Raw genomic sequence first — 57671 nt, 5'->3', positions numbered from 1 at the left:
ACAGGTGAAGATGAACGTGGAGCAACGGGTCAATTTCGCCAAGGATCACTTCGGGATCTTTGAGGAATAACGCCTCCGCTTGTGAACTGAGCGCGCCTGTGGCGCGCTTTTTTTATGGCTATTGTCTGTCGGCATATCCCCCCATCCAGCCATTCGGATCAGCACCTCATTTCGAAACAACGAGTACGCCAGCGAACGGCTGCTTGGAATAGCGATGGAGCGAGAAAAGTGTGACCGCAATGTCAGGGGATAGATAAATCGCAGATATAAAAAAAACCGGTGCCAAGGCACCGGTTTTTCAAGGAGAGTACGACCCGATTACAGGGAGTCAGCATTCTCGGACAGGTACTTGGCAACGCCGTCCGGAGAGGCTTGCATACCTTTTTTGCCTTTTTCCCACTGAGCCGGGCACACTTCGCCGTGCTCTTCGTGGAATTGCAGGGCATCGACCATGCGCAGCATCTCGTCGATGTTGCGGCCCAGCGGCAGATCGTTGACAACCTGGTGACGAACGACACCGTTCTTGTCGATCAGGAAGGAGCCACGGAACGCCACACCGGCTTCCGGATGCTCAACATCATAGGCTTTGCAGATTTCGTGTTTCACGTCGGCGATCAGCGGGTACTTGACCTGACCAATACCGCCATCTTCCACTTTGGTGTTGCGCCATGCGTTGTGGGAGAACTGGGAATCGATGGAAACACCGATCACTTCCACACCACGCTTCTGGAACTCTTCATAACGGTGATCGAAGGCAATCAGCTCAGACGGGCAGACGAAGGTGAAATCGAGCGGGTAGAAGAAGACGACAGCAGCTTTGCCTTTGATGTGGGATGACAGGTTGAATGAATCAACGATCTCGCCATTACCCAGAACAGCTGCGGCGGTAAAATCGGGTGCGGGACGGCCTACCAATACCATATTCAATTCCTCTTTATGTGAAGTGAACAATCCGGTGAGGATTGGGCTACCTAGAGCCAAGTCCATCTAATTCAAGCGACAAACTATAGACCCGGTGGTAGATTAGTTAAATCAAATTAAATAGATAGCATTAATCGGGTTTTTCTATGCAACGTTGGCCCAGCCTCAAACAGCTGCAATATCTGGTCGCTCTCGATGAGCACAAGAACTTCAACCGCGCCGCCAAGGCCTGTCATGTCAGCCAGTCGACCCTGAGTACCGGGATCCAGACGCTGGAGGACATGATGAACCTGCAACTGGTGGAGCGGGACCACAAGAGCTTCATTATGACCCCGGTCGGCATGGAAATCGTCGAGCGCGCTCGCAATTTGCTCTCCGATGCGCGGGATCTGATGGAACTCGGGCAACATCAGGGCGGCGTGATGCAGGGGACGGTGCGTCTTGGCTGCATTCCCACCATCGCCCCCTTCCTGCTGAGCAAGCTGCTGAAAGAGTGCAGCAAAACCTATCCTGACCTCGAATTGTTGCTGCGTGAAGACACCACCAGCAATCTGCTCAAGCAGCTGGAACAGGGTCAGCTCGACTTGCTGATCCTCGCCCTGCCCATCGAGATCGGTGGATTTCACTGCAAGACCGTCGGCCAGGATCCGTTCCACATGGTGATGCCCGCCAGCATGGCGGCCGGTCTGCATACCCCGTTCGACTACAAGGAGCTACCCAACCAGAGCATCTTCCTGCTGGAGCGGGAGCACTGCCTCACCGAGCACGCAGTGAGCGCCTGCCGCCTGCGGGACAAGAGCAAGATCAACCCGTTTGCTGCAACCAGCCTGCACACCCTGGTGCAGATGGTGGAAGCGGGTCTTGGCACCACCTTCCTGCCGCAGATGGCCATCGATGCCGGCATTCTTGCCAACTCCGATCTGGTGGCCATCCCGCTGCCGGGAGAGACCTCCTATCGCGAGATCGGGCTGGTCTGGCGCCCCAGCACCACCCGGGTGCAGACCTTCTACAAGCTGGCCGAGCTGCTTAAACCGCTGATCAGCCACAACAAGTGACAACAAACGCCAGCCCTCGGGTTGGCGTTTTTCAGTTCCCCGCCACATTTTTCCTATCGGAGACTAGGTCTGGAGCCAGATCCCTGTTTATGATGGAAAAGTTGTCGCGTGCCTTCCTGCCCCCAGAACGATTTGGCAGGATATGGCGCTCGATAAATGTCTCGTTTGGTAGACCCGTCCGTGGAGAGAGCCCGATGTATCGCAAGCTGCTGCTATCCCTGCTGACTCTGCTGCTGGCCGCCTGCTCCAGCACGCCGGAGCCACCTCCGGCCCCTCGGCAGAGCAGTGCCTTCGATGGCTTCTACCAACAGTGGCGCGGTGTCCCTTACCGCATGGGCGGCGCCAGCCGCGCCGGGTTAGACTGCTCCGCCTTCACCCAGCTCGCCTACAGTCAGGTGCTGGGCTTCAACCTGCCAAGAACCACCGAATCTCAGGCCAGCATTGGCAAACCGGTGGATCGCTACCGGCTGCAACACGGGGATCTGGTCTTCTTCAAAACCGGCTGGCAGCAGTACCATGTTGGGGTCTACACAGGTGCCGGCGAGTTTATTCACGCCTCCACCAGCAAGGGAGTGATCCGCTCCCGCCTCGACAACGTCTACTGGAACAGTCGCTACTGGCAGGCACGTCGGGTGACCCAGTAACCACTCAAACGCCTGCTTGCGGCACAAGTTGCGTGCCGATACTCTCCGTCAATCCCTGTCGCTATGTCGGGACACACAACCCACGCTTATAACTCAATTGGCCCCAAAGCCTGCATATCACACCATTTTGTGATAAGGTGGTGGCCAATTTTTAACACTTTCGCCTTTTTCTCATACGCTCTCTGTCCTGATTGATAACAAGCGAGGCAATAACAAGCAGCGCGCGGCGAAAGTGGAGTGTGGCGCAACACTGCCGGACGGGTGTCCCACAGCTGCAGTATCAAGGGTTAAATAGATAAGGAGATCGTGCAATGAAACAGTATCAAAGCTGGCTGGGGCAATACCTGATGAGTCGCCGTGACGGTGACCACGCCATGGCATGCGAGATGGCGAGTTCCATCTGCGAGTTCTGGCAGCAGCAGGGTGATGAAAACGAACTGGACAAATGGCAGCAGATTTACCAGAACCATCTGGAAAAGACCACTTGATCCCGACCATTGCCTTGCTGCCAGCCATCAGGTGTTGGCAGCAAGGCCACTCGCGACCAACCACCATCAGCCAACCCCTCTCCCCCAATTTTCCCGCTACGTTAAACCGCTACCTTCGTTCACTCGCGCTTTCCCATCTTCATTTTGCTCTTGCGCACCGGCCTCTGTTCATTCCATCTCGGCAGCCACTTCCTGCGCCCAGTCGATAAAGGCCTGGATCTTGGGACACGTCCGATTGGGCAGGGTCGCCATGTAATAACGCTGCTCGCACTTGACCTCCAAGCCGGGGAAAGGAGCCACCAGTTCGTTGCGTGCCAACCGCTTGCTCACCAGATTCTTGCGCCCCATGGCGATCCCGGCGTGATTCATGGCGGCGATGATGGCGAGATCCGAACGATCAAAACCCATGCTCAGCTGGCATTCCTCGAGGCTGACCCCGGCATGGCGAGCCCAGCAGCTCCATTCGTCGGTATCCGAGTCAAATCCCCATGCCTGCCGATCATGGAGCAGACGGCACAAGGACAAGTTGGCGGGATTGCCGACAAGCCCGTGCTGCTCGGCATATTCCGGGCTGCAGACCGGCAGCATGTACTCATCCATCAGCGGGTGGATGGCAAGCCGCTCCGGGCTCTTCTCATCGAAATAGAGGGTCAAATCGATGCCATAACCATGCAGGTTGATGTTCTCGTTGCCGGTGATGATATTGAGCTCGATCTGCGGATGCAGGCGGGAGAAATCAGCCAACCTGGGCACCAGCCAGCACTGGGCGATGGAGGGACGCGAATAGATGGTCAGGGTACCGGAGAGCTCCTGATTCTTGATCTCCAGGATCTCCTGATTGATGAACTCCAGCGAAGATTTGAGCGCCCAGAACACCCGCTGCCCATCCGCCGTCAGTACCACCTTGCGGTGAAAACGCTCAAAGAGTTTGAACCCCAGCTCCTCTTCCAGCGCGCTGATCCGGTGGCTCACGGCACTGGGACTCAGCGACAATTCATCAGCTGCCATGGCAAAAGATCCGTGGCGGGCGGCCGCCTCGAAGGTGTGCAGCTTGGCCAGCTGGTAGCCACTCAGCAGCTTGTTGCGCGATATGTAATTATCCCCGTTATACATTCATCCCCCTCTTCGCAATGGCCGCCGATGATACACCCACAGGCCACCTTCAGGATGAACCCAAAAGACCCAAAGAGTGTGATTTCGATAAATTGTGACCAATGTAGCGCCTTTGCATCATCTCATTTCATCCAAGTGGTCGATTTCATCATTTGTCAGCCCCACCTCATTTTCATTCAATAAGCGCATAAACAATCACACAAAACAGATGTCGAGGCGCAGTATGAGTTCAGAGGTATGGGTCATCGCTACCTTGCTAAGTAGCATCGTTCTTATCGTGGTCACCATAGTGAAGGGCAAGATCCACCCCTTTCTTGCCCTGCTGCTGGCCAGCTTCTATGTGGGCACCCTGATGGGAATGGAGCCCCTCAAGATGGTCAGCGCCATGGAAGAGGGGATTGGCGGCACGCTCGGCTTTCTCGCCGCCGTCATCGGCCTTGGCACCATACTCGGCAAGATGATGGAGGTGTCAGGGGCAGCGGAGCGCATCGGTCTCGCCCTGCAGAGATGCCGCTGGCTTTCGCCTCAGGTCATCATGGTGCTGGTGGGTCTGGTGTGCGGCATCACCCTGTTTGTCGAAGTCGGCGTGGTGCTGCTGATCCCGCTGGCCTTCTCCATCGCCCGCAAGACCAACACCTCGCTGCTCAAGCTGGCCATTCCGCTCTGCACCGCCCTGATGGCCGTGCACTGCATAGTGCCGCCGCACCCTGCTGCCCTCTATGTCACCAATCAGCTGGGCGCCGATGTCGGTTCCGTCATCGTCTATGGTCTGGCGGTCGGCCTCTTCGCCTCTCTTATCGGCGGCCCTCTGTTCCTTAAACTGCTGGGTAACCGGCTCCCGTTCAAGGGGGTACCCGATGCCTTTGCCGACATCAAGGCGCGCGATGAGGCCACTCTCCCGACCTTGAGCGCCTCGCTCTTTACCGTGCTGCTGCCCATCCTGCTGATGCTGGCCAAGACGGTGGCCGAGCTCAATATGGATCACGCCAGCCACCTCTACACCGTGCTGGAGTTTATCGGCAACCCCATCACCGCCATGTTTATCGCAGCCTTCACCGCCTACTACGTGCTGGGGATCCGCCAGCAAATGAAGATGGAGGGACTGCTGAACAAGACCGAGGAGTGCTTCTCCTCCATCGCCAACATTCTGCTCATCATCGGTGCGGGTGGCGCCTTCAACGGGGTGCTCAAGGCAAGTGGCCTGGGCGATAGCCTGGCCACCATCCTCTCCCAGCTGGATATGCACCCCATTCTGCTGGCCTGGCTGGTTGCCATCGTGCTACACGCCGCCGTGGGCTCCGCCACCGTCGCCATGATGGGCGCCACCGCCATCGTCTCCCCCATCATGGTGCACTACCCGAACATCAGCCCGGAGATCATGACCCTGGCCATCGGCTCCGGTGCCATTGGCTGCACCATGGTGACTGACTCTCTGTTCTGGCTGGTCAAGCAGTATTGCGGCGCCACCCTGAACGAAACGCTCAAGTACTACACCACCGCCACCTTTGTCGCCTCCCTGATGGCGCTGGCCGGTACCTTCCTGCTCTCCTTTATCGTGTAACAAGACCGAGAACACTATGAAAAACATCGACGTACAACAGCTCACAGCGCAATTTCCACTGGTGCAATCCCTGATCGCGCTTGAGCCAGTCACCTGGTTCAACCCCAACACCACCACTCTGGCTGCCGGTCTGCCCTATGTGGGGCTCGATAACAACAATGTGGCGGACGCTTCCGCTCGGCTGGCCCGCTTCGCCCCCTACATGTGCGAAGCCTTCCCCGAGACCCGCGCCAGCAACGGTATTCTGGAGTCCGACATCGCCGCTATTCCGGCGATGCAGGCCACGCTCAACCAGCGTTATGGCGTTGAAGTCACCGGCAGGCTGCTGCTGAAAAAAGACAGTCACCTGCCCATCTCCGGCTCCATCAAGGCGCGAGGCGGTATCTACGAGGTGCTGACTCACGCCGAACAGTTGGCGATCAAGGCAGGACTGCTCTGCGAAGAGGATGACTACCGAAAACTGTTCAGCGACGAGTTTCGCCAGTTCTTCAGCCAGTACAGCATCGCAGTGGGCTCCACCGGCAACCTTGGCATGTCCATCGGCATCATGAGCGCCAAGCTCGGCTTTACCGTCACCGTCCACATGTCAGCCGATGCGCGGGAGTGGAAGAAGCGCAAGCTGCGCGAACACGGCGCCATCGTGGTCGAATATGCCGAAGATTATGGAGTTGCGGTGGAACAGGGGCGCAAAGAGGCCGAGCGCGATCCCAACTGCTTCTTTATCGACGACGAGAACTCCCGCACCCTGTTCCTCGGCTACTCGGTAGCGGGCGAGCGGGTGAAAAAGCAGTTCGACCAGATGGGTATCAAGGTGGATGCCGACCACCCGCTGTTCGTCTACCTGCCTTGCGGCGTGGGTGGCGGCCCGGGCGGCGTGGCCTTTGGTCTCAAGCTCGCGTTCGGGGATAACGTCCACTGCTTCTTCGCCGAGCCCACTCACTCCCCCTGCATGTTGCTGGGGGTCCACACCGGATTGCACGATGCCATTGCGGTGCAGGATCTGGGCATCGATAACCTCACCGCAGCCGACGGCCTCGCGGTAGGTCGCGCCTCCGGCTTCGTCGGCCGCGCCATGGAGCGGCTGCTGGCGGGCTTCTACACCCTGAGCGATCAGGAGATGTATGACCTGCTGGGACTGCTGGCGCGCGATGAACAGATCACACTCGAACCTTCTGCTCTGGCGGGTATGGCCGGCCCGTGGCGGGTGGCTGCCAATCCCGAGTGGCTCACCGGGCGCGGTTTCGATGCCGCAACCATGGCACAGGCCACCCATCTGGTGTGGGCCACCGGCGGTGGCATGGTGCCCGCCGAAGAGATGGCAAAGTACCTGGCCAGCGCCAAGATCTAGGCTTTTTCTCCACATTTATCTGTAAATCAACCCGCCATCACGGCGGGTTTTCTGTTTTGGGAACAAGGGGATGGGGCTGTTCTGTCGCAGTCCATGGCGACAATTTCCCCAAGTTGGTCAGTTTGTGCTAAAATGGCGCTCATTTTTTGACATCTCGCGTCACGTTCGCCGCCAGATTGCCCATCAGGCTCTCTGCCCGAGCCGTGACTTTGCACCATCATGCCTGATGATGTTCCCCCCAGGATGAGCCGACAGGCTCCCGTCAAGGTGGGCACCCTCAAGGGCACATGAGATAAGGAGATCGGGTAATGAAACAATATCAAAGCTGGCTGGGAGATTATCTGATGAGTCGACGTGACGGAGATCACGCGATGGCTTCGGAACTTGCCAACACCATCTGCGCCTTCTGGAAGGCCCAGGGTGATGAAGCAGAAACCAGCAAATGGCAGCAACGCTATCAGCAACACGTAGAGCAGGCGCAATAAGCCCCTTTACTCTTTCGCGATAAAAAAACCGGCGCACATGGCGCCGGTTTTGCATTTATGGCAAGCAGCAGATTACATCTGATCGATCATGTCCTGAGCAAACTGGGAGCAGGAGCGCAGAGTGGCCCCTTCCATCAGACGCTCGAAGTCATAGGTGACGGTCTTGTTTCGGATCGCCGCTTCCATCCCCTTGATGATGAGATCGGCTGCTTCGACCCAACCCATGTGGCGCAGCATCATCTCGGCGGAGAGGATGAGGGAGCCCGGATTGACCTTGTCCTGACCGGCATACTTCGGTGCAGTACCGTGGGTCGCTTCGAACAGGGCCACACCGTCACCGATGTTGGCACCCGGCGCGATGCCGATACCGCCTACCTGAGCGGCCAGCGCGTCGGAGATGTAGTCGCCGTTGAGGTTCATACAGGCGATGACGTCATACTCGGCCGGACGCAGCAGGATCTGCTGCAAGAAGGCATCGGCGATGACATCCTTGATGACGATGGTCTTGCCGGTTTTCGGGTTCTTGAAGGAGCACCAGGGGCCGCCGTCAATCAGCTGGGCACCGTACTCGTTCTGGGCCAGAGCATAGCCCCAATCCTTGAAGGCACCTTCGGTGAACTTCATGATGTTGCCCTTGTGCACCAGGGTCACGGAGTCGCGATCGTTGTCGATGGCATACTCGATGGCGGCACGCACCAGACGCTCGGTACCGGCCTTGGACATCGGCTTGATGCCGATCCCGCAGGATTCGGGGAAGCGAATTTTCTTCACGCCCATCTCGTTTTGCAGGAAGGCGATCACCTTGTTCGCTTCGGCGCTGTCAGCCTTCCACTCGATACCGGCGTAGATGTCTTCGGCGTTTTCGCGGAAGATCACCATGTCGGTCAGATCAGGACGCTTCACCGGACTAGGGGTGCCATCGTAGTAACGTACTGGGCGCAGGCAGATGTAGAGATCCAGCTCCTGACGCAGGGCCACGTTGAGAGAGCGGATACCGCCGCCGACCGGCGTGGTCAGCGGGCCCTTGATGGCCACGCAGTATTCGCGAATGAAATCCAGGGTTTCGGCCGGCAGCCAGGCACCTTCACCATAAACATGAGTCGATTTCTCGCCGGTGTAGATCTCCATCCAGGCGATCTTGCGCTCGCCCTTGTAGGCTTTCTCGACCGCAGCATTCACCACATTCAACATGGCCGGGGTCACGTCAACACCGATGCCATCCCCTTCGATAAACGGAATGATCGGATGGTTGGGAACCTGCAGCTTGCCGTTAGCATCGACTGTGATTTTCTGGCCCTGGGTCGGGATAACTACTTTGCTTTCCATCGGCATCTCCTAACTTCCGTTTGTTATCAACTTGTTTGTTGCGCGCGGCCATCTTAGCCCATTCATTTTCATAATAAAACGACAAGAAAGCATGTCAGACCAAAGAGGTAGCCACCCGCCAGTGCGCCGTCACAACGTCTTGCCGACCGCGCCCCGTTATCCCTCCAGCTCGCTGGCCGCCGCCTGCGGCTGACTCAGGGAACGGTACTGGGAAGGGGTCAAGCCGGTCTTCTGTTTGAACACCCGGCAGAAGTAGTTCACGTCGGTAAACCCGCAGCGATTGGCGACCTCTTCGAGACGGAAGCGATACTTTTTCAGCATGAACTTGGCCCGCTCCAGCCGCACCCAGCTGATGTAGTCCGCCAGCCGCATGTGCCCCTGCTGGCGGAACAGACGTGAGAGGTGGCTGGGGGAGAGATTGAAGCGGGCGGCGATGCATTCGCGACTGATGGGGCGGTGGAAATTTTCCTGAATGTAGATGCAGATGCCGTGAAAAAGATCGGAGCCACGAGGACGACCGCTCTCCGACTCCACCAGCAACTGCCGTGAGTAACTGAGCAGCGCCTGCAGCAGGTGATTGTCCATCGGTGCCCTTATCGGCTCCTGCGCCAAGGTGTTGAGGGAGAGCAGGATATGATCGAGCGCCCGTCCGGCACCGGCCTGAATACTGTGCTTCTGCACATCGAAGAAACCGGTGTCTCCCTTGTGCTTGCTCACCAGACTGAACCCTATCTGACGCTTGCCGAACAACAGGCTGAGCACGGAACAGTCATTGTCCCAATCCGGCTTGTTCCAGCCGTTGGGGGGAATGTACATCGCCTCTCGCGGCCCCATCTGTACTGACTGCACATCCCCTTCCGGGGACCAGATCTGGTTGAGATAGTGGCCGCTGAAGACCAGCTCGAGACGCGGAAAATTGACCTGATAACTGAAGCAGGGAGGCACCCCTTTGTCAGAGGCAAACAACACCTTCTCAAAGCCTCCCCCCTCACTTAGAAAGCCGTCCAACAGCTGGGTAAAGATGATACTCATGAATGATCCTGATCAAGATGCAGAGAGCAACCGATTGCGGTGCGCTGCCCCTGCCATGCTATAGTCCGCGCCAGACTGAAATTCCCAAAAAATCGTTCTGATACAAGGAGCCATCCATGAGCTACCCGCCGTTTTTCCTAATGTGCAACCCGATCCAGGATTATGTCTGGGGCAGTCGTGACTCCCTGACCACGCTGTTTGGCATCAAAAATCCCGAAGGCAAACCACAAGCTGAACTGTGGATGGGCGCTCACCCCAATGGCTGTTCCGAAGTGACCCTGGCAGGCGAGAGCGTGAAGCTATCCAGCCTGATTGACGCCAACCCCACCGCCATGTTGGGCGAAGCTACCCAGGCTCGTTTCGGCTCACTCCCCTTCCTGTTCAAGGTGCTCTGCGCCGAGCAAGCCCTCTCCATTCAGGTACACCCGAGCAAGGCACAGGCCGAAGCCGGTTTTGCCAAAGAAGAGGCCGCGGGCATCGATATCAAGGCGAGCAACCGCAACTACAAGGATCCGAACCACAAGCCGGAGCTGGTCTTTGCCCTCACCCGCTATCAGGCGATGAACGGCTTTCGCTCCATCCCGGCCATCCTGGCCCTGTTCGATCGCATGGCGCTGCCCGCACTGGTCGACCTGACCGCGGCGCTTCGCCAGTCACAGGATGAAGCTGGCCTGCAACACTTCTTCCACCAGTTGCTGATCCTCAGCGGTGATCGCAAGGACGAGGCGCTGGCTGGCCTGCTGGCCTATGCCGCCGCCCATCAGGATGAAGAGACTTTCGCCACCATCAGCAATCTGGCCAACCAGTACCCGGGGGATGTGGGGCTCTTCTCGCCGTTGCTGCTCAACGTGGTGACACTTGAGCCGGGTCAGGCGATGTTCCTCGATGCCCAGACCCCCCACGCCTACATCCACGGCACTGGTCTGGAGATCATGGCCAACTCGGACAACGTGCTGCGTGCCGGTCTGACCCCCAAATACATGGATGTGCCGGAGCTGCTGGCCTGCACCCGCTGTGTCGCCAAACCGGACGACCAGATCCTGCTCACCCCTCGCATGGAAGGCACAGTACAGCACTTCGACGTGCCGGTACCGGACTTCACCTTCAGCGTATATGGCGCAGGCGAACATGCCCTCACCACCGGCAATGCCGAGATCCTGTTCGCCATCGATGGGCCCATCACCCTCATTGGCCAGGATGGCGAGCGTCTGACACTGACCATAGGGCAATCTGCATTTGTACCCGCCAGCACCGGCGATTATCGCGTGACGGCTGAAGGGCGTTTTGCCCGCGCCAGCAACCGCTAATCCTGGTGGGCCATCGGCTCATCACCATCTGTTCAAAGGGCCCTGCAGGGCCCTTTTTTTTTCAGCTCATCTGACCATGTGGAGCACGGTACGACTCACAAAATCGGTCATTTAACTCAACGTCGAAGAATAACACGCTGACTTATAATGATTAATATCATTTAGCCTCCGTGGTCACGCCACCCTGCGGTTATGCGAGCCAGCTCACACCCTTCCCCACACGTCATAAAAATCCAGTTAATGCCATTTTTTTCCTCTGTCCCAGGATATTAATCAACGAAATAATAGAAACCGTTAATTTACAGGCAGCAGGAAAAACATTTAAGAGCATTTATATATTCCAGATGTAACACAGCTCACCCCCTTACTTCATCAATGTAAGGGGCGATTTTTTTAAATCAGGCTATGGATGCCTGTTATTTCCCTGCGTTTTTATTTTTCCGCCTGTATAGCCAGATCGTTTTCACTATCCATTTTATCTGGCTGATATTCCCCCCGTCACCCTCTATATCCAGTGACAGTCGGGGTAATACATGCAGATGGCTCTCTCATCCGGCAGATATTCATTGGCTGGCCCGGCGTTCTGCATTATCTGTTTTTATACGTTCGATACCCTACTTTCATTAACCTGTGGCGACAAATATGAAACTGAAACGTTCCCTGCTCGCATGTGCCGTACTGGCTGGCCTGGTTGGTATATCCGGTTGTCAAAATGACTCGGATACCGCTGTCGATAACAATAAAGAGACGAACGTCTCCCGTTACGTCAATCCGTTCATCGGCACAGGTAATTTGGGCAACACCTATCCTGGTGCCACTACCCCGCATGGCATGGTGCAACTGTCGCCCAATAATGGGGCCAATGGCTGGGAATATATCTCCGGCTATTACTACAACGACAACCGCCTCGCCGGGTTTTCCCACACTCACCTCTCGGGGGCCGGAGCTGGAGATCTCAACGATATTCTGGTGATGCCGATCAACTCACGCTCCAATTTCATGCTGAACGAGGGGTCGGCCTCACTGAATCTGGAGGCCTCCCGCTACAGCCACAAGGATGAAGAGGCAACAGCGGGCTACTATAAGGTCAATCTGAAGGATTACGGGATCAAGGCCGAGCTGACCGCCTCGGATCGAGTGGGAGTCCATCGCTACACCTTCCCGCAAGATCAAAAATCGGAAATCGTGGTCAACCTCGGCTTCAAGGTCAACTGGGACTACACCTCCGACTCCTATCTGAAATGGGACAAAACCCACAACCGGATCGAGGGCCATCGCTTCTCTGACGGCTGGGCCCCCAGCCAGAAAGAGTTCTTCGTGATGGAGTTCGACCAGCCCATCAAAAACATCCGCTTCGCCTACTTTGACAAAGACCAAAACCGCTATCTGGACCTGCCGGAAGGCACCACCGAGATCGGCAACGAGACCCGTGGCAAATATCAGTACGCGCGTGCCTATGTTGAATTCGATACCGCGCAAGCCGGTTTGACCGTTGAGGCAAAAGTCGCGCTATCCAACGTCGAGATCGGCCGGGATGGCAACGCTGGCGCCTCACTCAACATGACCGAGGTGGCTAATATGTCATTTGACGATGTCCGTCAGGCTGCGACCCAAAAATGGGAAAAGGAGCTGGGCAAGATCCGGGTCAGTGGGGATGAGGAGTACAAACAGACCTTCTATACCGCGCTCTACCACACCTATCTGGGCCAGACCATTCACTCTGATCTGGACGGGCGTTACCGTCAGGTGCATCAGGGGCGCAACGCCTATCCGGATGGCAACACACCGTGGGGCGAGCAGATCGATACCCTCAAGGAGTCGGTTCGTACCGCCGATGCCAACCGGGATGGCAAAGCGGACTTTACCCGTTACGACACCTTCTCCCTGTGGGACACCTACCGCGCAGTACAACCCCTCTCGTCACTGCTGGAGCCGGATCGCCTCGCCGATGTGGTGCTCTCCATGCTCTCCTACGCCGAGGAGGAGTGGATGGACGATCTGGGCAACCTGCGCAAGGGCAGATTGCCGGAGTGGACCTTCAAGGGTAACGAGACCGGCATGATGATGGGGATGCACTCCACGCCGGTGATCCACGACGTGCTCTCCAAAGGCTCTCTGGACAGACGGATGATCGCGCTGGGCTTCAGCGATGCGGAACGTCAGGAGATCAAGGAGCGACTGGTGACCGCCATGATCACCGACGCCCGCGCAGCCACCAGCCAGGGGGTCGCCTGGATCAAGGAGTACGAGCAGCAAGGCTATGTACCTGCCCAGTTGCATGACACACCGCCGGGCAATGACTGGGAATCTCACTCCCCCTTCAAGGATGCCTGGACCTCCTCCTATTCGCTGGAGTACTCCATGAATGACTGGGCGATCGCCCAATCGATCAAGGCAGTATTTGGCGAAAGTGACCCCCGCTATCAGGAGTTTGCCGATCGATCCAAGAACTGGCAGGCGCAGTTTGACTTTGGCGGCAAGCAGTACAAGGGGTGGTTCAAGGCCCGCGACTACGCTGGCAACTTCATTGATGCCGGTTGGGTTGACCCGAAAACCGGCCGGGCAGTGGGCAAGGATTGGCGCCCCGACATGTTTAACTGGTCATTCGCCGAGTCCAATGGCTGGCAATACGCCTTCAGCGTTCAACATGACATTCATGGCCTGGTCGATCTGATGACCCGCTTCGATCAGACCCAGAATCCTCAGGCCAAACGGGGCGAGCTGTTTGCCAAACGGCTGGACGAGTATTGGAGTACCTATCCGGATCGCAACGCTGGCGACAACCAGTTCCCGGTATTCAACACCGGCAACGTGGGACAGCATGTGCAGGGCAACGAGCCCGATATCCATGTGCCCTACCTCTACAACTACGTAGGACAGCCCTGGAAGGGACAGGCCGCCATCGTGGCAGCCACCAACGTCTGCTACAAGAATACCCCTGACGGCATCTGTGGCAACGATGACTTTGGCACCCTCTCTGCCTGGTTCGTGTTCCGGGCGCTGGGCTTCTTCCCGGTCAATGCCTCCTCCGGCATCTACGAGATTGGCACCCCCATGTTCGAAACCGCCTCGCTCGATGTGGGTGCGGGCAAACAGTTCACCGTCACGGCCCAGAATGTCAGCCGCGACAACATCTACATCCAGTCCGCTCGCCTCAATGGCAGCGAGTTCAATCGCAGCTACCTCACCCATGAGGAAATCCTCAGTGGCGGCAAGCTTGAATTCGTGATGGGCGATAGCCCCAACCAGAATTGGGGCAGCCAGCCGGAAGATCTGCCGCCCGCGCAAGGTATCGGCACCTTCCTGCACGAAGGCGACCTGCCTGCCGGTTCCCGTTAATCACCTGTTCGGGGGAGGACTTCCTCCCCCATCACCACTCAAAAATGGAATGACCATGTTCAAGTGCAATCTTCTTTCTCTTGCGGTGATTGCCGCACTGACCGGTGGCATCGCCGGTTGCGACAGTGAGAGCGAGTCTACCGCTATCGAGAAACCGGTAACTCCGGTTGTCGATCTGTCGGTACTGAAATACGTTGACCCCATGATAGGCACCGCCGCATCAGGCCACACCTTCCCCGGCGCCACCCGTCCGGCTGGCATGGTGCAACTCTCGCCGGATACCTTTATTGGCTCCAATACCGATCACGAGAGCGGACTCAACCCCTGGCACTCAGCCTCCGGCTACTGGGACTCTTCCAATTACCTCACGGGCGAGATCGTCGCAACCGATGTTCCGCTCTACGGCTTCTCCCATACCCATCTCTCCGGCACCGGCGCTACCGATCTGGGCGACATTCTGGTACTGCCCTACGCCGAGATGACCGACGCCCAGATAAACGCCTTTGACAAAACCAATGAGCACGCCAGCGCCGGTTATTACAAAACCAGACTGAACAAGGGGGAGATTGAAGTTGAGCTGACCACCACCAAACGGGTCGGTTTGCACCGTTACACCTTCGCCAAGGGGGCTGATCGCAATGTGAAATTCGATCTGGGCCATACCCTGCAGAACAACAACGGCCAATCGCTGAAAAACAAAATCGAAGTGGTGGATGAGTACACCCTGCGTGGCCGCAAAACCTCCACTGGCTGGTTCCAGGGACAGAACCATCAGGGCCAGAACATCTTCTTCTACGCCAAATTCAACCAACCTGTGGCCAGGGCCATGCTGGGCGAGCAGGACAAGATGCCGACCCGGGAGATGCGCCCCAACAGCGTCTATCAAGGGGATGACCTGACCGCCTACCTCAATTTTGGCCAGGGTGACCAACCGCTCGAGATCCGGGTCGGTATCTCGGCGGTGAGCTGGCAAGGAGCACAGAAGAATCTGGAAGCGGAAGCCCCCTCCTTTGATTTTGCCAAGGTGAAGTCAGACGCCGAATACGCGTGGGCCGAAAAGCTGGCAACACTCAAAACCGAAGGGGGGACGGAAACCGAGAAGACCAATTTCTACACCGCCCTCTACCACATGATGATCGCCCCTATCGAGCTCTACGATGTGGATGGCAAGTATCTTGATATGCAGGGCACCCTGCGCACCCTGCAACCAGGTGATACCCCCAACTACTCCATCTACTCGACCTGGGATACCTTCCGCGCCGTTCACCCCATGTGGACCATCATGGACCCGCCACAGGCGACTCTCTACGCCAAGGATCTGATCCGCAAATCCAACGTGGAGTTCGGCCTGCTGCCCAAGTGGGAAGGCCACGGCTCGGAAACCGGCACCATGATTGGCTACCCCTCGGCGGCCATCCTTGCCGATGCGGTGACCAAGGGGCTGATCGATGCGCAAGAGGCACTGGAAGCCTCGGTCAAATCGGCCCACTACCGGCCTGCCGATTACCCGCAGATCCATGACGACATCCTGAGTTCACTGATGGCCGGTCAGCTCAGCTATCACGAGAAAGAGCAGTGCGTCCGTTATCCCAACTGGAACTCGGTCTCCTACTCGCTGGAGTTCTCTTTCTACGACTGGACCATCGCCGAGATGGCGAAAGCCGCGGGCGACATGACAACCTATCAAGAGTTCAAGGCACGCTCCTACAACTCGCTCAAACATTGGGATCCCCAGGCCGGCAATGCCGATGGCAAAGGCTTCTTCGTACCGACCGAGCTGAAAAACGGCGACCCGTGCGCCCTGAAATACGCGCCAGCCGATTTCGACCCCTACAAGTCGGATGCCTTCTACTACACCGAGGGCAACGCCTGGCAGTGGCAGTGGTCATTTATGCAGGATCTCGACAAGCTGACCGAGATCATGGGCGGCCAGCAGGGGCTGAACGACAAGCTCGACAACCTGTTCAATGCCGACCCCAATGGGGGCGAAGCACATCAGGACATGACCGGTTACATCGGGCAGTACATTCATGGCAACGAACCCTCCCACCACGTCATCTATCTCTACAATCGCACCGCCCAGCCCTGGAAAGCGCAGGAGTACCTCGACCGGGTCTATAAGGAGTTCTACAAAACCACCCCGGATGGTCTGATCGGCAATGAAGACGTCGGCCAGATGTCGGCCTGGTACATCATGAGCGCCATGGGCTTTTATCAAATCGCCCCAGGCGACCCGACCTACACCATCGGTCGTCCCATCTTCGACAAGGTCACCATCAACCTGCCCGACGGTCAGTTCAACGTGGTGGCGCAGAACAATGGTCCGGACAACCTCTATATCAAAGAGGTCACCATCAATGGCAAGCCACTCAACCAGTACAACACCTTCGCCCACAGCGAGATCCGTCCCGGTGGTGAGCTGCGTTTTGTGATGACCAACCAGCAACCGACCCAGTAACGCTACAAGCGGCAAGCCACCCGGCTTGCCGCTTGTTCATCCCCGGAATTTGAGGAACAACAATGTTCAAACCCCACAAGCTGGCCATCATGGTGACAGCCCTGCTTGGCCTCTATGGCTGCAACACAAACGATGAGACTACTGACAATGGCCGCCCCGATAATGCCCTGCAGGTGCTGCAATATGTCGATCCGCTGATCGGCACCGATGGGCTGGGCAATGTCAATCCGGCCCCTGTCATGCCGGAAGGGATGATCCAGCCGGGCCCGGACAACTGGAATCCGGCCAACTGGAATGGCAAGGGATCCCCTTCCGACTATCACCACCATCTGGCCAAGCTTTCCGGCTTCAGCAGCACCCATATCTCGGGGGCAGGCAAGGGGGATCTCAATGATTTCGCCTTCTTGCCCTTCACCGGCAACAATACCGACCCGGTCACCATCAACAAGCCTGGCGAACTGTCGGAGGTGGGCTATTACAAAGCGGATCTGGTGGAGACCGGCATCAAGGCCGAACTCACTGCCACCCTGCGGGTCGCCTTCCACCGTTACAGCTATCCGGCGGGTGAAGATCGCAAAGTCCAGCTTGATCTGCAGCACGAGCTGCTGGAGCAGTATGGCAACCACTCCCGCAATATTTACTTCAAGCGGGTGAGCGACAACGCCATTGCCGGAGCCAGAACCAGCAACGAGTGGGGGCAGTGGCAGACGGTCTTTTTCTACGCCGAGTTTTCCGAGCCGTTTGTGGATCAGATCCTCTATGTCGATGGCAAATTGAGCAACGACGCCGAGGTGGGGTTGGCCGATTACATCGGGTATGGCGAAACCAGACCCCGGGTACGGGATGTGGTGACCCAACTCAACTTTGCCAAAGGGGAACGGCCCATCACCATGAAGATGGCCATCTCGGGCACCGGCATTGAGGGGGCCATGGCCAACCTGCGCGCCGATGAACATGGCTACCGCTTCGATCAGGTGGTGAAGGAGAACAAGCAGGCATGGGCGAAAGTGCTCAATAAGTTCACCCTGGAGGGTGGCAGCGATGCCGACAAGACGATGTTTTATACCTCGCTCTATCGCACCAACATCGCCCCCTTCGTCTATCAGGATGTGGATGGTCAATATCGCGGAATGGATGGCAAGGTGCATCAGGCCAAGCCGGGCTTTACCAACTATTCGGTCTACTCCATGTGGGACACCTTCCGCGCCGCCCACCCATTGAAGACCATCATCGAAAAAGAGCGATCCATCGACTATGTGCACGATCTGCTCAACAAATATAAAACCGGCGGCATCATGCCCAAATGGGAGCTGCACTCCGACTATACCGGCGAGATGGTCGGCTACCCGGCGGTCTCCATCATCGCCGACGTCATCGTCAAATACCCGGATGCATTCACACAGGAAGAGATAAAGCTGGCGCTGCAGGCGGCCAATGTCTCCGCCAACTTTGACCTCGCGCTGACCAAAAGCTGGGTGCCCTATCAGGATCCCTGGAACGGCGACAAGCGCTTCACCGTGATGACCCGTCACGGCCAGTATGCCGAGCAGCACGGCTATGTCCCCGCCAACGTCAAACTCAAGCCGGAAGAGGGCGGCATGGCGCAGGACAAGTACGATGAACTGGTCAACGAGTCCGTCTCGTACGGTGTCGAGAATGCCTACTATGACTGGTGTATCGCCCAGCTGGCCCGACTGGCTGGCGACAAATCTGCCGAGAACCGCTATCTGGCCCGGGCGACTACCTGGCGCGCCTATTTTGACTACAACCCGGCGCAATATGGCAAATATGGCGCGACCGGCTTTATGCGCCCCAAAAATTACGATGGCAGCTGGGTCAACAATTACCCCTCCTGCGCCATCGATGAAAACGGCAATCCCGTTACAACACCACAAAACTGTGACACCAACGACAGCAGCCGTTATGACATCTTCTGGCCCTATCGGGCCGAGCACAGGGGGCAGGACTTTACCGAAGGCAACACCTGGCAGTGGAGCTGGTTTGTTCCCCACGATATCGAGGGGCTCAAAGAGGTGATGGGGGGCGAGGAGGGATTCCGGAAGAATCTGGATGCCCTCTTCACCGCCAACTCCAACGCCGATACCTCGCAAGGGGATATGACCGGCTATATCGGCCAGTTCGTGATGGGTAACGAGCCGGATCACCATGTCCCCTACCTCTATAACTGGACCAGAGAGCCGTGGAAAACCCAGGAGTATGTGGATCAGGCGGTACGCAGCTTCTTCCACCCGGCCACCACAGGGCTGATTGGCAATGAGGATGTGGGGCAAATGTCCGCTTGGTACATCATGAGTGCGCTGGGCTTCTATCAGGTCACGCCGGGGCTCCCGGTCTACACCATAGGTCGGCCACTGTTTGACAAGGTGACCATGGATATCGATGGCGGAAAATTCACCGTGATCGCCGAAAACAATGGTCCCCAAAATATCTATGTGGAATCGGTCACCATCAATGGCAAACCGTTGGGGGAAAACCTGACGTTCAGCCACAGCGATATTCGGGCTGGTGGTGAACTGAAATTTATCATGACGGCGCAAAAACCGATCCGCTCAGATAATAAATAACCATCATGCATTATCAATATATGTTCAGGCCCAAAGCTTCCTTTGGGCCTCTTTTTTTTGTCGACTCACCAAGCACCTCAAAAAATATGAGATGTTGCATCAGATGATGCGCAGATCACAAACAGACTGCCTTGCCACAAAAATCTAGTGAATGACACTTTTTTACTCTGTCGATGAAACAGATGGCATGGGAATAATAGTGCTCGCCGGGATCAATGCCATCGAGCACCAATATTGCTCAGGGATCGCTCCGGTCTCATAAAAATAGATCATGACTGCTCACCCTCTACCCGATGGAGCCGCTCAATATGTTCAAGAAAAATATTCTGGCCATTGTCCTGACCAGCACAGTAGCCATGTTATCCGGCTGCGATTCAGATAACAGCAGCGACAATAACGACGATCAAAAGCCAACGCCAACCAATGTGTTGCAATATGTGAACCCATTCGTTGGCACTGGCTTTAACGGTCACACCTTTCCCGGCCCTGTGGTACCGGAGGGCATGGTGCAACTCTCGCCGGATACCGAGTTGATAGGCTGGCACTCCTCCTCCGGCTATCACTTTGACAAAGATACCCTGTTCGGATTTTCCCACACCCACCTCTCAGGCACCGGCATGGGGGGGCTGGGGGATATTCTGTTCCTGCCCTTTACCGAAGATAAATCCAAATACATCGAGCAAAGCGATGATTACCGCAAAGCCATCTCGGTCAAAATGGACAAAAAATCCGAGCAGGCCGAGCCTGGCTACTATGCGGTGCGCATCGCCGAGAATGGCATCAAGGCCGAGCTGACCGCCTCCGAGCGGGTGGGCTTTCACCGCTACACCTATCCGCAGGGGCAACCCCAACGGCTGAAGATCGATTTGAACTCGATCCTCAACAGCGACTGGGGATCGAGTTCGCTGCGCAACAAACTCACCGTCAGCGAAGATGGCTACACCATCACCGGCGAGCGAGATGCGACTCACTTCTCCGGCTGGGCGAAAAACCAGAAGATCTTCTTCCATGCGACCTTCGACAAGAAGATCAAAGGGGTCTACATCCTCGCTGGTGGTGTGCCGGTAGAGGGCTTGAGCGCCGAGCATAAGGCCAAATCCAAAGCGGATGTCACCGCTTACGTCGAATTTGAAGAGGGCGGCTCAGCCCAACTGAACGCCAAAGTTGCCCTATCGGCGGTCGATGCCACCGGCGCATGGAACAACTACCAGGCCGAAGGGGATGTTTCGTTTGACGAGGCCCGCGCCAACGCCCGCGACAAGTGGGCCAACGCCCTCAATTTCACCATCGAGGGGGGCAGCAAGGAGCAACACGAGATCTTCTACACCGCCCTCTACCACACCAAGATCGCCCCCATCGTCCATCAGGATGTGGATGGCAACTACCGCGGCATGGGCAAAGGGGCGCAGGCCAAGGGGGAAGGCAACTACTCCATCCACTATGGCCAGGCAAGCGAAGATCAGCCCAACTTCTCGGTCTACTCACTGTGGGACACCCAGCGAGCGCTGCACCCGCTTAAAACCATCACCGAACCCACCCGCGCCGTGCAGTATGCCAAGAACCTGCTCCAGAAGTATCTGGAGAGCGGCCTGCTGCCCAAGTGGGAGCATCTGGGGGATGAGACAGGCACCATGGTGGGCTATCCGGCGGTGGTGGTGATTGCCGACGCCATCACCAAATACCCCGATGCCTTCACTGCGCAGGAGAAAAATCTGGCGCTCACGGCCGCCATCGACTCCTCCACCTATACCAACTACCCCATGCTGGCGACCGAGTGGGACAAGGCGGTGCTGGACAAGACCCTGACCAACCACATCGATTACATCGAGAAGAACGGCTTCGCCCCGGCAGTGCAGCGGATCGACGGTCAGCCCGTCTTCGCTGACTACACCCTCGAGTCAGTCTCCTACGGTCTGGAAAACGCCTTCTATGACTGGGCCATCGCCCGGATCGCCAAGGCGGCCGGCAACCCGACGGCCGAAGCGCGCTATCTGGCCCGTTCTAACGGCTATCAGCGCTACTTCGACCACAATGCGGCCGAATACGCCCAGTACGGGGTGACCGGTTTCATGCGTCCGGTGATGATCGATGGCGCCTTCATGACGCCGTTTGATCCCTATGGCACCGAACATGAGACCGGCAACTATACCGAGGGCAACGCCTGGCAGTGGACCTGGTTTGTGCCCCATGACATCAAGGGTCTGAAAACCGCGATGGGCGGAGAAGAGGCCTTCAAGCAGAATCTGGACGCCACCTTTGCCGCCGAGAGTCAGGGGTCGGAGACCGCTGACATGACCGGGATGATGGGTCAGGTGGCCTTCGGGAATGAACCCTCCCACCATATCCCCTACCTCTACAACTGGACATCGGAACCTTGGAAAACTCAGGAGACGGTCGACTACATCCTCGACACCATGTACTCGAACACCCCGGCAGGCATCATAGGCAACGAGGATGTGGGCTCCATGTCTGCCTGGTATGTGATGTCAGCACTTGGCTTCTATCAGGTGAATGCGGCAGATCCCGTCTACACCATTGGCCGCCCGCTATTTGCCAAAGCGACCATCCCGGTCAAGGGGGGAACCTTCACCATCATCGCCGATAACAACAGCGCCAAGAACCGCTATGTCCAGTCGGTCACCATCAATGGCAAACCGCTCAAGGATGGTCTCTTCTTCGAGCACAAGGAGTTTATACCGGGGGGCAACCTCCACTTCGTGATGGGCGATACCCCGCCACAAAAGTAACGATCGATAGCATTGAGGTGACATTCAGCACGCAATCCGAAAATGTCACTTTGTGATACCCGACGGCCCACGCCAGATGGATTGATAAAATCCAATCAGCGCTGGGCCATTTTATTTTCCAGTGGGAAGCCCAGGTTCAACCATTAACCCGTTTTTCTCAAATATGCCTTAAATCGGGCAATAAACCGCAAAAAATGGCTGTAAATCCCATTACAAGGGTTTTTCTGTCATACCTTGACCGCTGTCACATCCTGCCATTAATTAAACAAAAACCGCTATTGAGTTAAAGGCCAACACTTTGCGAGCTGGATCACACCAGCAAAACCATGCAACAAAAATCCAGTTATTGCTACATTCATCGCCTGTCCAACCCTACCCTTGAGGGCAATAATGAGCCCAATTCGCAACGCATGACTTAGCCCTTACAGGGAAGGAGAGTGAGATGTTACCCACCATGACCAACGGCAGACTCATCTGCCTGGAGTTGAAGGCCACCAGCAAGGAGGCTCTGTTCGACGAGATGGCACAGATGCTGGCGCGCGATGGCGCCGTGTCTGATCAACAGCAATTCGTCAAGGATATCTGGGCCCGCGAGCAGCTGGACTGCACCGGCTTCGAGCAGGGTGTCGCCCTGCCCCACGCCAAGAGCAAGGCTGTCAGCCGTCCGGCCATAGCCATCGGTGTCAGCCGTCAGGGTATCGAGTACGGCGCCGAAGATGGCAAGCCAACTCAACTGATCTTCATGATCGCCTCCCCGGATGGCGGTGCCAACCACCACATCGAAGTGCTGGCCGAGCTCTCGACCCGTCTGCTGGAACCGGGCTTTATCGAGCAGATGAAAGCCGCCACCACCGTCGAGCAAGCCCTGACCCTGCTCAAACAGGGCCCGAAAGCGGAAAAACCGGCGCCAGCCGCCAAACCGGCAGCCACTGCCCCGGCGGCCCCCGAAGAGCGTACCTTCAAGGATCGCCTCAACACTATGAAGCAGCACCTGCTGTTTGGTACCTCCCACATGATCCCCTTCATCGTGGCAGGCGGTGTGCTGCTCTCCCTGTCGGTGATGATGAGCGGCAAGGGTGCCGTGCCGGAAGCGGGCTTCCTCAAAGACATGGCGACTATGGGTATCGCCGGTCTGACCCTGTTTACCGCCGTGCTGGGTGGCTACATCGCCTACTCGCTGGCTGACAAGCCGGGCCTGGCCCCGGGCATGATCGGCTCCTGGATTGCCGTTCAGCACTATCAAACCGGTTTCCTCGGCGCCATTCTGGTGGGCTTTATCGCAGGTTTCGTGGTCAATCAGCTCAAACGGATCAAGCTGCCTGACTCCATGACCTCGCTCGGTTCCATCTTCATCTATCCGCTGATCGGTACCTTCCTGGTGTGTGGCATCGTGATGTGGGGGATCGGTGCCCCGATCGCCGCCATGATGGAAGGGATGAACCACTGGCTCTCCAGCATGGCGGGCTCAGGTAAAGTGATGCTGGGTGCCATTCTCGGTGGTATGACCGCCTTCGATATGGGCGGCCCGGTCAACAAGGTTGCAACCCTGTTTGCCCAGACTCAGGTCAACACCCAGCCCTGGCTGATGGGCGGCGTCGGTATCGCCATCTGTGTGCCGCCGCTCGGTATGGCACTGGCGACCTTCATGTCTCCGAAGCGTTACAAGAAAGAAGAGCGTGAATCCGGTAAAGCGGCCGCCATCATGGGCATGATCGGTATCAGTGAAGGTGCTATCCCGTTCGCCGCTGCTGACCCCATGCGTGTTATCCCGGCCATCGTCGCAGGCGGCATCGTCGGCAACATCACCGGCTTCATGATGCACAGTATCAACCACGCCCCCTGGGGTGGCTGGATTGTCCTGCCGGTTGTTGAAGGCAAGATGGGCTACATCCTGGGTACCATCCTCGGCGCCCTGACCACTGCCATCATCGTCAACCTGCTGAAGAAGCCGGTGAGCGAAGAAGATGATGTAACCACCACCCAAACCAGCTTCGAAGTCATTGAAACGGAAGGGGAAGCGGACGTACTGGCCATCACTGCCTGCCCGTCTGGCGTAGCCCACACCTTCCTCGCCGCCAAGAGCCTGCAGAAGGCCGCTGCCCAGCAGGGGATCAAGATCAAGGTCGAGACCCAGGGCGCCAACGGCATCATCAACCGCATTACCGCCAAGGATGTCGCCAACGCCCGCTGCGTCATCTTCGCCCACGACGTGGCTATCAAGAACCGCGAGCGCTTCACCGATATCGAGGTCATCGACGTGAAGACCAAGGAGGCGATCCACAATCCGGAAGCACTGCTGGCCCGCACGCTGGGCAACAAGGCAAACGCCGCCTGATAGCAGTCAGACCAACCAGCACAAGGGGCCCATCGCGGGCTCCTTTTCGTTGCCTGCCGAGCAACCGCATATCATCCCACCGACCAAGCCACTGATTTAAAACATATTAACCAGTCACATCACGGATCTTGGCGAGCCGTCACAGAACGGTGACGTGTAAAAAAACAGCAATTGAAGCGCTGGTCAGATCTCATGTCAAATGGCTCCGCCTACTAAACTGGAGCATCACAAAAATGATAAAAATCAATAAATTGGTTCTGGCTGTTACCCTCACCCTCACTGCCACCCCCTTGCTGGCCGCCCATTGGGAGTGCGGCGAGCACGTACGCTTTGGTCTGCCCTCCGAATCGGATCAGAAGCTCTGCCGTGAAGGGTATGCGGTCGGCTACAACTACGACTACAAGGTGGCGGACTGGGTCTCCTACCGGATGACCGCCCAGAGCGCACAGGGCACAGTGCCGCGCAAGGATGCCTTCGCCGAGGACAGGGAGATCCCGGTCGCCTACCGCGCCACCCTCTCCGACTACAAGGGCTCGGGCTACGACCGTGGCCATCAGGCCCCGGCGGGGGACATGAAATCGAACAAGAACACCATGAAAGAGAGCTTCCTGCTGAGCAACATGACGCCGCAGATCGGGGTGCTCAACCAGAAGGCGTGGCGCGTGCTGGAGGACAAGGTGAACAAGTGGGCGGTCTCCCGCAAGGATGTGCAGGTGATCACCGGCCCCATCTTTACCGGCTCTGAAGAGTCCATCGGTCAGGGTGTGGCGATCCCGAGCGCCTACTACAAGATCGTGATGGATCCGGCCAGACTGCAGGCCATCGCCTTTATCATGCCGCAGGAAGAGGTGCCCATCAGCCAGATCGCCGACTACCGGGTCTCGGTACGTGAGGTAGAGGAGCAAACCCAGCTCAACTTCTTCAGCGATATGCCCGAAGAGCAGCAAGAGACGCTGGAAGCCCGCATCTCCCCGATGTGGAACTGACTGCGAACACTCGCCAACAGATGGATTGACACCCCATCTGTCTTGCATCGCAACAGAGGGAGGGGGAGTCACGCTCCCTCTGTCCCTTTAAGATGGCTGCTGACCCGTTGCGGCCACTTTTGCGGCCACAGGTGTGGCATCACCCGACGACCCGCCCCGACTCACAGTTTGCCACGCCGTTAACTGCTATATTGCCCTCTCTTTGGCACTAACAGACTGAATTGACGCACATTTGCCTCGTCGCATTGGCCCGCAAACCGCTGCGCCACGGCGCGATTCAGCCCGACAGAGGACCTTTTGATGAAACAGACCCTTCTTGCCCTCACCCTCGGCGGCCTGCTGGCGCTCTCGCCCCTCGCCCTGCAAGCGGCCGAGAGCTCGATGCAAATGGAGCACGACCTCAATACCCTGGTCAGCAAGCGCCAGGCGGTGGACATGCTGCTCGGCGAAGCGCTGCAGATCTACAAGTCGCCAGCCAAGATCTCCCACGCCGGTTTTACCGCCAAGATGCCGAGCAATATGGAGCTGGTGACCGAGCGGCTGCTGGCCGCCTACCAGCTTGAGCCCTACCGCACCGACCTGCTCATCTCGGCGGCCAACGCCCAGATCTACAACGGCAACCTGAGCCGCGCCATCACCTTGCTGGAGCAGGCGCAGGCCGTCGCCCCCGATGATCTCGACATCAACAGCTATCTCGCCCTCTGGCAGCTGGTGAAGGGTAACAAGGAGGCTTCCCGCAGCTATCTGGCGAAAGTGGCGGATCGCAACAGTGGCCGCGCCGCCGATCTGGAAGAGATCATCGCCCGGGTGCAGCGGATCACCGCCGCCCCGCTGCAAACCGAACTGACCGAGGATCAGGTGAAGGCCAGCAGGGAGGGCAAACGCGCCATCGTCACCCTGGGCTACGCTCTCAATCCCGACGGCAGCATGGACAAGATCCTGCTGGGCCGGCTGCAAACCACCCTTAAGCTGGCCAAGGCCGACCCGGAGGCGTTGATCATCCTGACCGGCGGCGTGCCCCAGAACCGCCAGACCGAGGGCAAGCTGATGGCCGACTGGCTGGCCAACCACGGCATCGACCGCAGCCGCCTGATTGAAGAGAACTACGCCACCAGCACGGTAGATAACGCCCTCTACAGCGCCTATGCCCTCGCCCGCCACCAGATTGACTATGCGGTGCTGGTAAGCTCCGCCAGCCATGTACGCCGTGGTCAGACGGTGCTGGAAATCGCCTGCGACCAGATTGGCCCGGCCAACATCAAGGTAGCGAGCGTCAGCTACCCCGACAAACCCCTCGAGGAACTGGCCACACCGAGCGAGAGCGAGCTGCTCGGCATCTACCGCGACGCCCTGCGCACCTACGGTATGTGGAGCTACCGCTCCGCCCCGCTGATTGAGCGTTGATCGACCATCAACACGAAAAAGAGAGGGAGGCGTGATGCCTCCCTCTCTTTTTATTGACCGATGATTGGCCAAGCCGCGCCCGTTAGCTGACGATAAAGCCCTGTGAGGGGGCCGCTTTGGGATCGTCACCGAAGCGGTTTGGCCCCTGCTGACCGTTGCAAACCATAAAGTAGATAAGCACCAGGGTGCCGATAATTGGGATGAGCCCGAGCAGCAGCCACCAAGCGCTGCGGTCGGTGTCGTGCAGGCGACGGGCCGCCACCGCCAGCGATGGCAGCAGCACCGCCAGCGAATAGATGGAGCTGATCAGCTCATTGTCGCCGCCGATCAGCTTGTCCACCATGCCGAGCAGCAGCATGACGATGACGTTGCACAGCACGAACATCCAGTATTCGGTGCGACGGGCCCGCCCGCTGAATACCGCATATTGCTTGAGGACCGAGATGTACCAGTTCATTACGCCTCCAGAGTGGCCTTTATGCCTATGAATAAAAAAGAGAGTCGATAAAACAAGTAGTTAAGAGCTTAGCGCGATCATCCCCCCGAGTCGACAATGATGCCCGAACGTCTCCCAAACTAATCAGCTGCGGCAATCATTGACCGACCGAGCCGGAAGATAATTTGCCCTGCGACAGGGCAAATCCCCCCCATCAGCGCATCACTCTCGTCACAAGCAGGAAAATGGTGCTTAATAATCCATTAGCAATCGTATGGACTCAGCGTGAGGATAGCGGTAGATTCGGCGCCCAATCCTGAACAGGATCTGTGTCTCCCTCCCATAATGAATCCACTTATTCATTACTTCTCCTAACACAGGGATAGCCATGAGTATTACACGCAGAGATTTTCTCAACGGCGTTGCCATCACCATTGCGGCAGGCGTCGCCCCCATCAATCTGCTCAAGGCTGCCGAAGGCGGCAGCACGCTGGCGGATAAAACCCTGGCCTACCCGCCCGCCCTCACCGGCCTGCGCGGTAACCACCCGGGCTCCTTCGAACCGGCCCACAGCATCGCCCGTGACGGCAAGCAGTATGACTTTGCCAATATTCCCCTTGAGGGGGAGTACGATCTGGTGATCGTCGGCGCCGGGATCAGCGGCCTGGCCGCCGCCTGCTTCTATCAGCAACTGCTCGGCGCGGATAAGAAGATCCTGCTACTCGACAACCACGACGACTTTGGCGGCCACGCCAAGCGCAACGAGTTCACCACCCCCGATGGCCTGCGTCTGGGTTACGGCGGCAGTGAATCCCTGCAATCACCGCGTTCGGTCTACAGTCCGGTGGCGCTGGGTCTGCTCAAAGCGCTGGAGGTCAACATCGACGAGCTGGCCGCCGGTTTCCAGCAGACCTTCTATCCGGATCTGGGGCTCAGCCGTGGCGTCTATTTCGACGAGAAACACTTTGGCGTCAACAAGATAGTGAACGGGGATCCGGGCCACAACGTAGCGGATGACATCCCCCGCGATCGCCTGAACGGTCGTCCGCTGGCAGAGTTTATCGGTGACTTCCCCCTCGATGATGCCGACAAGGCCGCCCTGTTAGCCCTGCACGAATCGAAGATAGACTACCTGAGCGGCATGACCCGCGAGCAGCAGGACGAGTGGGTAACCCGCAACAGCTACACCACCTTCCTGCGCGATAAAGTGGGCCTGAGCGAACGGGCGATCACTTACTTCCAGCAGCGCACCAACGATTTCCAGGCGGTCGGCATCGACGCCACCGCCTGCGCCGATGCGCGTCTGTGCGCCTTGCCGGGGTTCGACGGCCTCAATCTGACGCCGCTTGATGCCGAGGAGCAGGCGGAGCTGGACGATCCCTACATCTTCCACTTCCCCGATGGCAACGCCGGTCTCACCCGCCTGATGGTACGCAAGCTCATTCCGCAAGTGGCGCCGGGTCACACCATGCAGGATGTGGTGCTGGCCAAGTTTGACTACAGCAAACTCGACCTGCCTGAGCACAAGGTACAACTGCGCCTTGGCAGCACGGCGTTGCAGGCCAAAAACGTGCGCCTCGCCGACGGCAAGCTGGCAGTGGACATCACCTACATCAAGGAGGGGAAACTGCACCGGGTGCGGGCCAAGCAGTCGATCATGGCTGGCTACAACATGATGATCCCCTACATGGTGCCCGAGATGCCGGAGCCCCAGAAGGAGGCGCTGCGCCAGAATGCCAAGGCACCGCTGGTCTACACCAAGGTGGTGATCAAAAACTGGCAAGCCTTCGTCAAGCTGGGGGTACACGAGGTCTACTCCCCCGCCGCCCCCTACAGCCGGGTCAAGCTCGACTATCCGGTCAGCATGGGTGGCTACGAGCATCCCAAGAGCCCGGATCAACCGATGTGCCTGCACATGGTCTATGTGCCGACCCTGCCGGGCAGCGGTCTGTCGGCCCGCGAACAGTCCCGCAAGGGGCGCGCCATGATCCTCGGCATGCCGTTCGAGCAGCATGAACAGATGATCCGCGAGCAGTTGCAGGGGATGCTCGGCAGCGCCGGTTTCAACCATGAGCAGGATATCCTCGCCATCACGGTCAACCGCTGGTCTCACGGTTACTCCTATGTCACCAACACCCTGTTTGATGACGAAGCGCAGTGCGAAAAATGGATTGAACTGGGTCGCCAGCCGATCGGTAACATCACCATCGCCAACTCGGATGCAGGCTGGAGCCCCTACGCCCACGCCGCCATCGACGAAGCGTGGCGCGCCGTCAACGAGCTGGTAGCCATGAGCAAGGGAGGTGCCCAATGAGCCGCGCCCTGTCACTGACCGCCAGCGCCCTGCTGCTGGCCCTGCCCGCCCTTGCCGCCAACGCAGCACCCGCCATGTCTGCGGGGGAATACGTGGCCAAGCTCGGCGATTGCGCCGCCTGTCACACCAGCGAAACCAGCAAGCCGCTGGCGGGCGGCAAAGGGTTCCCGACCCCCATCGGCACCGTATTTGCCACCAACATCACCCCCGACAAGACCCACGGTATCGGCAACTACAGCCTGCCGGAGTTCATCAAGGTGATGCGCGAAGGGGTGGCCCGCGATGGCCATCGCCTCTATCCGGCCATGCCCTACACCGCCTACGCCAAGATGAGCGATAAGGATCTCGAAGATCTCTATCACTATCTGATGAAGGAGGTACAGCCGCTGGCCATCGCCAACAAGGAGAGCGACATCCCCTGGCCCCTCAACATGCGCTGGCCGCTGATGGGCTGGAACTGGGTCTACCACGATGACAGCCGCTTCACCCCGGTGGCGGGCAAGAGCGAAGAGTGGAACCGCGGCGCCTATCTGGTGCAGGGTGCCGGCCACTGCGGCAGCTGCCACACTCCGCGCGGGCTTGGCATGCAGGAGAAAGCGCTGACCGAGGCGGATCCCGTCTACCTGAGCGGTGCTGCGCTGGATGGCTGGTATGCCCCCGACATTCGCGGCAGCCGTTACAGCAAGCAGGCGCTGATCGACCTGCTGAAAACCGGCCGCAGCCAGCATGAAGCGGTCGCGGGCCCCATGGGGGAAGTGATCACTCACAGCAGCCAGTATTTCAGCGACGCCGATCTGGCCAGCATCGCCACCTATCTGACCGATCTGAAAGATGAACCGGTGGCGGAGAAAGGGGCCCGCGCCTACGCCAGTGCCAGCGGCAAGGCGGACTACGCCATGTACTGCTCCACCTGTCACGGGGTCAACGGCCAGGGCAATGACCACGTCATCCCCTCGCTGGTCAACAACCGCACCGTGCTGGCGAGCGATCCGTCGAGCCTGATCAATGTGCTGCTGCACGGCGCCGAAACACCGGTCACCCACGGCCATCTGGGTTACCACATGCCGGGCTATGGCTGGACCATGGATGACGAGCGGCTCGCCGAGCTGGTCAACACCCTGCGCGCCTCCTGGGGCAATGAAGGCATCGCCGTCAAGGCGGCGGCGGTCAAGGCCCAGCGCGAGCTGCACGGCAAGGAGTAAGGGCTGTCAGCTCTCTCTTGGCCAAGTGCCATAAAAAACGGGCCTCCACTGGAGGCCCGTTTGCTATTGATGAACCAGGTTCCGGTGCTTATCCCTTGCGGGATTTGGGCCCCGGCAGCGGCGCCGTTGGCTGGCGGTAATCGCCATAGGGGAAGATATTGCGAAACCGCTGGGCCACCGGCTCGGGGATGGATCGGGAGAAGATCAGCTTGACGCCATCGCCATCACGCTGCCCCACAATGCGACCGCGCACCGTGTCGTGGCGCAGGATCTGCTTGGCATGCTCAATAAAGGCGGGTGACACCTTGCCCTGCTTGACCACCACCTTGCCGGGGGCAAGGCGGATTTCGAACAGGGCACCACGCCCCAGCTTCATCAACCACCAGATCAGGGCTATCGCCACTATCAAGGAAATCCAGGCCATCTTCATCCCTCCCAAGCTCTTGATATAAGGCAGTATAAGCGGCCGTGCGCTCCGATTGTTTGGCGTCGATCACAGCCCCCGCGTCAGCGCAATAGCGCCTCTTTGCTCAGCAATCCTTGCCCCAGCCCACCAGCGTCTCGCGATAGAGGGCAAGCAGCGCCTCATCGCGCACCGCCACCCCGACCTGCTGCGGGCGATAGGCTGCCCAGTCATCGTGGGAGTGGCGTTTGCCATCGAACTTTTGCAGGGTGTGGCCGATGGCCGGGCCGCTGGTGATCACCCGTACCGGCCCTTCGCGCAGGGTAAAGATGGTCGGATCAATCACATAGGCGATGGCGGACGGATCGTGGACATGGCAACCGGAGAGCCCCAGCTTCTCGGAGTAGAAGCGCAGATAGAAGCGGCTCACATCCCACAGGAAGCGGCCCGGCTCTCCCGCCTTATCCCTGAGTTCATCCAGATAGGCGCTGCTGAAGAAGCTCTGCTGGGTCACATCCAGCCCTATGATCACCACCGGCCAGTCTGCGGTAAAAACCCGGTCGGCGGCATCGGGATCGTCGTGGATATTGGCCTCGGCATAGGGGGTGACGTTGCCGCGATGGCCGTTGACGCCAAAGGCGCCGCCCATCACTACCACCTGTTTCACCAGAGAGACAATCTCGGGCGCCTGTTGTAGCGCCAGCGCCAGATTGGTGAGCGGGCCGATAGTGACCAGGGTGATCTCCCCCGGCGCGGCTTTCACCGCCTCGACAATATATTGCCAAGCGGGGCGAGGATCCGGAGCGATAGTCACCTCCCCCGCCTCCATGTCGCCAAAGCCGCTCGGGCCGTGGACTATGGTGGTAGGGCCAACCGGCTCGCGCAGCAGCGGGGAAGCCGCGCCTTTGGCCACATCCGCCTTCATGCCGTACTTCTGCTTGAGCCAGAGGGCGTTGCGGGTGCCATTGTCGATGGTGGCGTTACCAAAAACAGTGGTAATGGCGAGCAGCTCGATGGCGGGGTGGGCCTCGGCAAACAGGATGGCCATGGCATCGTCGATACCCGGGTCGGTATCCAGAATGATTTTATGGGTCATGAGAAATTCCTACGGTGACAAACCCTGCGACAAAAGTGAGAGTCTACCCGGCTGACGCCCCCATATCCCGGCATGGGATCACAGACCGGGCCTTTGCTCCCGGCAGCGGTGGCGCTGCTGGCGACAATTAGCATAAAAAAACGCGGCCCTGTTACCAGCGCCGCGCCCTTTATCGTTGTTCGTTATCTGCTATCTGGCAGTGATCTGCCTGACTACGACCCTCAGTGCTTGCGATGCCAGCGCGGTGAGGTCGCCTTCTCCCCCCAGGGAGTGACGCAGGGGAGCAGTGCCCCTTCAATCACCATCTCGCTGCCTGCCAGCGCCTCGGCGATCTTCTGGTGCAGCACCCGCAGTACCTTGCCCTCGTGCTCGGCCAGAGAGTGGCCCGCAGCAAAGAATTCCGGCTGATATTGCAGTGCCAGCTTCTGGGCGAATTCGTAGGTGTTGAAGCAATCCGGCATCCGCTCAACCACATCTTCAAGCCGAGCCAACAAGCTGTTCAGTTCCCTGGTCATAGTGCTCTCTCCGTGTAGGTTAATAGCCAAAAACTACCCCTTATTGGATAAGCCACCAACGAGCAAACTACAAAAGTGTGGGGAGACACACAGTTCTCTCTTGCGTCCGGCTCGTGGTGAACAGCAGACAGCTTGCCAGCTTTACATTCCGGTAACAAACAGCTAGATTTAGACCGACTAATCAGTCGGTCATTTTTCATGCGGAGAACAACATGGGTGCGGCGCAGCTTCAACACACTCCTGAGGATATCCTCGCCATCAAATTGTCCCTGCCGGAGCAGCTGGCACGGCTCAAGCGGGCGAGTCTGGCTCATCCCATGCCTACCCTGGCCGAGCGCCGGGCGCAGCTGAGCAAACTCAAGCAGGCGTTGCTCGCCCACAAGGGGCCGCTGTGCAAGGCGCTGGGGGCAGATTATGGCCAGCGCAGCCACTACGACAGCCTGATCGCCGATGTGCTGCCCTGCATCATGCAGATCAACTACACCCAGAAGCGGCTCAAACGCTGGATGCAGCCCCACCGCCGTCACACCGGCCTGCTGCTGGCCCCCGCCAAAGTAGAGGTGCACTTCCAGCCGCTCGGGGTGGTCGGCATTATCGTGCCGTGGAACTTTCCGGTGATGCTGAGCCTTGGCCCCCTCATCACCGCCATCGCGGCGGGCAACCGAGCGATGCTGAAACTCTCCGAGTTCACCCCTCATACCAACGCCGTGCTGCGCACCATGCTCACCAGCGTGTTTGACGAAAACGAGATCGCCATCATCGAAGGGGATGCCCAGATGGCGGCGGCATTCAGCTCGCTGCCGTTCGATCACCTGCTCTTTACCGGCTCCACCATGGTGGGCAAGCTGGTGATGGCTGCCGCCGCGCCCCAGCTCACCCCCCTCACCCTTGAGCTGGGCGGCAAGAGCCCCTGTCTTATCGCTCCCGACATGCCGGTCGCCACCGCGGTCGAGCGGATGATCTTCGGCAAGAGCCTCAACGCCGGGCAGATCTGCGTCGCCCCCGACTATGTGCTGCTGCCCCGCAGCGAGGTGGATAACTTTATCGCCGCCTATCGCCGCCATTTCAGCAAGCTCTACCCGCAGGGGCTCAATAGTGCTGACTACGGCGCCATCATCAACGACCGCCAGTATCAACGTCTCGTCAGCTGGCTCGATGAAGCCGAGCAGGCGGGTGCCCAGCTCCACCCCTGTGGCAGCCCGGCCCGCGATGACCAGCGTCGCTTGCTGGTGCCCCACCTGCTGACCGGGGTGCCGGGTCAGTGTCAGGTGATGCAGCAGGAGATCTTTGGGCCGCTGCTGCCGCTCATTCCCTACGACACCCTGGAGGAGGCGCTCGCCTATGTGGCTGAGCGGCCCCGCCCGCTGGCCCTCTATCTGATGAGCTTCGACCCCGAGTTGCAGGCGCGAGTGACCCGGGAGACCCACTCCGGCGGCATGGCGATCAACGAGAGCCTGTTTCAGGTGGCTGCCGACGATGTGCCGTTTGGCGGCATCGGCGCCTCCGGCATGGGCCACTATCACGGCCACGAGGGGTTCCTCACCTTCTCCAAGGCAAAAACCGTGCTGACCCGCGGCAAGTTCACCACCGGCTCCCTGATCCATCCGCCCTACAACAGCTGGATCCAGAAGCTGATGATGGCTTTCTTCCTGCGTTGACGGAGCCCGCCATGACCGACAAGCGCCGCCAAATTCTGGATGCCGCCCTCGCCCTCTGCGCCGAAGATGGTCTGCAGGGGGCAGCCACCGCCCGCATTGCCAAGGCGGCCGGGGTCGCCAACGGCACCCTGTTCCACCACTTTCCGAGCAAGGAGGCACTGATCCTCCAGCTTTATCAGGATGTGAAGACCCGGATGGGCGCTGCCATCTGCGAAGCCGATCCCGAGCTGGCACTGCGCGAGCAGATCCACCACTACTGGCAGCAGGCGATGAGCTGGATGCTGGCCCACCCCAATGAGCTCAAATTTGTGCTGGGTTTCTTTCACTCTCCCCTGCTGGCCCGCCCGGCCCGCAGCCAGATCTTGAATGACACTCTGCGCTTTCTGCCCGCTCTGCTGGTAAAGGGGCAGGCCAGCGGCGAGCTGATGCAGGCCCCCGCGCCACTGTTGCTGGAAGTGTGTCAGGGCCAGTTCCTCGCCTGCGCATCACTGTTTGTCGATCAACCGGAGCTGGGAGAGGACGACTACTGGCAAGCCAGTGCGTTCGCCCTCTTCTGGTCAGCCATCTCAGGAGCCAATCCCCATGCAAACACGGATGTTTGAACCTGCGGCCGCCCTTGGCCGCCGCCTCTGGATCACCACTCTGCTCTGGGTGGTGGGTCGTACCCTCTGCCGCGCCGCCCGCACCGATGAGGCGGTACGCCGCGAATTGGCGCCGTTGCCGGACGGGTTGGCAATCCGCCTCGAAGTGGGCGGCATCGGCTACGCCATGAACATGCACAAGCAGGGTGGGCGCTGGTATCCCGGTGCGCCAGCCGCCCCCCATGCCACCATCCATCCGCTGCGGGTGCGCTTCAAACATCCCAATATCGCCTTTCGCGCCCTGAGCTTTCGGCTCGGGGTCAATCAGGCATTTGGCGAAAACCGGCTGCTGGTGGAGGGGGATCTGACCGTTGCCATGCATCTGGTGCGGGGGCTTGAGCAGTTGCAGTCCCTGATCCTGCCCGCCTTTATCGCGCGGCCGCTGCTGCGCCACTATCCCGCCCCGACCAACAAGATCGGCCGGGCCTGCAACATCTATCTGGGTCTGGTGACCGGCTAACGCGCAAGGAGCCTTGAAATGAGCCGCTATTACGATTTCTTCTGCCCGGTCAAACTGCTGGCCGGTGAACAGGCGCTGGAGCAACTGGCCAGCGAGCTGGCCAGCCTCGGGGCCCGTCGCCCACTGCTGCTGACCGACAAGGGGGTCAATGCCACCGGCCTTGCCACCCTGCTGGCCAATGTGCTGGCCGAAGGAGAGCTGCCGGTCGCCGCCATCTGGGACGAGATCCCGGCCGACTCTTCCACTGCCGTGGTGGAGCGGATCGCCAAACGCTACCGCGAGCTCGACTGCGACAGTCTGGTGGCGCTGGGGGGCGGCTCGGTCATCGACACCGCCAAGGCGGTCAACATTCTCACTTCCATGGGGGGTGAACACCTGCTCGACTACTCGGGCGCCGGTTGCCTGACCCGTCCCCTCAAGCCGCTGGCGGTGGTGCCCACCACGGCGGGCACAGGATCAGAAGTGACATTGGTTGCAGTGATCAAGGATGAGGCGAGCGGGCGCAAGGTGCCCTTCACCTCCCCCTTCCTGCTGCCCCAGCTTGCGGTGCTCGACCCGCGCCTGACCCAGGGGCTGCCCCTCAATATCACCGCCGCTACCGCCATGGACGCCATGACCCACGCCATCGAGGCCTTTATCGGTACCGCCAAGAACCCGGTGAGCGATGCGCTGGCCCTGATGGCAGTGGAGAAGATCGCCAGCGCCCTGCCGCAAATCATCCACGACCCGCAAAACAAACAGCTGCGACTGCAACTGGCGGAAGGCTCAACGCTGGCTGGCATGGCTTTTTCCAACTCCATGGTGGGGCTGGTGCACGCCCTCGGCCACAGTCTGGGAGCCCGCTGCCATCTGCCCCACGGGCTGTGCATGAACCTCTTTTTGCCGACCGTGCTCGACTACAACCGCCCCGAGGTGGATAGCGAGTTGGCCCGGCTGCTGTTGCCGCTGGTGGGGGCAGAGCGCTTTGCCGCCACCCCGGCCCATCAGCGAGCAGAGGCGACCATCACAGCCATTCGCACCCTGCGCGACACCTTGTGGCAAGCGGTCAAGCTGCCGCGCACCATGAGCGAGGCAGGGGTAAGCGATCGCTCGCTACTGAGCGAGATCCGCGATCTGGCGATCAACGACGGTGCCCTGCTGTTCAATCGCAAGGACGCCGACCGTGAGCAGTTACTCACCCTGCTGGAGCGAGCCTGGGTCTGATCCCTCCCCTTTGCCAACACTCTTGTGCTGACACAAACGCGGTGCCCGACTCACCATCGGGCACCTTGATCTGCATCGCGATATCGATGCGCCCTCTGTCAAAGGGGGATGATATTGACCACGGGCTCTCATTATCTGTTCTATACCTTGGCTAACAGTTATGTTGTGCCGAGAGACCCAACTTTATGCCAGAGGTGCCCACCATGAGCGACATCATCCATCAGGCCAACCAGCAGCAGTTCATCTGTATGGTGGAGGGGAAAGAGTCGAGACTGCGCTACCGGCGGCTCGATGCCAAGACCATCGACGCCTACAGCACCTTCGTGCCGCCCGAGCTGCGAGTACAGGGGATTGCCGATCAGCTGGCACGCGCCTTCTTCAACTGGACTCAGGCTGAGGGGCTCACTATAGTGCCGAGCTGCCGCTACATTGATGTCTGGTTACGCCGCAATGCCAACAACTGAACCTCTGAACACCGCCCTCGAACAGCAATTCCAAGCCAAAACAGAAACCCTGCTGCGGGCCGATCCGCAGCGGATGGCCTGCCTGCAAGCCGCCGCAGAGCTCAATCTGCCCGACTGGGCGCTGGGAGCTGGCTTTATCCGCAACCTCATCTGGGATCACCTGCATCACAAAACCGAGTCAACCCCGCTCAACGATATCGACCTTATCTATCTCGATAGCAACGACCCACAAGGGCTGGCCGAAGCAGAGCACGAAGCCTGGCTGGCAAAACGGCTGCCCGGCCAGCAGTGGGAAGTACGCAATCAGGCCCGCATGCACACTCGCCAGCTAGTAGCGCCGTTTGCCAGCAGCCTTGAGGCGCTCAGCCACTGGGTCGAGGTGCCCACCTGCATCGGCGTACGCCTCACCCGGGATGGCGAGTTCGAGTGGCTTGCCCCCTACGGCTTTGCCATCAACTGGTCGCTGCAAGTGAGTGCCAACCCCAGATGTCGCCAGGACAAACAGATTTTTACCCAGCGCATCAAAGAGAAACGCTGGCAGGCTATCTGGCCTGACCTTCAGGTAAACTGGCCATAACCTGATTGCAATCTTTCGATAACCTTGGGCACACTAGGGGAAAAGCTGGTTGTAACTCAATGGGTTAAATAATGCGCGACTTCTTCTCTCTCGAACGCTGGCTACCGGGCCTCGCCGCCCTGCTGCATTACCAGCGCGCCTGGTTGATGCCAGATCTTCGCGCCGGACTCTCGGTGGCGGCCGTGGCGCTGCCCGTCGCCATTGCCTATGCAGAACTCGCCGGAGTGGGCGCCATCGTCGGTCTCTACTCCTGCATCCTGCCCATGCTGGTCTACGCCCTGTTTGGCACCTCCCGACAGCTGATTGTCGGCCCCGATGCCGCCACCTGCGCGGTCATTGCCGCCGTGGTGACGCCGCTGGCCGCAGGCGACCCCACCCGTCACTGGCAACTGGTGATGACCATGACCGCCATGACCGGCTTCTGGTGCCTGATTGCCAGCCGCTTCAAGCTGGGGGTGCTGGCTGACTTTCTCTCCCGCCCGATCCTGATGGGGCTGCTCAATGGTGTGGCCATCACCATCATGGTGGGCCAGCTCTCCAAGATCTTCGGCTTCACCTTTAGCGAACGTTACCTCATCGAGCGGATCGCCAGCGGGGCCACCTATATTACCCAGACCCATCTGCCGACCCTGGCCATGAGTCTGGTGGCTCTGCTCACCTTGCTGCTGGCCAAGCGCTACAAACCGGCATGGCCCTCCTCCATGGTGGCCATGGTGGTGACCGCTGCGCTGGTGTGGGGCTTTAATCTCGGCCAGTTTGATATCGCCACCCTGGGGACGGTGGGCTCCGGCCTGCCCGCCTTCCAGATGCCGGAATTTCCCCCCGGTCTGATGCGGGAGCTGGTGCTGCCCGCCCTTAACCTCGCCATGGTGAGCTTCGTCTCCATGATGCTGACCGCTCGCAGCTTTGCCGCCAAAAACGGTTACGAAATCGACGCGGACAAAGAGTTTCGGGCCCTCGGCATGGCCAACCTCGCCTCGGCGGTCTCGCAAGGCTTTGCCATCAGCGGCGCGGATTCACGCACCGCGGTCAACGACGCCAACGGCGGCAAGAGCCAGCTGGTCTCCATCATCGCCGCGGCGGTGATCGCCCTCATCACCTTCTATCTGACTGCGCCGCTCAAATATATTCCCACCGCCGCCCTCGGGGTGGTGCTGGTGATGGCCTCTCTGTCACTCACCGATTTTCGCGGTCTCTGGGCCCTGCGCCACTCCGATAGATCCGCCTTCTGGCTGGCGCTGGTCACCTTTATCAGCGTGCTCACCATGGGAGTGATCCCCGGGATCACCCTCGCCGTGTTGCTGGGCTTGTTCCAGTTCCTGCGCAATGTGATGCGCCCCACCGACCAGCTGCTTGGCATGGATGACGAGGGGGTGGTGCGCACCCTGGGGGACAACGAACAGGCCAAGGCGATCCCGGGTATTCTGGTCTATCGCTTCAACTCGCCGCTCACCTACTTCAATGCCCCCTATTTCAAGCGGCGGGTTCTGGCCCTGCTGGTGCAGGATCCCCGAGCCCCCAAGTGTCTGGTGATCGATGCGGTCGCCTGCTTCACCCATCAGGACATCAGCGTGATGAGCATGGTGGGAGAGCTGCACAAAGAGCTGAAACGGCGCGGCATCCATATGGTGATGGCGGGTCGCCACGGCCAGATGACTCACTGGTTAAAGCAGGCTGGCGTGCGGGTAGGCGATGAGGGGATCATCCTCTGCCCCGACATGTATCAGGCGCTGCGCCTGACCCGCTGCTATCGCGAGCCGGTGTTCAAGGATGATGCGGTGGTGGAGAGCACCACAGATGCCATCCGCTCAAATTGGCCGCAGGATGATGCCCTGCCCGACTCGGCGCGCCTCACCCTGCCAAGCGAGCAGGAGGCGGGCGCCACGCCTGCCTGATCCCTTGGCCTGCTCCCCTGGCCGGTGCAATCCTGCACAAGGATTGCACCGGCCTTGGCCTTGGTGTTAAATGCGCCCCCAGAGGGCACTCCCCCGTGCCCTCCCAGCTGTTGGACATGCCATGCAATCTCAATCCCATGCAGGCCCGGGCACGCTATTTGCGCTGACCTGGCCGCTCTTTATCGATCTCGCCCTGCACTTTCTGACCGGCGCCCTCAATACCTTCATGGTGGGTCACGTCTCCTATCAGGGAGTGGCCGCGCTGGCGGTCGGCAATCAGGTGTTCGATCTCGCCATCACATTGTTCAGCTTCGTCAGTATCGGTACCAGCGTGGTGATCACCCAGTATCTGGGGGCCGGCGATCGGGAGAAGAGTCGGGTGGTGATCCATACCGCCATCGGCTTCAACCTGCTGATCGGTCTGGTAGCGGCCATTGGCGTGATGGCGGGGGCAAGCACCATGCTGGCGCTGATGAACCTGCCCGCCAACCTGATGAGCGACGGGACGCTTTACTTGCAGATCATCGGTCTCTGCCTGTTACCGGAAGCGGCAGCCCTCTGTCTGGCGGCCACCCTGCGCGCTCACGGCCACACCCGTCAGGCGATGTATGTGACCCTGATCGTCAACCTCATCACCTTCGTCGGCAACCTGCTGCTGCTCTACGGCTGGTTCGGCCTGCCCCAGCTGGGCGTCGCCGGTGTCGCCATCAGCACGGTCGCGGGCCGCCTGATCGGCGTGGTGCTGCTGGTTTGGCTGGTCGCCCGCAAGACCGGCATTCGACTGGTGGTGCGCGATATCGTCCACCCCAGCCGGGAGATGCTGAGCAAGGTCCTCCATATCGGCCTGCCTGCGGCAGGAGAGAACCTATCCTGGATGCTGCAGTTTATGGTGGTGACAGCCTTTGTCGGACTGCTGGGTGACAAGGCGCTGGCGACCCAATCCTACTTCTTTCAGATCTGCCTGTTTATCCTGCTGTTTGGCCTCTCCATCGGCCTTGGCAACGAGATCATCATCGGCCATCTGGCGGGGGCCAGACAGTTCGATCGCGCTTATCAGCAGCTGCTCAAGAGCCTCAAGCTGGGGCTGGCGGTCACCTGTGTCATCGCCGTGGCGGCGGCCCTCAATGGCCGCACCATCATCAGCCTCTTTACCGATGATGCCGACATCATCACTCAGGTGGCGCAACTGTTTCTTATCAGCCTGATCCTCGAACCCGGCCGCACCTTCAATCTGGTGGTGATCAACGCCCTGCGAGCCACCGGGGATGCCCGTTTCCCCCTCTACATGGCGTTGCTATCCATGTGGGGAATTGCCGTGCCACTCTCCTATTTCCTCGGTATCATGCAGGGTTATGGACTGGTCGGTATCTGGCTGGCGCTGGCCTGCGATGAGTGGGTGCGCGGTCTGGCCATGTTCTGGCGCTGGCGCAGTCGTCGCTGGCAAAACAAAATTCTTGTTGAAACAAAAGCGGAATCACAATGAAGAAGATAGGACTCTTGCTGGCTGCCATCCTGCTCAGCCCCCTGGCCATGGCGCAAACTGCCCCTGCCGCTCCCAAGGCTCAAGCCACCCAGACCTGGTATGTGGCCCCCATCGCCATCGATGAAACCAGCGACGCCCAGAAGACGCTGACCAAGGACTTCATGGCCCAGATGATCAAGACCATCAAGATCAACGAGTACCAGACCGGCAAGGCGGTGGGCAACACCAAAAAGCCCAAGTGGCTGATCCGCACCAAGCTGATCCCCGCCAGCAACGAGCCGCTGGTCGGCAAGAAGCACCCGCAGGGTCTCACCTACGGCAAGGGCACTCCGACCCAGGAGATCGTCGGCGAGCTGCTGATGAACGGCACCCTGGTGGCCCACATCGGCCAGGGCTGGCGCGAGCCTATCGTCCCGGGCACGCCAGTGGCTGACAAACTCTCCATCGCCAACTATCGCTACGCCATCGGGGATCAGGCCAAGTCGGCGGATCTGGAGGAGCTGGCCGCCCAGATTGGCTTTGAAGCGGGCAAGGTGATCCACCGCGACGGCAAGCCGCTGCCCGAGAAGAAAAAGAAAAAAGAGCAGGCGGACGAAGAGAAAGAGTAACGTTGCCTGCATCCATAAAAGGGGCCAGTCGGCCCCTTTTTTGATCCTGCACCCTCACGCCAACACTGCCCCTGTTGTGACTTGTTGCACAGTTTGGCTCACCATTCAGATTGATAAATCACTTATCTTATTTTGATTCAACAAGTTATAAATACCCCGCCGAATACTCCAAATCATTGCCCCCAAATTCGATCAGGATCACATTTATCCCCGGCACTAAGGGGTAGCTTTGGTCTTACAGGCACAATCAAACGAAACCAAGGAGGCTCCATTACATGTTCCCAGAGTACAGAGAACTCATCTCGAAACTGAAGAGCAGTGATGTCCATTTCCAGAAGAAGTTTGACTTGCACAACGACCTGGATGCGGAGATTAGAAAGTTGGAAAAGCATCACGCCAGCGACTATAGCGCCGAGGTGAGAGATCTGAAAAAACAGAAACTCAAACTGAAAGAGGAGATATACGACATCCTCAAACAACATCCACAATAGATGCCTCGAAGAATATCCGGATAAGCAATTTATCCCCCAGCCCGGCCCACGCGCCGGGCTTTTTGTTGTTTCAGTCAATTAGTTGACACCCGAGCCTACCGCTCTTGCCGGTAGTTTGTTACATTTTTCCCTTGGAATTCAGGGAATAACGGTGATGATAACATGAGTAGAAAACGATCTTTTTATCATCTCTTGCTGCTTTGCCTGTTCGCATTGAGCCACCCCCTGCAGGCTCAGGAGCCAGAACTGGAGCTGTGGCACTCCCAGCAAGCCGGTTACGTGATCGACGACGTGATCGCCCGCTTCAATCAGGAGGGGAACCACAGAGTACGGGTCACCCAGATTGAGCCGGGCAAGATCAAGGCGGATCTTCTGCTGGCGGCTCAGGCCAGGGGGCTGCCCGATCTGATGCTAATCCCCTCCGATTTTATCGGCCTCTATCGCCAGATGACCCTCGCCCCGCTCCCGGCCGAGTGGTTTTCCCCCGCGCTGATGGCCAGCGCCTTGCGTTATGTCACCCTGGATCGGCAACGCTGGGGCATGCCCATGATGCAGGGCAACCATCTGATGCTGTTTTACAACAAGGCGCTGGTCTCGACTCCGGTGACCCAATGGCAGCAACTGACAGCTATCACCCCGGCACTCAAGGCCAAGGGAGTCTACCCCGTCAGCTGGCCCTATCACGACATGTACTACTTCGCCGCCTTTTTACACACCTTTGGCGGCTCGCCGGTGACCGAAGGGCGCATCACCCTCGACAGCCCGGCCATGGTGCAGGCACTGGAGGCCTACCGCACCGTCGCCAGCGAACAGTGGGTCGATCCCGAGTGCGACTATGACACCGCCCTCACCCGCTTCAATGAGGGCAAGAGCGCCTACCTCATCAATGGGGACTGGGCGTTCAATGATCTGGTGAAGAATATGGGGGATAAGCTGGGCGTTGCCCTGCTGCCCCGTTGGCAAAGCCATCCCATGCACTCCATGAGCGGCGCCTACGTGATGGGAGCCTCCCGCTGGGCGATGGATGATGAGGATCGCCAGCCCGTCATCAAGGCACTGATGGCCTTTATCCAGCGTCAGGATATTCAGCAGTTCATCTATCATCAGGGGGCGCTGTTGCCGGTCAATCAGCAGGCTTTTACCGCCATCAGCCGCCGTCCCGCGCCTCAGGAAAAAGTGCTGCTGGAGCAGTTCACCCTCAGTACCCCCATGCCTTCCGACAGCGCCATGTCCATCGCCTGGCAAGCGATGGAGAAAGGGTTCGAGCGCTTTAAAGAGGGGATCAGTGCCGCCGACACCGCCCGCTATATGCAGCAGTTGGCCGATCAGCAGTACCGGCAGGTCAAAGCACCATGAAACATCGCACCTTTCGGCTCGGCCCGACCCTCATCATCATCCTGTTCACCGTCGCCCTTCTGCCGGCGCTGCTGGCCAGCACTGTGCTGCTGATCCGCCAGCACCAGATCATCGCCCAGAGCGAGCAGTCACAGCTGGAGCGGGCCCTCACCAGCATGACCCGCGAGGCCCGCTTTCGCAGCGAGCTGATCGGCACCCAGCTCAATCAGCTCAGCCAGGATCGGGTACTCCATCAGGCCCTCGACAACTTCCTCTTCTCCAGCCATGCCCGACTGGCACTGGCCACCTTTGTCAAATCCAACAGCCTGATCACCTCAGCCTACCTCATCGATGACAAGGGGTTGGTGGTGGAGTACATCAATGGTCAGGCCTCCCACCTCGAGTCGAGCGACCTGATGCCGCAGCTGATGGCCTGGGGCAAGACCCGCGAGGCGAAACAGGGCAAGCATCTGCTGCTGCCCGTCGATGATCCCGTGCTGGTCGACGACATGGAGCAAAACCGCAGCGGCGGGCTGGCGCTGGTAGCCCCCATCTATCGCAACCACCAGCGCGCTGGGGTGATGCAGACCCCTTCCGGCTTCGTGATGGCCATTCTCCCCTGGCGGCAGATGGCCCAGTTGCTGGAACCCTATCTCAAGGGGAGCGAATATCTGGTGATCTCCCAGGGCGAGAACCGTCTCTACGAAGGGGCTCACCAGAACGCCAACGCCATGGATGACAGGGAGCCAAGCAAGTTGGCGCAGCCCCTGGCCATTGGCTGGCCCCAGCTGGAGCAAGAGATCACCCCCACCATCACCCTCTACAGCTACAGCAATGACAGGGTCAGCGAGCTCAACAAATCCCAACAGCTGCTGACTGTCAGCATCGCCGTCATGTTGCTGCTGGTAGCCATCGGCTGCGTCTGGCTCACCCGATGGCTCACCCGACCGCTGCGCTCGCTGGCCGCGCTGGTGCGCAGCTATGGCAAGGGCAATTACCAGCAACGGCAGGCGCCGCTGCGCTTTGTGGAGTACGACGAGGTGCGCCAGTTGCTGCAGGAGATGGCCAGCACCATCTCGGATCAGGTGCGGGCGCTCTATCAGCAAAATGAACAGCTGCAGCAGGCCAATAGCGAGAAAGAGGCCTTCAACCAGCGGCTGCTCGGCTTCAACGACGAACTGGAGCAAGAGGTTGCCTCGCAAACGACCGCCCTGCGCTCGGCCCTGAGCCGGGAGGAGCGCAGCCGCCATATCCTGCAATCCTGGTTGCAGTTCGGTCTGCACCAGCAGCTGGATATCGATATTGCCGAGCTGGCCAGCTCCGCCCTGCTGCAACTCTCGCAGCTCTATCCTGGCCACCGCTGGGGACTGGTGATCCGCCGCGATGGCCAGCCCCACTACTCCCTGACCCAGGGGGTCGATGCCCCCTTGCGGGATGCCTTGCAGGAGAAACTGGCTCAACTGATGGATGAGGAGGTCAAACACTCCGAATGCCAGTGGGATAACGCACTCTGGAAGATCATGACTCTGCCCGGTAGCCAAAGTGGCGTGCTGTTTGGTTATCTGATGGTGAGCGCAGAAGGGCTGGAGTCCGAAGACAGGGCCATCTTGCGGCTGTTTGCCAAGCAGTTGGCGGTGGGCATCGAGGGGCGCCTCTTCACCGACGAGCTGGCGCGGGTCGCCCGCACCGACAACCTCACCGGGCTGCCCAACCGGCAGGCGTTCGAAGAGGCCTTCCACCACTATCAAGCAGTGCTGACGCGCCATCCCGAGCGTCACCTCGCCCTCTTCATGCTCGATCTCAACGGCCTCAAGCGTACCAACGACCAGTATGGGCACGAGGCTGGCGACGCCCTGCTGATCCAGATGGCTCGCCAGCTGCGCACCCTCTGCCGTCAGGATGAGAAGATTTTCCGCATCGGCGGCGACGAGTTCGTTCTGCTGGCGGAGGCGGATCACCTCGCCAGCCAGCAGCTGGCAGGCAGGTTGGAGGCAAGCCAGCAGCACGCAACAGTGCAGCATGGGGAGCACAGCTTCCCGCTGCGTTTTGCCATCGGCTGGAGCAGCAGCGACCAGACCCCGCTGGCGGAGCTGAGCCGGGTGGCGGACGACGCCATGTATGCCAATAAGGCGCGCTTCTATCAGGGGCAGCGATAAAAAGCAGAGGTCTGTGGCGTTGGCGAGCCTTTCGCCAACGCCCTGATCAGCTCGCAAAAATGGCGCGCAACGCTAGACGCAGCGCGGACCATGACTAAGATAGGGGCTCTTGATGTCTCGATTTGGAAGGGAGTAGGAAATGGAGTTAGTACTTGGCCCGCTGGAAGCCCGCGTCATCGGCTGTCTGATTGAAAAAGAGATCTGCACCCCGGATCAATATCCCCTCTCCCTTAATGCACTGGTCAACGCCTGCAACCAGAAGAGCAACCGCGAGCCGGTGCTGGAGCTCTCCGAGCTCGATATCCGCGCCGTGGTGGACGAGCTGATCCGCAAGCGGCTGGTGGTCAACACTGCAGGCTTCAACGCCCGGGTGCCCCGCTACCAGCACAGATTCTGCAACACCGAATTTGGCGAGCTGAAATTCAGTGCCCAGGAGCTTGGCATCGTCTGCGAACTGCTGCTGCGCGGCCCACAAACCCCGGGGGAGCTGCGCTCGCGCACCAACCGCCTCTGCAGCTTCGATGATGTCACCGAGGTGGATGCGGTGCTGACCCAACTCATCGAGCGTGGCCCCTACGTGGTCAAGCTGCCGCGCGAGCCGGGCAAGCGCGAATCCCGCTACGCCCACCTGTTTAGCGGGGAGGTGGATATTCAGGCGATGATGGATGCCGCTCCCGCCGCGGCCTATGCTTCCCCTGCCGCCGACCGTCTGAGCGAGCTGGAGCTGGAAGTGAGCGAGCTCAAGAGCCGCCTCGCCGCCATGGAAGCGCGGCTGGCAGCACTGGATGGTCAGGGCTGATCGCCTTTACCATCGCTACTCTCTATCAGGGAGCCGGGGCTGATGTCCCCGGCTCCCTGCATTTTTTCATAGTAAGGAAGTGCCCGTGATCTCCCTGATTAAAGAGTCTGACCACCAGAAGATGCCCTGGAAAAACCAGCAGGGCACCACCAACCAGATCCTCATCTCCCCCAAAGGGAGCAGCCTTGCCAAACTCGACTTTGACTATCGACTGAGCTCGGCCCCCATCAAGAGCGCGGGTCCCTTCTCCCCCTTTCCCGGCTATCAGCGCATTTTGCTGCCGGTGAGCGGGGCAGGCTTTGTGCTCAACGGTCACCCCTACGCCACCTTCGAGGCGGCGCACTTTAGCGGCGATGAGGAGACCTACTGCGAGTTGCTGAAAAAAGAGGTGACCGATCTGGGGCTTATCTACCATCCGGATCGCATCAGCGCCAACGTGCGGGTCCTGAACCTCCCCTTTCCGCTGACCCTTACCCTCGAGCCAGAGAAGACCTACCTCTGTCACCTGCTGAGCGGCCAGCTGGCCGTGCAGGGCAAAGAGGTGGCCATCAACGAGACGCTGGTGGTGACCGGTGAAGAGAGCATTCACTTCGAATGCCAGAAGAAGACCGCCATCGCCTTCTTTACCCTGCAGGCCAAATAGCGCTGGCGTGGGCTCGCAGCCATGCCATGCCACGCCACACACAAACAGCAGAAATGAAAAAGCCGGGAAATCCCGGCTTTTGCTATTGAGGCAACCAGCTCGTGCCGGTCAGCGCCTTAGTTGACCTTGAAGGAGCCCTTCATCATGGCGAAGTGGCCGGGGAAGGAGCAGAAGAAGGTGAGATCCTTGCCCGCCAGACCGTCGGTCTTGAAAGTGACGCTGCTGCTCTCGCCGCCGCCGATCAGCTTGGTGTGAGCCAGCACACGGGGATCATCCTTGGGCAGATAGCCGTTCTCGGCCCCGGCGCTCATCCCGGCAGTCGCCACGGTCTGATAGTCGGCGGTGCTGGCCAGCACCCAGTTGTGACCCATGGCGGTCACAGGCAGCTTGCCGGTGTGGTTCAGGGTGACCGTCACCTCCTTGCAGGTGGCCGGCACGCTCATCTCTTTGAGGTTGTACTGCATGGCATCATTGCCTTCGATGACCAGTGCACACTCATCCGCCAGCACGGGGGCAGCCAGGGTACTCAGAAACAGCAGGGTAATCGCCTTTTTCATCATCTTCTCCTTTGATTGGCAATGGATGGCAACGACTTGGCGGATGCGGTGAACGCTTCGCAAAGATGCCGTCTAAATCGACCTTCATTTTACTCAATTGTCTTCAATCGGCTATGGCTTTTGGCTAAAGCTGCGGGCCAGGTCACCAGACGGTGCTCTACTCGCCACTCTCTCCCTCACGGAGGGACGATACGACCCACTCCCACCACAGGTTCAAAAATGTTTAATTTTTTCTGCCCTTTTCCCTCCGATTACCCCTATCAGGGCTCGCCCGAAGGGCGCCCCTTGGCTAAGCTAGCGCCCCGATATGAACCTTCTCCAGATGAGAGCGCCGGATGAATGCAATAACCCCTGTGGCAGCCCTGCGCGGCCTGCTGCTGACCCTGCTGCTGGCGCTGGCCGGCTGCCAGCCCACCCCGCCTGCCCAGACTCGTATTCAGGGCAAGACCATGGGCACCTACTATGTGGTGACCCTGAGCGATAGCTATCCCGGTGGGGAGCCCTCCCTCAAAAGCGACGTAGAGAGCCTGCTGGCCCGGATGAACAAGGAGATCTCCACCTACGATCCGGGCTCGCTCATCTCCCGTTTCAATCAAGGGCCCGCCAACACCCCGTTTGCCATCCCGCCGGCCATGGCCATCATAGTCCAGCAGGGGATTGATGCCGGTAAGCTGACCGACGGCAAGCTGGATGTGACCGTGGGGCCTCTGGTCAATCTGTGGGGCTTTGGCCCGGACAAACGGCCGGTCAAGCGACCCGATGAGGCGGCCATCGCCGCCGCCCGCCACAAGGTGGGCATCGACAAGCTGACCCTGACCCCGCAAGGGGATCACTTCCTGCTCGAAAAAACGATCCCGGATCTCTATCTCGACCTCTCCACCCTTGGCGAGGGGGCCGCCTCTGACGAGATTGCCGCCCTGCTCGAAGGCAAGGGGGTACACAACTACCTGATCGAAGTGGCCGGTGCGGTGCGCAGCAAGGGCAACAACAGCAAGGGCTCGCCATGGAAAGTAGCCATCGTCGAACCCTCCGATCAGTCGGGAGCGTTTTCCGATATCGTCATCCCCAACGGCATGGCGCTCAGCACTGCGGGCAGCTATCGCAACTACTACGAGCTGGATGGCCAGCGTTACTCCCATATCATCGACCCCGCCACCGGCCAGCCGGTCACCCACAAGCTGGTCTCCGCCAGCGTCATCACCCCGACCGCACTGGAGGCCGATGCCCTCGATACCGCGCTGATGGTGATGGGGCCTGAAGCGGGGATGGCATTTGCCAAACAGCACCAGCTGGCGGTCTATCTCATCATCAAGACCGAACAGGGGTTCAAGGCTGAGTACACGCCGCAATTTGCTCCCTATCTGGCAGAGAAAAAACGGTGAGTTCAAGGCCCTGGCAACAGGGCCTTTTTCTTTCACTCATCGCGGGCAAAAGGCGGATAAACGGAGATGGTTCGCAATCGACAACTTGGCCAATTGCCTCTTCGGGCGCTTTGGTGGCACACTTTCTCCCATCAGCCCGCAGCGCCTCGACCCAGACAGATGCAGATACCTGAACAAGAGCCAGAAAAAAAGAGCCCACCCAAGCCACAACGCATTCTGATGGTCAATGAACAGCGCTCGTTTCAGGTGATGATGAAGGCGATGCTGCTCAATCTGGGTATCAGCAACATCACCTACTCCAATACCGCCGAGGATGCGCGGCGCCGCTGCCAGAAGGGCAGTTTCGACATCTATCTCATCGATTACGATCTGGGGGTTGGCGAGAATGGCCGCCAGTTGCTCGAGAGCCTGCGCGACAAAGATCTGATCCCGCCCCAGAGCGTGGTGATCATGGTGAGTGGCGACAGCTCCCGCGCCATGGTACTGAGCGCGCTGGAGGCCGAGCCCGACGAATACCTGATGAAGCCCTTCTCTCAGGAGCAGTTCTCGTTTCGCTTGAAGCGTGCCCTCGCCCGGCGCAATGCGCTGGCCAGCGTCTTTACCGCGCTGGCCGATGACAATCTGGCAGCCCTCATTACCGCCTGTGCCGAGCGGGCCGATGCGGTGCCCCGTTTTGCCAACTACTGCCGCTGCCTGCAGGCCGATACCCACCTCAAGCTGGGTCAGGCACAGGAGGCGCGCTCTTTAATGCGCCAGCTGCTGGCCGGGCAGGAGAACAGCTGGGCCCGCCTGACGCTGGGCAAGGCGTGCAACACCCTGGGGCTCCACGAAGAGGCGGTCAGCCATCTGCAGGCGACCCTCAAAAATACTCCGCTGATGGTGGAGGCTCACCTCTGGCTGGCGGAATCCCTGCTGGCCCTTGGCAATGACGAGCAGGCGCAGCAGGAGCTCAGACGGGCGGTGGATATCTCCCCCCAGTCGGTGCAACTCTCCCGACGACTGGCGGAGGTGTGCCTGCAGCGCCACGACTACGCCCAGGCCAAGGATGTGCTGATGTCGCTGATCGACCTGTCGCGCAACTCCATCCACCGCACGCCCCATTATCTGGGGGCCTATATCCAGACCCTGACCCTCTACGCCCTCAACAGCAACGACAGCTACCACATCGCCAACCTGCAAAAGCAGGTCAATTCTGCCCTGTCGCGCATCCGCGATTCGCTGATGATGTCGGAGTTCAACTACCCGGTGTTCGAGCAGATCTGTCAGGCCCGGGTGCAGATTGCGCTGGGCGAGCTGCTCAAGGGCAAGAAGATGCTCTATCGCGCCAACCAGAACTGGCTCGATGAACCGGCCACCATGCCCCCCGTCCTGCTTGGCGAAACCATCCTTGCCCTCTATCAGCTCGGCGAGTTCGAATATGCCGAAAGCCTGCAAGGGCTGCTGGCGGAGGACGAAGATCGGCTGCTCACCACCTGCATTCAGGCAACCCGCGATGACAAGACGGTGCTGGAGCGGCGTCAGCGCTACCAGCAGCTCAACGATCTGGGGATCAAGGCCTATCAGAGCGGCGAGCTGGAGCAGGCCCTCGGTCATTTTCGCGAGGCCCTGCGCCGCGCCCCCGCCAATACCGGTGCGGCTCTCAACAAGATCCAGGTGCTGCTGCAACTGATGCAGAAAAACCGCAAGAGTCCGGAATTTGGTGCCGAGTGCAAAGACACTCTGGACGTGCTCGACGGCATCCCCCTCAACCCGGCCCAGCAGGAGCGTTTTCGCAAGTTGCGTCAGGAGTTCAACCAGTTCAGCTAAGACCCCGCCGCCCCCCCTTTTCCCCGCCTATGCTGAAACCAGTTCGGCAATGCGAGGGAAACGAAGATGGCGATGTGTCGTTATCTGGTGGCCGATGGCCGCCACTGCAGTGAAGAGGCTGGCGAGCACGATCTCTGCCACTGGCATGATCCCCACCATACCCATCAGGAAGCCCGCAGCGCCGAGGCGCTTGAACAGTACGTTCGCGCTGGCGGACTCTGCCACGGCCTGCAGCTGTCACGGGCCAATCTGGCGGGCCTCAATCTGGTCAACAAGGAGTCCGATCAGGGATTTTTGCTGGAGCAGTGCAACCTCTATCGCGCCAACCTGCGCGGTGGTCACCTCTACGGCCTGCGCATGAAGGGCGGCAGCCTGATGAAAGCCGATCTCAGTGATGCCAACCTCCAGTGCGCTACCCTCGATGACGTCAACCTGCTCGGCATCCGCTGGCACAACACCCGGCTCGACAACATGCAGACCGGCAAACGGGTGATGCAGGATCGCAAGGGGCGCCGCGAACGGGATCCCAAACAGGCGCGCATCTGGTTTAAGGAGGCGGAAGAGACCTACCGGGATCTGCGCAAAGCCTCCGAGGCGCAGGGGATCTTCACCATGTCCGGCAACTATATCCAGCAGGAGCTCACCATGCGCCGCCTGCAACTGCCGTTCTGGTCGACCCAGCGTTTTACCTCCTGGGTGGTCGATCTCTTCTGCGGCTATGGCGAGGCCCCGATGCGGGTGGTGCTCTTCTCGTTGCTGCTCATCTTTATCTGCAGCATTTTTTACTTCTTCTGCGGACTGCATTTTCAGGGCGAGCACCTCATCTACCAGCCCGGTGCCCCGCTCGAGCAAAATGCCATCTTCCTGCTCGAATGCCTCTACTACAGCGTGGTCACCTTCACCACGTTGGGGTACGGCGACTTCACTCCGGTTGGCCTCTCCAGGATCTTTGCCGCCTTCGAGGCCTTCACCGGCAGCTTTACGCTGGCGCTGTTTGTGGTGGTTTTCGTCAAGAAGATGACCCGCTAAAAACCTGTCCACGATCCTACTGCGAGGCTGTGATCAAGGCTCATGTGCTGCTCGCTTTTTTGTAACCAAGAGTGCTCATGTATACATATACAATCCGGTTCCTGCGCTGCGCTTCACCTTGCTGACAGCCTCTCGCGACGGATCGTGAACAGGTTACCAAGCCGCTGCACCAGTCACAGCCCCCGAACTTGCATCCACCGCCGATTCCTAGTCCAATAGCGACTTATAAAAATGACATGAGCATCCCGGACATGAAGATCATCTCTTTCAATATCAACGGCCTGCGCGCCCGTCTGCACCAACTGCAAGCCATCATCGACAAGCACCAGCCCGATGTGATCGGCCTGCAGGAGATCAAGGTGCACGATGAAGCCTTCCCGCTGGCCGATGTGGAGGCCATGGGTTATCACGTGGAGTTTCACGGCCAGAAGGCCCACTACGGGGTGGCCATCATGAGCAAGCAGAAGCCGGTCAAGGTGGAGAAAGGCTTCCCCACCGACGACGAAGAGGCCCAGCGCCGGATGATCATGGCCACCTTCGAGCGCGAAGACGGCTCTCTCATCAAGGTGATGAACGGCTACTTCCCGCAGGGTGAAAGTCAGGATCACGAGACCAAGTTCCCGGCCAAACAGAAGTTCTACGAGGATCTGCAGCACTACCTCGAGACCAACCACACCCCGGACGACCAGCTGGCGCTGATCGGGGATATGAATATCTCTCCCACCGATCTCGACATCGGCATCGGCGAAGCTAACCGCAAGCGCTGGCTGCGGGATGGCAAGTGCTCCTTCCTGCCCATCGAGCGCGAATGGATGGAGCGACTGAAAGGGTTTGGCCTCACCGACACCTTCCGCGCCGCCAACCCCACCGAGTGCGAGCGTTTCTCCTGGTTTGACTACCGCTCCAAGGGCTTTGACGAGAACCGTGGCCTGCGCATCGACCTCATCATGGCCTCCGATGCTCTCAAGGACAAGGTGACCGAGACCGGCATCGACTACGAGCTGCGCGGCATCGAGAAACCCTCCGACCACGCCCCCATCTGGGCCTGCTTCGCCTGATACGGCGCAAGATTAACCGATGAGCCGCGACGAATTCGTAAACTGTGAAGCGGCTCGCGGTTGCCTGCGATAAAAGGGCGTAAAAACCCCATTCAGACAAGGTGCCTTATGGCACCTTATTTTTTGCAGCAAGGAGTGGCTGGCGTGATACGGTTACGAAGAGCCCGGGCCCGGGATGAACATCCCCGAAGCCCCCCCGCCCAAATAGGAAAAGTCAGACTTTTTTCGTCAATCGGCAACCCTAATTGCCACTTTGAGAAGGTTGTGTTCAAGGTTGCCGCCCTATCATCTCCCATTCCAATCATAAATAAGTTGTTTTTTTAATCATGAAGTTAATGATGTGTATGGAGAAACATGCTGAACGCAGCAGCCGAAATCGATCCAACAGGAGTGTGATGATGAAGGTGCCCAATGCCGGAAGAGAGGTTTACAAACGCAGCTTGCTGACCCTGGCGCTGATCAGCGGTCTGAGTGCCTGTGGCGGCGAGACGACCCAGACGGCCCAGACCATGCCCGCCGTACCTGTGGTGGTCGCCGAGGTCAAGCTGACCGATGTGCCGCTCACCACCGAGATGGTGGGAGAGACCGCCGGTTTTCGCGAGATCGATGTGCGCTCCCGGGTCAGTGGCATCCTGCTCAAGCGCACTTATGTGGAAGGCCAGCCGGTTACCGCCGGTCAGGAGCTGTTTCTGATTGACCCGGAGCCCTACAAGGTGGCACTGGAGCAGGCCAAAGGGACCTTGGCTCAGGAGCAGGCCCGTCTCAACAAGGCCCGTGCCGACCGGGATCGCATCATTCCCCTCTTCAAGCGTCAGGTGGTGAGTCGCAAGGACTATGACGACACCATCGCCAACTACGAAGCGGCCATCGCCAGCCATCAGGCCGCTCAGGCCAAGGTGAAAGAGGCGGAGCTCAACCTCAGCTACACCCAGGTGACCGCCCCCATCAACGGCATGGCGAGCAAGAGCTCCCAGTCCGAGGGGAGCCTTATCTCCACCAGCGGCGACAACGGCCTGCTCACAACCATCACCCAGTTTGATCCGCTCTACGTCAACTTCTCCTACTCGGAGCAGGATCGCCTCAACTTCGAAAACTCGGTAAAGAGAGGGGTGATTGAGGCGAAGGATGCCACCACCTGGCGCACCCATATCCGTCTGGCCGATGGCTCCATCTACCCGGAGGCGGGCAAGCTCAACTTCTCCGACAACCGGGTCGATCCCCAGACCGGCACCATCCGTGCCCGTGCCATCTTCGACAACAAGGACGGCGTACTGCTGCCCGGCCAGTTTGTCCGCATGACCATCGATCTGGGCCTGCGCAAAAACGCCATCGTGGTGCCGCCCCGCGCCATCGTCCAGTCCCAGGCTGACCGCATGGTGATGGTGGTCGATGCCGACAACAAGGTGGTGCCCCGTCCGGTGACCCTGGGCGCGGCAGTCGACTCCGGCGTGCTGATCGAGAGCGGCCTGCAGGCAGGTGAGCGCTATATCGTCGAAGGCTTGATGAAGGCTCGCCCCGGCGCTGTGGTGAAACCTGTCTCTGCCGACGAGATGAAGGCGATCACCGGCAAGGTGGTCAGCCAGTCTGCGGCCAAGTAAGGAGCCCGTATGTTTTCCAAGTTCTTCATAGAACGCCCCATCTTCGCCAGCGTGATTTCGATCATTATCGTGCTGGGCGGGTTGGCGGCGATGCGGGCGCTCCCCATCGAGCAATATCCCCAGATCACCCCGCCGGTGGTCTCGGTCACGGCGTTTTATCCGGGCGCAACCCCGGAGGTGATCTCCCAGACTGTCGCCGCACCGCTGGAGCAGCAGATCAACGGCGTCGAGCGGATGATCTACATGCAGTCGGGGTCGGCCTCCAACGGCCAGATGAACCTCAACGTCTACTTCGAGATCGGCACCGATCCGGATCAGGCCACCATCAACGTCAACAACCGGGTCTCGGCCGCCATGGCCCAGCTGCCGGAAGAGGTGAAAAAGCAGGGGGTGACGGTCAAGAAGAAATCGACCTCCATCCTGCAGGTGGTCACCCTCCAGTCACCGAACGGCTCGTTTGATACCACCTATCTGTCGAACTACGCCCTGCTCAACATCATCGACGAGCTCAAGCGGATTCCTGGCATCGGTGATACCACTCTGTTTGGCGGTACCGACTATGCGATGCGTATCTGGCTGCGACCGGATCGACTGGCCCAGCTCGAGCTCACCCCGAGCGACGTGATTGGCGCCATTCGCGAGCAGAATACCCAGTTCGCGGCGGGCAAGATCGGTGCCCAACCCACCACGGCCCCCATCGACTTCACCTACACTGTGCAGACCAAGGGGCGCCTTGAGGATGTGAAGGAGTTCCAGAACATCATCGTCCGCTCCATGCCCGATGGTTCCAAGATCCGGGTCCGCGATGTCGCCCGGGTCGAGCTGGGGGGCAAGGATTATGATCTGGTCGCCCGCGCCAACGGCAAACCGGCCATCGGTATTGCCACCTATCTGCAACCGGGCGCCAACGCCGTCGCGGTTGCCGATGCGGTACATGCCACCATGGAGCGACTCAAGGAGCGCTTCCCGCAGGATATCGAGTACCAGATCCCCTACGACACCACCGAGTTCGTGAAGATCTCCATCGAAGAGGTGGTACACACCCTGTTCGAGGCGATCGTGCTGGTGTTCGTGGTGGTCTATCTGTTCCTGCAGAACTTCCGCGCCACCCTGATCCCCTGTATCGCGGTGCCGGTGTCGCTCATCGGGACTTTCGCCGGCATGCTGGTGCTGGGCTTCTCCATCAACCTGCTGACCCTGTTCGGCATGGTGCTCGCCATCGGTATCGTGGTGGATGACGCCATCGTGGTGCTCGAGAACGTCGAGCGGATCATGAGCGAGAAGAAGTGCTCCGCCAAAGAGGCTGCCATCCTCGCCATGCAGGAGGTCTCCGGTCCGGTGGTCGCCATCGTGCTGGTGCTCTGCGCCGTGTTCCTGCCGGTCGCCTTTATGGGCGGCATGACAGGGGTGATGTACAAGCAGTTCGCCATCACGGTCGCGGTCTCGGTCGCCATCTCCGGTCTGGTGGCACTGACTCTCTCCCCGGCCCTCTGTGCCGTGTTGCTGAAAGAGGGACACCACAAACCGGCCCGCTTCTTCGTCTGGTTCAACGAAAAATTTGACCAGCTGACCCGCGGCTATGTACGCGGTGTGGCCTTCCTGAACCGTCGGGTGGGGGTCGCCTTTGCCATCATCGGCGTGCTGATCCTCTCCATCTACGGCCTCTTCCTGAAAGTGCCGGGCGAACTGGTACCGAACGAAGATCAGGGCTACCTCATCTCCGCCGTCATGCTGCCGGATGCCGCCGCGATGAGCCGGACCCAGGCAGTGGCGGATCAGTTCGACAAGATCGCCATGGCCAACCCCCATGTGAAGGATGTGATCACCTTCTCGGGCTTTGACATTCTCTCCAATGCCATCATCAGCAACAGCGGCATGACCTTCATTACCCTGAAGGACTGGAGTGAGCGTCAGGGGGCCGGACAGGACTCCTTCTCGCTGGCCAAGACCTTCCAGGGCTTGAGCCTGATGGGGCTGGCGGATGGCTTTGTCGCCTCCTTCAACCCGCCTCCCATTCAGGGGATGTCCACCACAGGTGGCCTTGAGGCCTATCTGCAAAACCGTGGCACCGGCAACGCCCAGGCTTTCTCAGGCGAAGTGCAGCGCTTCCTCGAAGCGGCCAAGGCGCGCCCGGAGTTTGCCAGCGTCACCAGTACCTACCGCGCCAACGTGCCGCAGGTCTATCTGGACCTGGATCGCGAAAAGGCCAAGGCGCTGGGGCTGCCGATCAACGCGGTATTCGACACCATGCAGGCCACCTTCGGCCAGGTCTATGTCAACGACTTCAACCAGTTCGGCCGTACCTACCGGGTGCAGTTGCAGTCCGAGGCAGACTATCGCGCCAAGAAGAGCGACATCCGCAACGTCTATGTCCGCTCCGACAAGGGGGAGATGATCCCGCTCAGCAGTCTGGTGACGGTGCGTGATGCCACCGGCCCCGAACTGGTCGAACGCTTCAACATCTTCCAGGCCGCCAAGATCATGGCCCAGCCCGCCCCAGGCTACAGCTCGGGTCAGGCCATCGCTGCGCTGGAAGAGGTCGCCAATGAGGCTCTTGGCAACGACGCCAAGCTGGAGTGGACCGGCTCCGCCTATCAGGAGAAAGCGGCCGCAGGCAGTGCAGGCATGGCCTTTGGTTTCGGTATCGTGATGATCTTCCTCATTCTGGCCGCCCAGTATGAACGCTGGAGCCTGCCGTTTGCGGTGATCACCGCGGTACCGTTCGCCC

General features: G+C 59.3%; 46 protein-coding genes (2 of these 46 only partly in view). 37 read left to right on the top strand and 9 right to left on the bottom strand.

Features of this window, described 5'->3' with window-relative positions; all coding sequences use genetic code 11:
- On the top strand, positions 1–70 hold the 3' portion of the coding sequence (locus OKB77_RS13345; RefSeq protein ID WP_005337700.1) for an alpha-L-glutamate ligase-like protein. The gene continues 896 nt to the left of window position 1, outside the view; 70 of the gene's 966 nt are visible here — the last part of the coding sequence; the start codon falls outside the window, past its left edge; the stop codon is at positions 68–70.
- A 248-nt stretch (positions 71–318) separates the two neighbouring features.
- On the opposite strand, the gene OKB77_RS13340 is transcribed toward OKB77_RS13345, so the two are convergent.
- Positions 319–921, bottom strand: coding sequence for a peroxiredoxin C (locus tag OKB77_RS13340; RefSeq protein ID WP_005337701.1), 603 nt, complete (start codon positions 919–921; stop codon positions 319–321).
- Positions 922–1067: 146 nt separating this feature from the next.
- On the opposite strand from OKB77_RS13340, the gene OKB77_RS13335 reads away from it, so the two are divergent.
- From OKB77_RS13335 to OKB77_RS13325, 3 genes are all read left to right on the top strand, one after another.
- Entirely contained in the window at positions 1068–1976 is a 909-nt protein-coding gene (locus tag OKB77_RS13335) for a hydrogen peroxide-inducible genes activator (protein ID WP_181223686.1), read from the top strand.
- Between the two features lie 194 nt (positions 1977–2170).
- Positions 2171–2620 carry a C40 family peptidase gene (locus OKB77_RS13330; protein WP_005337703.1) on the top strand — a complete coding sequence of 150 codons (450 nt, stop codon included), beginning with the start codon at positions 2171–2173 and terminating at the stop codon, positions 2618–2620.
- Positions 2621–2931: 311 nt separating this feature from the next.
- Positions 2932–3108 carry a hypothetical protein gene (locus tag OKB77_RS13325; RefSeq protein ID WP_005337704.1) on the top strand — a complete coding sequence of 59 codons (177 nt, stop codon included), beginning with the start codon at positions 2932–2934 and terminating at the stop codon, positions 3106–3108.
- A 168-nt stretch (positions 3109–3276) separates the two neighbouring features.
- On the opposite strand, the gene dsdC is transcribed toward OKB77_RS13325, so the two are convergent.
- Positions 3277–4221 carry a DNA-binding transcriptional regulator DsdC gene (gene dsdC / locus OKB77_RS13320; protein ID WP_270817821.1) on the bottom strand — a complete coding sequence of 315 codons (945 nt, stop codon included), beginning with the start codon at positions 4219–4221 and terminating at the stop codon, positions 3277–3279.
- A 223-nt stretch (positions 4222–4444) separates the two neighbouring features.
- Here dsdC and dsdX point away from each other — a divergent pair, with 223 nt between their 5' ends.
- The 3 genes from dsdX to OKB77_RS13305 all read left to right on the top strand — a co-directional run bounded on the left by dsdX (position 4445) and on the right by OKB77_RS13305 (position 7615).
- Positions 4445–5782, top strand: coding sequence for a D-serine transporter DsdX (gene dsdX, locus OKB77_RS13315; RefSeq protein ID WP_270817820.1), 1338 nt, complete (start codon positions 4445–4447; stop codon positions 5780–5782).
- A 16-nt stretch (positions 5783–5798) separates the two neighbouring features.
- The gene (locus OKB77_RS13310; RefSeq protein ID WP_247823075.1) at positions 5799–7130 is read left to right on the top strand and encodes a D-serine ammonia-lyase; all 1332 of its coding nucleotides are present in this window, start codon (positions 5799–5801) and stop codon (positions 7128–7130) included.
- A 308-nt stretch (positions 7131–7438) separates the two neighbouring features.
- Positions 7439–7615, top strand: a complete 177-nt coding sequence (locus tag OKB77_RS13305; protein ID WP_005337712.1) for a hypothetical protein — start codon at positions 7439–7441, stop codon at positions 7613–7615.
- 72 nt (positions 7616–7687) lie between these two features.
- Here OKB77_RS13305 and icd read toward each other — a convergent pair whose 3' ends face one another.
- Both icd and OKB77_RS13295 read right to left on the bottom strand, forming a co-directional pair.
- Positions 7688–8941: an NADP-dependent isocitrate dehydrogenase gene (gene icd, locus OKB77_RS13300; protein WP_005347179.1), complete on the bottom strand. Its 1254-nt coding sequence runs from the start codon at positions 8939–8941 to the stop codon at positions 7688–7690.
- Between the two features lie 156 nt (positions 8942–9097).
- Positions 9098–9973, bottom strand: coding sequence for an AraC family transcriptional regulator (locus tag OKB77_RS13295; protein WP_005347181.1), 876 nt, complete (start codon positions 9971–9973; stop codon positions 9098–9100).
- 116 nt (positions 9974–10089) lie between these two features.
- Between OKB77_RS13295 and manA the strand changes: the two genes are divergently transcribed.
- The 8 genes from manA to OKB77_RS13255 all read left to right on the top strand — a co-directional run bounded on the left by manA (position 10090) and on the right by OKB77_RS13255 (position 27134).
- Positions 10090–11280 carry a mannose-6-phosphate isomerase, class I gene (manA, locus tag OKB77_RS13290; RefSeq protein WP_204383599.1) on the top strand — a complete coding sequence of 397 codons (1191 nt, stop codon included), beginning with the start codon at positions 10090–10092 and terminating at the stop codon, positions 11278–11280.
- Between the two features lie 642 nt (positions 11281–11922).
- Positions 11923–14619, top strand: a complete 2697-nt coding sequence (locus OKB77_RS13285) for a GH92 family glycosyl hydrolase (RefSeq protein ID WP_247823076.1) — start codon at positions 11923–11925, stop codon at positions 14617–14619.
- 55 nt (positions 14620–14674) lie between these two features.
- Positions 14675–17077, top strand: a complete 2403-nt coding sequence (locus OKB77_RS13280; RefSeq protein ID WP_247823077.1) for a GH92 family glycosyl hydrolase — start codon at positions 14675–14677, stop codon at positions 17075–17077.
- 62 nt (positions 17078–17139) lie between these two features.
- The gene (locus OKB77_RS13275; RefSeq protein WP_247823078.1) at positions 17140–19662 is read left to right on the top strand and encodes a GH92 family glycosyl hydrolase; all 2523 of its coding nucleotides are present in this window, start codon (positions 17140–17142) and stop codon (positions 19660–19662) included.
- A gap of 308 nt (positions 19663–19970) precedes the next feature.
- Positions 19971–22409 carry a GH92 family glycosyl hydrolase gene (locus OKB77_RS13270; protein ID WP_270817819.1) on the top strand — a complete coding sequence of 813 codons (2439 nt, stop codon included), beginning with the start codon at positions 19971–19973 and terminating at the stop codon, positions 22407–22409.
- 442 nt (positions 22410–22851) lie between these two features.
- Entirely contained in the window at positions 22852–24744 is a 1893-nt protein-coding gene (locus tag OKB77_RS13265; RefSeq protein ID WP_270817817.1) for a PTS fructose transporter subunit EIIC, read from the top strand.
- 233 nt (positions 24745–24977) lie between these two features.
- The gene (locus OKB77_RS13260; RefSeq protein ID WP_047439217.1) at positions 24978–25730 is read left to right on the top strand and encodes a DNA/RNA non-specific endonuclease; all 753 of its coding nucleotides are present in this window, start codon (positions 24978–24980) and stop codon (positions 25728–25730) included.
- A 300-nt stretch (positions 25731–26030) separates the two neighbouring features.
- Positions 26031–27134, top strand: a complete 1104-nt coding sequence (locus OKB77_RS13255; RefSeq protein WP_270817816.1) for an ElyC/SanA/YdcF family protein — start codon at positions 26031–26033, stop codon at positions 27132–27134.
- An 82-nt stretch (positions 27135–27216) separates the two neighbouring features.
- Here OKB77_RS13255 and OKB77_RS13250 read toward each other — a convergent pair whose 3' ends face one another.
- Entirely contained in the window at positions 27217–27591 is a 375-nt protein-coding gene (locus OKB77_RS13250) for a DUF805 domain-containing protein (protein ID WP_005337730.1), read from the bottom strand.
- Between the two features lie 367 nt (positions 27592–27958).
- On the opposite strand from OKB77_RS13250, the gene OKB77_RS13245 reads away from it, so the two are divergent.
- Both OKB77_RS13245 and OKB77_RS13240 read left to right on the top strand, forming a co-directional pair.
- A complete protein-coding gene (locus tag OKB77_RS13245; protein ID WP_159143978.1) occupies positions 27959–29884 on the top strand; it encodes an NAD(P)-binding protein in 1926 nt (641 codons plus the stop codon).
- Entirely contained in the window at positions 29881–31086 is a 1206-nt protein-coding gene (locus tag OKB77_RS13240) for a c-type cytochrome (RefSeq protein WP_100645537.1), read from the top strand. The genes OKB77_RS13245 and OKB77_RS13240 overlap by 4 nt, the downstream gene beginning before the upstream one ends.
- A gap of 88 nt (positions 31087–31174) precedes the next feature.
- Here OKB77_RS13240 and OKB77_RS13235 read toward each other — a convergent pair whose 3' ends face one another.
- The 3 genes from OKB77_RS13235 to OKB77_RS13225 all read right to left on the bottom strand — a co-directional run bounded on the left by OKB77_RS13235 (position 31175) and on the right by OKB77_RS13225 (position 33100).
- Positions 31175–31510, bottom strand: coding sequence for a DUF3634 family protein (locus tag OKB77_RS13235; protein ID WP_005353195.1), 336 nt, complete (start codon positions 31508–31510; stop codon positions 31175–31177).
- Between the two features lie 106 nt (positions 31511–31616).
- A complete protein-coding gene (locus OKB77_RS13230; RefSeq protein ID WP_270817812.1) occupies positions 31617–32585 on the bottom strand; it encodes a nucleoside hydrolase in 969 nt (322 codons plus the stop codon).
- A 221-nt stretch (positions 32586–32806) separates the two neighbouring features.
- Entirely contained in the window at positions 32807–33100 is a 294-nt protein-coding gene (locus tag OKB77_RS13225) for a hypothetical protein (RefSeq protein WP_005353197.1), read from the bottom strand.
- 212 nt (positions 33101–33312) lie between these two features.
- Here OKB77_RS13225 and OKB77_RS13220 point away from each other — a divergent pair, with 212 nt between their 5' ends.
- From OKB77_RS13220 to OKB77_RS13155, 14 genes are all read left to right on the top strand, one after another.
- Positions 33313–34758 (top strand): coniferyl aldehyde dehydrogenase, encoded by a 1446-nt coding sequence (locus tag OKB77_RS13220; protein WP_270817811.1) that lies wholly within the window; start codon positions 33313–33315, stop codon positions 34756–34758.
- Positions 34759–34769: 11 nt separating this feature from the next.
- Positions 34770–35360, top strand: a complete 591-nt coding sequence (locus tag OKB77_RS13215; protein WP_270817810.1) for a TetR/AcrR family transcriptional regulator — start codon at positions 34770–34772, stop codon at positions 35358–35360.
- A complete protein-coding gene (locus tag OKB77_RS13210) occupies positions 35341–35859 on the top strand; it encodes a hypothetical protein (protein WP_040094758.1) in 519 nt (172 codons plus the stop codon). Before OKB77_RS13215 ends, OKB77_RS13210 begins: the two co-directional genes overlap by 20 nt.
- 18 nt (positions 35860–35877) lie before the next feature.
- Positions 35878–37062: an iron-containing alcohol dehydrogenase gene (locus tag OKB77_RS13205; RefSeq protein ID WP_247823088.1), complete on the top strand. Its 1185-nt coding sequence runs from the start codon at positions 35878–35880 to the stop codon at positions 37060–37062.
- 203 nt (positions 37063–37265) lie between these two features.
- On the top strand, positions 37266–37526 hold the full coding sequence (locus OKB77_RS13200; RefSeq protein WP_005337747.1) for a GNAT family N-acetyltransferase: 261 nt from the start codon (positions 37266–37268) through the stop codon (positions 37524–37526).
- The gene (locus OKB77_RS13195) at positions 37513–38103 is read left to right on the top strand and encodes a nucleotidyltransferase family protein (protein WP_247823089.1); all 591 of its coding nucleotides are present in this window, start codon (positions 37513–37515) and stop codon (positions 38101–38103) included. Before OKB77_RS13200 ends, OKB77_RS13195 begins: the two co-directional genes overlap by 14 nt.
- Positions 38104–38174: 71 nt before the next feature.
- Positions 38175–39998, top strand: coding sequence for a SulP family inorganic anion transporter (locus OKB77_RS13190; protein ID WP_021230679.1), 1824 nt, complete (start codon positions 38175–38177; stop codon positions 39996–39998).
- Between the two features lie 121 nt (positions 39999–40119).
- Complete coding sequence (locus OKB77_RS13185; RefSeq protein WP_247823090.1) at positions 40120–41481, top strand: MATE family efflux transporter; 1362 nt, start codon at positions 40120–40122, stop codon at positions 41479–41481.
- Positions 41478–42089: a hypothetical protein gene (locus OKB77_RS13180; protein ID WP_247823091.1), complete on the top strand. Its 612-nt coding sequence runs from the start codon at positions 41478–41480 to the stop codon at positions 42087–42089. The genes OKB77_RS13185 and OKB77_RS13180 overlap by 4 nt, the downstream gene beginning before the upstream one ends.
- Positions 42090–42364: 275 nt before the next feature.
- Positions 42365–42580 carry a YdcH family protein gene (locus tag OKB77_RS13175; RefSeq protein ID WP_005337763.1) on the top strand — a complete coding sequence of 72 codons (216 nt, stop codon included), beginning with the start codon at positions 42365–42367 and terminating at the stop codon, positions 42578–42580.
- Positions 42581–42742: 162 nt separating this feature from the next.
- Positions 42743–43936: a sugar ABC transporter substrate-binding protein gene (locus OKB77_RS13170; RefSeq protein WP_247823092.1), complete on the top strand. Its 1194-nt coding sequence runs from the start codon at positions 42743–42745 to the stop codon at positions 43934–43936.
- Positions 43933–46071 (top strand): sensor domain-containing diguanylate cyclase, encoded by a 2139-nt coding sequence (locus OKB77_RS13165; RefSeq protein ID WP_270817807.1) that lies wholly within the window; start codon positions 43933–43935, stop codon positions 46069–46071. Before OKB77_RS13170 ends, OKB77_RS13165 begins: the two co-directional genes overlap by 4 nt.
- A 139-nt stretch (positions 46072–46210) precedes the next feature.
- Positions 46211–46870, top strand: a complete 660-nt coding sequence (locus OKB77_RS13160; protein WP_005337766.1) for a YceH family protein — start codon at positions 46211–46213, stop codon at positions 46868–46870.
- 85 nt (positions 46871–46955) lie between these two features.
- Complete coding sequence (locus OKB77_RS13155; protein ID WP_270817806.1) at positions 46956–47513, top strand: HutD family protein; 558 nt, start codon at positions 46956–46958, stop codon at positions 47511–47513.
- 116 nt (positions 47514–47629) lie between these two features.
- On the opposite strand, the gene azu is transcribed toward OKB77_RS13155, so the two are convergent.
- Positions 47630–48070: an azurin gene (gene azu / locus OKB77_RS13150; RefSeq protein WP_005337768.1), complete on the bottom strand. Its 441-nt coding sequence runs from the start codon at positions 48068–48070 to the stop codon at positions 47630–47632.
- Between the two features lie 335 nt (positions 48071–48405).
- Between azu and OKB77_RS13145 the strand changes: the two genes are divergently transcribed.
- From OKB77_RS13145 to OKB77_RS13120, 6 genes are all read left to right on the top strand, one after another.
- Positions 48406–49452 carry an FAD:protein FMN transferase gene (locus tag OKB77_RS13145; protein ID WP_270817804.1) on the top strand — a complete coding sequence of 349 codons (1047 nt, stop codon included), beginning with the start codon at positions 48406–48408 and terminating at the stop codon, positions 49450–49452.
- A gap of 159 nt (positions 49453–49611) precedes the next feature.
- On the top strand, positions 49612–51258 hold the full coding sequence (locus OKB77_RS13140) for a tetratricopeptide repeat-containing response regulator (RefSeq protein ID WP_270817802.1): 1647 nt from the start codon (positions 49612–49614) through the stop codon (positions 51256–51258).
- Positions 51259–51324: 66 nt separating this feature from the next.
- Complete coding sequence (locus OKB77_RS13135) at positions 51325–52287, top strand: ion channel (protein WP_069555464.1); 963 nt, start codon at positions 51325–51327, stop codon at positions 52285–52287.
- A 251-nt stretch (positions 52288–52538) separates the two neighbouring features.
- Entirely contained in the window at positions 52539–53345 is an 807-nt protein-coding gene (xthA, locus tag OKB77_RS13130) for an exodeoxyribonuclease III (RefSeq protein WP_040067922.1), read from the top strand.
- Between the two features lie 398 nt (positions 53346–53743).
- A complete protein-coding gene (locus OKB77_RS13125) occupies positions 53744–54943 on the top strand; it encodes an efflux RND transporter periplasmic adaptor subunit (protein WP_040067923.1) in 1200 nt (399 codons plus the stop codon).
- 9 nt (positions 54944–54952) lie between these two features.
- Positions 54953–57671, top strand: partial view of an efflux RND transporter permease subunit gene (locus OKB77_RS13120; RefSeq protein WP_042056447.1) — the 5' portion only. It continues 386 nt past the right edge of the window; 2719 of the gene's 3105 nt are visible here — the first part of the coding sequence; the start codon lies at positions 54953–54955; the stop codon falls past the right edge of the window.

The organism is Aeromonas sp. Y318-3 (assembly GCF_027706185.1).
GTDB classification, from domain to species: Bacteria; Pseudomonadota; Gammaproteobacteria; order Enterobacterales; family Aeromonadaceae; genus Aeromonas; species Aeromonas veronii.
Note: the sequence above shows the minus strand (reverse complement) of the source record. Positions and strands in the feature narration are given on the sequence as shown.

What these genes read in the sequence shown, in the direction of transcription:
- OKB77_RS13255 (WP_270817816.1), top strand. Translation starts at nt 26,031, where the DNA reads ATGAAACAGACCCTTCTTGCCCTCACCCTCGGCGGCCTGCTGGCGCTC.
- OKB77_RS13230 (WP_270817812.1), bottom strand. Translation starts at nt 32,585, where the DNA reads ATGACCCATAAAATCATTCTGGATACCGACCCGGGTATCGACGATGCC.
- OKB77_RS13310 (WP_247823075.1), top strand. Translation starts at nt 5,799, where the DNA reads ATGAAAAACATCGACGTACAACAGCTCACAGCGCAATTTCCACTGGTG.
- OKB77_RS13240 (WP_100645537.1), top strand. Translation starts at nt 29,881, where the DNA reads ATGAGCCGCGCCCTGTCACTGACCGCCAGCGCCCTGCTGCTGGCCCTG.
- OKB77_RS13185 (WP_247823090.1), top strand. Translation starts at nt 40,120, where the DNA reads ATGCAATCTCAATCCCATGCAGGCCCGGGCACGCTATTTGCGCTGACC.
- OKB77_RS13245 (WP_159143978.1), top strand. Translation starts at nt 27,959, where the DNA reads ATGAGTATTACACGCAGAGATTTTCTCAACGGCGTTGCCATCACCATT.
- OKB77_RS13210 (WP_040094758.1), top strand. Translation starts at nt 35,341, where the DNA reads ATGCAAACACGGATGTTTGAACCTGCGGCCGCCCTTGGCCGCCGCCTC.
- OKB77_RS13335 (WP_181223686.1), top strand. Translation starts at nt 1,068, where the DNA reads ATGCAACGTTGGCCCAGCCTCAAACAGCTGCAATATCTGGTCGCTCTC.
- OKB77_RS13285 (WP_247823076.1), top strand. Translation starts at nt 11,923, where the DNA reads ATGAAACTGAAACGTTCCCTGCTCGCATGTGCCGTACTGGCTGGCCTG.
- OKB77_RS13180 (WP_247823091.1), top strand. Translation starts at nt 41,478, where the DNA reads ATGAAGAAGATAGGACTCTTGCTGGCTGCCATCCTGCTCAGCCCCCTG.
- OKB77_RS13325 (WP_005337704.1), top strand. Translation starts at nt 2,932, where the DNA reads ATGAAACAGTATCAAAGCTGGCTGGGGCAATACCTGATGAGTCGCCGT.
- OKB77_RS13135 (WP_069555464.1), top strand. Translation starts at nt 51,325, where the DNA reads ATGGCGATGTGTCGTTATCTGGTGGCCGATGGCCGCCACTGCAGTGAA.
- OKB77_RS13140 (WP_270817802.1), top strand. Translation starts at nt 49,612, where the DNA reads ATGCAGATACCTGAACAAGAGCCAGAAAAAAAGAGCCCACCCAAGCCA.
- OKB77_RS13260 (WP_047439217.1), top strand. Translation starts at nt 24,978, where the DNA reads ATGATAAAAATCAATAAATTGGTTCTGGCTGTTACCCTCACCCTCACT.
- OKB77_RS13200 (WP_005337747.1), top strand. Translation starts at nt 37,266, where the DNA reads ATGAGCGACATCATCCATCAGGCCAACCAGCAGCAGTTCATCTGTATG.
- OKB77_RS13295 (WP_005347181.1), bottom strand. Translation starts at nt 9,973, where the DNA reads ATGAGTATCATCTTTACCCAGCTGTTGGACGGCTTTCTAAGTGAGGGG.
- OKB77_RS13265 (WP_270817817.1), top strand. Translation starts at nt 22,852, where the DNA reads ATGTTACCCACCATGACCAACGGCAGACTCATCTGCCTGGAGTTGAAG.
- OKB77_RS13160 (WP_005337766.1), top strand. Translation starts at nt 46,211, where the DNA reads ATGGAGTTAGTACTTGGCCCGCTGGAAGCCCGCGTCATCGGCTGTCTG.
- azu (WP_005337768.1), bottom strand. Translation starts at nt 48,070, where the DNA reads ATGAAAAAGGCGATTACCCTGCTGTTTCTGAGTACCCTGGCTGCCCCC.
- dsdX (WP_270817820.1), top strand. Translation starts at nt 4,445, where the DNA reads ATGAGTTCAGAGGTATGGGTCATCGCTACCTTGCTAAGTAGCATCGTT.
- OKB77_RS13275 (WP_247823078.1), top strand. Translation starts at nt 17,140, where the DNA reads ATGTTCAAACCCCACAAGCTGGCCATCATGGTGACAGCCCTGCTTGGC.
- OKB77_RS13330 (WP_005337703.1), top strand. Translation starts at nt 2,171, where the DNA reads ATGTATCGCAAGCTGCTGCTATCCCTGCTGACTCTGCTGCTGGCCGCC.
- OKB77_RS13190 (WP_021230679.1), top strand. Translation starts at nt 38,175, where the DNA reads ATGCGCGACTTCTTCTCTCTCGAACGCTGGCTACCGGGCCTCGCCGCC.
- OKB77_RS13305 (WP_005337712.1), top strand. Translation starts at nt 7,439, where the DNA reads ATGAAACAATATCAAAGCTGGCTGGGAGATTATCTGATGAGTCGACGT.
- OKB77_RS13195 (WP_247823089.1), top strand. Translation starts at nt 37,513, where the DNA reads ATGCCAACAACTGAACCTCTGAACACCGCCCTCGAACAGCAATTCCAA.
- OKB77_RS13165 (WP_270817807.1), top strand. Translation starts at nt 43,933, where the DNA reads ATGAAACATCGCACCTTTCGGCTCGGCCCGACCCTCATCATCATCCTG.
- OKB77_RS13250 (WP_005337730.1), bottom strand. Translation starts at nt 27,591, where the DNA reads ATGAACTGGTACATCTCGGTCCTCAAGCAATATGCGGTATTCAGCGGG.
- OKB77_RS13170 (WP_247823092.1), top strand. Translation starts at nt 42,743, where the DNA reads ATGAGTAGAAAACGATCTTTTTATCATCTCTTGCTGCTTTGCCTGTTC.
- xthA (WP_040067922.1), top strand. Translation starts at nt 52,539, where the DNA reads ATGAAGATCATCTCTTTCAATATCAACGGCCTGCGCGCCCGTCTGCAC.
- icd (WP_005347179.1), bottom strand. Translation starts at nt 8,941, where the DNA reads ATGGAAAGCAAAGTAGTTATCCCGACCCAGGGCCAGAAAATCACAGTC.
- manA (WP_204383599.1), top strand. Translation starts at nt 10,090, where the DNA reads ATGAGCTACCCGCCGTTTTTCCTAATGTGCAACCCGATCCAGGATTAT.
- OKB77_RS13270 (WP_270817819.1), top strand. Translation starts at nt 19,971, where the DNA reads ATGTTCAAGAAAAATATTCTGGCCATTGTCCTGACCAGCACAGTAGCC.
- OKB77_RS13235 (WP_005353195.1), bottom strand. Translation starts at nt 31,510, where the DNA reads ATGGCCTGGATTTCCTTGATAGTGGCGATAGCCCTGATCTGGTGGTTG.
- OKB77_RS13205 (WP_247823088.1), top strand. Translation starts at nt 35,878, where the DNA reads ATGAGCCGCTATTACGATTTCTTCTGCCCGGTCAAACTGCTGGCCGGT.
- dsdC (WP_270817821.1), bottom strand. Translation starts at nt 4,221, where the DNA reads ATGTATAACGGGGATAATTACATATCGCGCAACAAGCTGCTGAGTGGC.
- OKB77_RS13125 (WP_040067923.1), top strand. Translation starts at nt 53,744, where the DNA reads ATGAAGGTGCCCAATGCCGGAAGAGAGGTTTACAAACGCAGCTTGCTG.
- OKB77_RS13220 (WP_270817811.1), top strand. Translation starts at nt 33,313, where the DNA reads ATGGGTGCGGCGCAGCTTCAACACACTCCTGAGGATATCCTCGCCATC.
- OKB77_RS13215 (WP_270817810.1), top strand. Translation starts at nt 34,770, where the DNA reads ATGACCGACAAGCGCCGCCAAATTCTGGATGCCGCCCTCGCCCTCTGC.
- OKB77_RS13225 (WP_005353197.1), bottom strand. Translation starts at nt 33,100, where the DNA reads ATGACCAGGGAACTGAACAGCTTGTTGGCTCGGCTTGAAGATGTGGTT.
- OKB77_RS13175 (WP_005337763.1), top strand. Translation starts at nt 42,365, where the DNA reads ATGTTCCCAGAGTACAGAGAACTCATCTCGAAACTGAAGAGCAGTGAT.
- OKB77_RS13280 (WP_247823077.1), top strand. Translation starts at nt 14,675, where the DNA reads ATGTTCAAGTGCAATCTTCTTTCTCTTGCGGTGATTGCCGCACTGACC.
- OKB77_RS13340 (WP_005337701.1), bottom strand. Translation starts at nt 921, where the DNA reads ATGGTATTGGTAGGCCGTCCCGCACCCGATTTTACCGCCGCAGCTGTT.
- OKB77_RS13145 (WP_270817804.1), top strand. Translation starts at nt 48,406, where the DNA reads ATGAATGCAATAACCCCTGTGGCAGCCCTGCGCGGCCTGCTGCTGACC.